This is a genomic window from Pseudomonas sp. MYb327, assembly GCF_040438925.1.
In the GTDB taxonomy this organism is placed as follows: domain Bacteria; phylum Pseudomonadota; class Gammaproteobacteria; order Pseudomonadales; family Pseudomonadaceae; genus Aquipseudomonas.
Map to the genome: position 1 here is coordinate 3136133 of NZ_CP159258.1, position 57479 is coordinate 3193611.

The 57479-nt window shown below is 58.5% G+C and carries 51 protein-coding genes (2 of these 51 running past the window's edge); 22 read left to right on the forward strand and 29 right to left on the reverse strand.

What is annotated here, in order from left to right; all coding sequences use genetic code 11:
* A protein-coding gene (locus ABVN21_RS14115; RefSeq protein ID WP_339553232.1) for a diguanylate cyclase crosses the window boundary here: on the reverse strand, positions 1 to 1051 show its 5' portion. 521 nt of this gene lie to the left of the window's left edge; only the first 1051 of its 1572 coding nucleotides appear in the window; the start codon lies at positions 1049 to 1051; the stop codon falls past the left edge of the window.
* A 251-nt stretch (positions 1052 to 1302) separates the two neighbouring features.
* On the opposite strand from ABVN21_RS14115, the gene ABVN21_RS14120 reads away from it, so the two are divergent.
* Positions 1303 to 1767, forward strand: coding sequence for a hypothetical protein (locus ABVN21_RS14120; protein WP_339553231.1), 465 nt, complete (start codon positions 1303 to 1305; stop codon positions 1765 to 1767).
* Positions 1768 to 1829: 62 nt separating this feature from the next.
* On the opposite strand, the gene ABVN21_RS14125 is transcribed toward ABVN21_RS14120, so the two are convergent.
* Positions 1830 to 3587 carry a L,D-transpeptidase family protein gene (locus ABVN21_RS14125; protein ID WP_339553230.1) on the reverse strand — a complete coding sequence of 586 codons (1758 nt, stop codon included), beginning with the start codon at positions 3585 to 3587 and terminating at the stop codon, positions 1830 to 1832.
* Between the two features lie 83 nt (positions 3588 to 3670).
* Between ABVN21_RS14125 and ABVN21_RS14130 the strand changes: the two genes are divergently transcribed.
* Positions 3671 to 4375 carry a murein L,D-transpeptidase catalytic domain family protein gene (locus ABVN21_RS14130; RefSeq protein ID WP_339553229.1) on the forward strand — a complete coding sequence of 235 codons (705 nt, stop codon included), beginning with the start codon at positions 3671 to 3673 and terminating at the stop codon, positions 4373 to 4375.
* A 73-nt stretch (positions 4376 to 4448) separates the two neighbouring features.
* The gene (locus ABVN21_RS14135; RefSeq protein ID WP_339553228.1) at positions 4449 to 5240 is read left to right on the forward strand and encodes a transporter substrate-binding domain-containing protein; all 792 of its coding nucleotides are present in this window, start codon (positions 4449 to 4451) and stop codon (positions 5238 to 5240) included.
* Between the two features lie 64 nt (positions 5241 to 5304).
* Here the strand turns inward: ABVN21_RS14135 and ABVN21_RS14140 are convergent, their stop codons facing one another.
* A complete protein-coding gene (locus ABVN21_RS14140; RefSeq protein WP_339553227.1) occupies positions 5305 to 5526 on the reverse strand; it encodes a hypothetical protein in 222 nt (73 codons plus the stop codon).
* A gap of 461 nt (positions 5527 to 5987) precedes the next feature.
* On the opposite strand from ABVN21_RS14140, the gene ABVN21_RS14145 reads away from it, so the two are divergent.
* The 5 genes from ABVN21_RS14145 to tal all read left to right on the forward strand — a co-directional run bounded on the left by ABVN21_RS14145 (position 5988) and on the right by tal (position 9134).
* The gene (locus tag ABVN21_RS14145) at positions 5988 to 6257 is read left to right on the forward strand and encodes a hypothetical protein (RefSeq protein WP_034147866.1); all 270 of its coding nucleotides are present in this window, start codon (positions 5988 to 5990) and stop codon (positions 6255 to 6257) included.
* 152 nt (positions 6258 to 6409) lie between these two features.
* Positions 6410 to 6652 (forward strand): CopG family transcriptional regulator, encoded by a 243-nt coding sequence (locus tag ABVN21_RS14150; RefSeq protein ID WP_339553226.1) that lies wholly within the window; start codon positions 6410 to 6412, stop codon positions 6650 to 6652.
* Complete coding sequence (locus ABVN21_RS14155; protein WP_339553225.1) at positions 6642 to 6926, forward strand: type II toxin-antitoxin system RelE/ParE family toxin; 285 nt, start codon at positions 6642 to 6644, stop codon at positions 6924 to 6926. The genes ABVN21_RS14150 and ABVN21_RS14155 overlap by 11 nt, the downstream gene beginning before the upstream one ends.
* A gap of 116 nt (positions 6927 to 7042) precedes the next feature.
* On the forward strand, positions 7043 to 8029 hold the full coding sequence (gene dusA / locus ABVN21_RS14160) for a tRNA dihydrouridine(20/20a) synthase DusA (protein WP_339553224.1): 987 nt from the start codon (positions 7043 to 7045) through the stop codon (positions 8027 to 8029).
* Between the two features lie 178 nt (positions 8030 to 8207).
* Positions 8208 to 9134, forward strand: coding sequence for a transaldolase (gene tal / locus ABVN21_RS14165; protein ID WP_223503161.1), 927 nt, complete (start codon positions 8208 to 8210; stop codon positions 9132 to 9134).
* 215 nt (positions 9135 to 9349) lie between these two features.
* On the opposite strand, the gene rssC is transcribed toward tal, so the two are convergent.
* Together rssC and rssB are read right to left on the reverse strand one after the other, a co-directional pair.
* The gene (gene rssC, locus ABVN21_RS14170) at positions 9350 to 9832 is read right to left on the reverse strand and encodes an anti-sigma factor antagonist RssC (protein WP_339553223.1); all 483 of its coding nucleotides are present in this window, start codon (positions 9830 to 9832) and stop codon (positions 9350 to 9352) included.
* On the reverse strand, positions 9832 to 11013 hold the full coding sequence (gene rssB / locus ABVN21_RS14175; protein ID WP_339553312.1) for a two-component system response regulator RssB: 1182 nt from the start codon (positions 11011 to 11013) through the stop codon (positions 9832 to 9834). The genes rssC and rssB overlap by 1 nt, the downstream gene beginning before the upstream one ends.
* Positions 11014 to 11289: 276 nt before the next feature.
* On the opposite strand from rssB, the gene ABVN21_RS14180 reads away from it, so the two are divergent.
* On the forward strand, positions 11290 to 11589 hold the full coding sequence (locus ABVN21_RS14180) for a PilZ domain-containing protein (protein ID WP_339553222.1): 300 nt from the start codon (positions 11290 to 11292) through the stop codon (positions 11587 to 11589).
* Positions 11590 to 11649: 60 nt separating this feature from the next.
* Here the strand turns inward: ABVN21_RS14180 and ABVN21_RS14185 are convergent, their stop codons facing one another.
* Entirely contained in the window at positions 11650 to 12339 is a 690-nt protein-coding gene (locus tag ABVN21_RS14185; protein ID WP_339553221.1) for a VacJ family lipoprotein, read from the reverse strand.
* A gap of 200 nt (positions 12340 to 12539) precedes the next feature.
* Between ABVN21_RS14185 and ABVN21_RS14190 the strand changes: the two genes are divergently transcribed.
* Positions 12540 to 13160 (forward strand): HAD family phosphatase, encoded by a 621-nt coding sequence (locus tag ABVN21_RS14190; protein WP_339553220.1) that lies wholly within the window; start codon positions 12540 to 12542, stop codon positions 13158 to 13160.
* 108 nt (positions 13161 to 13268) lie between these two features.
* The gene (locus tag ABVN21_RS14195) at positions 13269 to 13532 is read left to right on the forward strand and encodes a DUF4404 family protein (protein WP_339553219.1); all 264 of its coding nucleotides are present in this window, start codon (positions 13269 to 13271) and stop codon (positions 13530 to 13532) included.
* A gap of 171 nt (positions 13533 to 13703) precedes the next feature.
* Here ABVN21_RS14195 and queF read toward each other — a convergent pair whose 3' ends face one another.
* Both queF and ABVN21_RS14205 read right to left on the reverse strand, forming a co-directional pair.
* On the reverse strand, positions 13704 to 14534 hold the full coding sequence (queF, locus tag ABVN21_RS14200; RefSeq protein WP_339553218.1) for an NADPH-dependent 7-cyano-7-deazaguanine reductase QueF: 831 nt from the start codon (positions 14532 to 14534) through the stop codon (positions 13704 to 13706).
* Positions 14535 to 14595: 61 nt separating this feature from the next.
* Positions 14596 to 15132 (reverse strand): cupredoxin family protein, encoded by a 537-nt coding sequence (locus ABVN21_RS14205; protein WP_339553217.1) that lies wholly within the window; start codon positions 15130 to 15132, stop codon positions 14596 to 14598.
* A 155-nt stretch (positions 15133 to 15287) separates the two neighbouring features.
* Between ABVN21_RS14205 and ABVN21_RS14210 the strand changes: the two genes are divergently transcribed.
* Together ABVN21_RS14210 and ABVN21_RS14215 are read left to right on the forward strand one after the other, a co-directional pair.
* Complete coding sequence (locus ABVN21_RS14210) at positions 15288 to 15968, forward strand: heavy metal response regulator transcription factor (RefSeq protein ID WP_339553216.1); 681 nt, start codon at positions 15288 to 15290, stop codon at positions 15966 to 15968.
* Positions 15968 to 17317, forward strand: coding sequence for a heavy metal sensor histidine kinase (locus ABVN21_RS14215; RefSeq protein ID WP_339553215.1), 1350 nt, complete (start codon positions 15968 to 15970; stop codon positions 17315 to 17317). Before ABVN21_RS14210 ends, ABVN21_RS14215 begins: the two co-directional genes overlap by 1 nt.
* Before the next feature lie 122 nt (positions 17318 to 17439).
* On the opposite strand, the gene ABVN21_RS14220 is transcribed toward ABVN21_RS14215, so the two are convergent.
* From ABVN21_RS14220 to ABVN21_RS14230, 3 genes are all read right to left on the reverse strand, one after another.
* Positions 17440 to 18684: a lipoprotein-releasing ABC transporter permease subunit gene (locus ABVN21_RS14220; protein ID WP_339553214.1), complete on the reverse strand. Its 1245-nt coding sequence runs from the start codon at positions 18682 to 18684 to the stop codon at positions 17440 to 17442.
* A 63-nt stretch (positions 18685 to 18747) separates the two neighbouring features.
* Positions 18748 to 19431 carry a lipoprotein-releasing ABC transporter ATP-binding protein LolD gene (gene lolD, locus ABVN21_RS14225; protein WP_173677889.1) on the reverse strand — a complete coding sequence of 228 codons (684 nt, stop codon included), beginning with the start codon at positions 19429 to 19431 and terminating at the stop codon, positions 18748 to 18750.
* Between the two features lie 7 nt (positions 19432 to 19438).
* Positions 19439 to 20689, reverse strand: coding sequence for a lipoprotein-releasing ABC transporter permease subunit (locus ABVN21_RS14230; protein WP_339553213.1), 1251 nt, complete (start codon positions 20687 to 20689; stop codon positions 19439 to 19441).
* A gap of 94 nt (positions 20690 to 20783) precedes the next feature.
* On the opposite strand from ABVN21_RS14230, the gene ABVN21_RS14235 reads away from it, so the two are divergent.
* Both ABVN21_RS14235 and ABVN21_RS14240 read left to right on the forward strand, forming a co-directional pair.
* Positions 20784 to 21365, forward strand: coding sequence for a PilZ domain-containing protein (locus tag ABVN21_RS14235; RefSeq protein ID WP_339553212.1), 582 nt, complete (start codon positions 20784 to 20786; stop codon positions 21363 to 21365).
* 14 nt (positions 21366 to 21379) lie between these two features.
* Positions 21380 to 22102, forward strand: coding sequence for a glycerophosphodiester phosphodiesterase family protein (locus tag ABVN21_RS14240; RefSeq protein ID WP_034147883.1), 723 nt, complete (start codon positions 21380 to 21382; stop codon positions 22100 to 22102).
* Positions 22103 to 22144: 42 nt separating this feature from the next.
* On the opposite strand, the gene sthA is transcribed toward ABVN21_RS14240, so the two are convergent.
* The 7 genes from sthA to ABVN21_RS14275 all read right to left on the reverse strand — a co-directional run bounded on the left by sthA (position 22145) and on the right by ABVN21_RS14275 (position 33073).
* Complete coding sequence (sthA, locus tag ABVN21_RS14245; RefSeq protein ID WP_034147884.1) at positions 22145 to 23539, reverse strand: Si-specific NAD(P)(+) transhydrogenase; 1395 nt, start codon at positions 23537 to 23539, stop codon at positions 22145 to 22147.
* A 207-nt stretch (positions 23540 to 23746) separates the two neighbouring features.
* A complete protein-coding gene (locus tag ABVN21_RS14250) occupies positions 23747 to 24772 on the reverse strand; it encodes an FAD:protein FMN transferase (protein ID WP_339553211.1) in 1026 nt (341 codons plus the stop codon).
* A 234-nt stretch (positions 24773 to 25006) separates the two neighbouring features.
* Positions 25007 to 26446 (reverse strand): efflux transporter outer membrane subunit, encoded by a 1440-nt coding sequence (locus tag ABVN21_RS14255; RefSeq protein WP_339561662.1) that lies wholly within the window; start codon positions 26444 to 26446, stop codon positions 25007 to 25009.
* A gap of 9 nt (positions 26447 to 26455) precedes the next feature.
* Positions 26456 to 28606, reverse strand: coding sequence for a glycosyltransferase family 2 protein (locus ABVN21_RS14260; RefSeq protein ID WP_339553209.1), 2151 nt, complete (start codon positions 28604 to 28606; stop codon positions 26456 to 26458).
* A gap of 1 nt (position 28607) precedes the next feature.
* Positions 28608 to 29852: a hypothetical protein gene (locus ABVN21_RS14265; RefSeq protein ID WP_339553208.1), complete on the reverse strand. Its 1245-nt coding sequence runs from the start codon at positions 29850 to 29852 to the stop codon at positions 28608 to 28610.
* Positions 29849 to 31054: an HlyD family efflux transporter periplasmic adaptor subunit gene (locus tag ABVN21_RS14270; protein ID WP_339553207.1), complete on the reverse strand. Its 1206-nt coding sequence runs from the start codon at positions 31052 to 31054 to the stop codon at positions 29849 to 29851. The genes ABVN21_RS14265 and ABVN21_RS14270 overlap by 4 nt, the downstream gene beginning before the upstream one ends.
* A 555-nt stretch (positions 31055 to 31609) precedes the next feature.
* Positions 31610 to 33073, reverse strand: a complete 1464-nt coding sequence (locus tag ABVN21_RS14275) for a glyceraldehyde-3-phosphate dehydrogenase (RefSeq protein ID WP_339553206.1) — start codon at positions 33071 to 33073, stop codon at positions 31610 to 31612.
* 362 nt (positions 33074 to 33435) lie between these two features.
* Between ABVN21_RS14275 and mfd the strand changes: the two genes are divergently transcribed.
* From mfd to ABVN21_RS14290, 3 genes are read left to right on the forward strand one after another with little or no spacing between them, the layout of a single operon-like run.
* Positions 33436 to 36885 carry a transcription-repair coupling factor gene (gene mfd / locus ABVN21_RS14280; protein WP_339553205.1) on the forward strand — a complete coding sequence of 1150 codons (3450 nt, stop codon included), beginning with the start codon at positions 33436 to 33438 and terminating at the stop codon, positions 36883 to 36885.
* 10 nt (positions 36886 to 36895) lie between these two features.
* Positions 36896 to 37462: a CsiV family protein gene (locus ABVN21_RS14285; protein WP_339553204.1), complete on the forward strand. Its 567-nt coding sequence runs from the start codon at positions 36896 to 36898 to the stop codon at positions 37460 to 37462.
* A 10-nt stretch (positions 37463 to 37472) separates the two neighbouring features.
* Positions 37473 to 40163 (forward strand): DEAD/DEAH box helicase, encoded by a 2691-nt coding sequence (locus tag ABVN21_RS14290; RefSeq protein WP_339553203.1) that lies wholly within the window; start codon positions 37473 to 37475, stop codon positions 40161 to 40163.
* 107 nt (positions 40164 to 40270) lie between these two features.
* Here ABVN21_RS14290 and ABVN21_RS14295 read toward each other — a convergent pair whose 3' ends face one another.
* From ABVN21_RS14295 to ABVN21_RS14305, 3 genes are all read right to left on the reverse strand, one after another.
* Positions 40271 to 41005: an S-methyl-5'-thioinosine phosphorylase gene (locus ABVN21_RS14295; protein WP_339553202.1), complete on the reverse strand. Its 735-nt coding sequence runs from the start codon at positions 41003 to 41005 to the stop codon at positions 40271 to 40273.
* Between the two features lie 12 nt (positions 41006 to 41017).
* On the reverse strand, positions 41018 to 42028 hold the full coding sequence (nagZ, locus tag ABVN21_RS14300; protein ID WP_339553201.1) for a beta-N-acetylhexosaminidase: 1011 nt from the start codon (positions 42026 to 42028) through the stop codon (positions 41018 to 41020).
* Between the two features lie 158 nt (positions 42029 to 42186).
* The gene (locus ABVN21_RS14305; RefSeq protein ID WP_339553200.1) at positions 42187 to 42894 is read right to left on the reverse strand and encodes a TetR family transcriptional regulator; all 708 of its coding nucleotides are present in this window, start codon (positions 42892 to 42894) and stop codon (positions 42187 to 42189) included.
* Between the two features lie 228 nt (positions 42895 to 43122).
* Between ABVN21_RS14305 and lexA the strand changes: the two genes are divergently transcribed.
* A complete protein-coding gene (gene lexA / locus ABVN21_RS14310) occupies positions 43123 to 43731 on the forward strand; it encodes a transcriptional repressor LexA (protein WP_339553199.1) in 609 nt (202 codons plus the stop codon).
* Positions 43732 to 43741: 10 nt separating this feature from the next.
* Positions 43742 to 44215: an SOS-induced cell division inhibitor SulA gene (sulA, locus tag ABVN21_RS14315; RefSeq protein ID WP_339553198.1), complete on the forward strand. Its 474-nt coding sequence runs from the start codon at positions 43742 to 43744 to the stop codon at positions 44213 to 44215.
* Between the two features lie 92 nt (positions 44216 to 44307).
* Here sulA and ABVN21_RS14320 read toward each other — a convergent pair whose 3' ends face one another.
* From ABVN21_RS14320 to ABVN21_RS14350, 7 genes are all read right to left on the reverse strand, one after another.
* On the reverse strand, positions 44308 to 44541 hold the full coding sequence (locus ABVN21_RS14320) for a hypothetical protein (protein ID WP_150771590.1): 234 nt from the start codon (positions 44539 to 44541) through the stop codon (positions 44308 to 44310).
* A 151-nt stretch (positions 44542 to 44692) separates the two neighbouring features.
* Positions 44693 to 45217, reverse strand: coding sequence for a DUF6586 family protein (locus ABVN21_RS14325; protein ID WP_339553197.1), 525 nt, complete (start codon positions 45215 to 45217; stop codon positions 44693 to 44695).
* Between the two features lie 142 nt (positions 45218 to 45359).
* Positions 45360 to 47987, reverse strand: coding sequence for a type I DNA topoisomerase (gene topA, locus ABVN21_RS14330; protein ID WP_339553196.1), 2628 nt, complete (start codon positions 47985 to 47987; stop codon positions 45360 to 45362).
* 114 nt (positions 47988 to 48101) lie between these two features.
* Positions 48102 to 48338: a DUF1653 domain-containing protein gene (locus tag ABVN21_RS14335; RefSeq protein ID WP_034147901.1), complete on the reverse strand. Its 237-nt coding sequence runs from the start codon at positions 48336 to 48338 to the stop codon at positions 48102 to 48104.
* 99 nt (positions 48339 to 48437) lie between these two features.
* On the reverse strand, positions 48438 to 49613 hold the full coding sequence (gene fadA / locus ABVN21_RS14340; RefSeq protein ID WP_096512656.1) for an acetyl-CoA C-acyltransferase FadA: 1176 nt from the start codon (positions 49611 to 49613) through the stop codon (positions 48438 to 48440).
* Positions 49614 to 49642: 29 nt separating this feature from the next.
* Positions 49643 to 51790 (reverse strand): fatty acid oxidation complex subunit alpha FadB, encoded by a 2148-nt coding sequence (gene fadB / locus ABVN21_RS14345; protein ID WP_339553195.1) that lies wholly within the window; start codon positions 51788 to 51790, stop codon positions 49643 to 49645.
* 610 nt (positions 51791 to 52400) lie between these two features.
* On the reverse strand, positions 52401 to 52838 hold the full coding sequence (locus tag ABVN21_RS14350) for a hypothetical protein (protein WP_339553194.1): 438 nt from the start codon (positions 52836 to 52838) through the stop codon (positions 52401 to 52403).
* A gap of 104 nt (positions 52839 to 52942) precedes the next feature.
* Between ABVN21_RS14350 and ABVN21_RS14355 the strand changes: the two genes are divergently transcribed.
* Positions 52943 to 53383 (forward strand): universal stress protein, encoded by a 441-nt coding sequence (locus tag ABVN21_RS14355; protein WP_150733284.1) that lies wholly within the window; start codon positions 52943 to 52945, stop codon positions 53381 to 53383.
* 169 nt (positions 53384 to 53552) lie between these two features.
* On the opposite strand, the gene ABVN21_RS14360 is transcribed toward ABVN21_RS14355, so the two are convergent.
* Positions 53553 to 55472 carry an ATP-binding cassette domain-containing protein gene (locus tag ABVN21_RS14360; protein WP_339553193.1) on the reverse strand — a complete coding sequence of 640 codons (1920 nt, stop codon included), beginning with the start codon at positions 55470 to 55472 and terminating at the stop codon, positions 53553 to 53555.
* A gap of 213 nt (positions 55473 to 55685) precedes the next feature.
* On the opposite strand from ABVN21_RS14360, the gene ABVN21_RS14365 reads away from it, so the two are divergent.
* Positions 55686 to 57479: the 5' portion of a transglycosylase SLT domain-containing protein gene (locus ABVN21_RS14365; RefSeq protein ID WP_339553192.1), read on the forward strand. Its footprint extends 135 nt past the window's final position; the window shows 1794 of its 1929 coding nt (coding positions 1-1794); the start codon lies at positions 55686 to 55688; the stop codon falls past the right edge of the window.

The window sequence follows — 57479 nt, forward strand, 5'->3', positions numbered from 1 at the left end:
TCAGGCTGTCGTGCGTCGCGATCAACTCCAGTGCTTCCTGGGCCTCGCGCAAATCCGCTTCGACCCGTTCGCCGACACGCACCTGCCGCAGGAACACCCACCCGAACAGCGCCACACCCAACATCACCAGCGCGACGATCAGGCCGGAGCGAAACGCGGTGTCGTACCAGCCCGCGAGGATCGAATCCCTCGACGAGGCCGCTGACACGACCAGCGGGTAAGCCTCCAACTGCCGGTACCCGAACAAGCGGACAATGCCATCCACCACCGAGGTGAGCATCGCGTTCCCCGAAGGTGCTTGCGGCAGGAGTGTTTGAAAGATTTCGCTCTGGGCTAAAGAGGTGCCGATTTGCGACTCCACAAAGGGCCGGCGCGCCAGCAATGTTCCATCGGTCAATGCCACGAACATCGAGCCGTTGTCGTCGATGCTGAAGCTTTTGAAGAACTGGTCGAAGTACGACATCTTGATCCCGGCCAGCAAAACGCCCTGGAACTGTCCGTTCTTGTCGTTGATCCGCTTGGAAATCGGGATGATCCACTCGCCGTTTTCCCGGCTGCGAATCGCCGCACCGATGTGCGCCACGGATGTCACGTTTTGCTGATGGAATTTGAAGTATTCGCGATCCGCCACACCGGGTCCGCGAGGGAGACTTTCAAAGGAAGTGACGACCCACTGGCCCTTCTGGTCGAACAGCAAGATGCCGTGCAATTGTTCCAGAGCCTGCACGCGTCGGGCGAAAATTTTCTGCAAGCGCGGCCTGAGCGCCGGACCGAAACCGTCCACTTGAATCCAGTCCACCAGACTGGTCAGCACCAGGTCGGCCTTCATGAACGTGTCTTCAGCCTGCTGCGCCATGGCCCGCGTCAGGTTCGACGACGCAACCTGGGCCTGACTCAGGTCGTGGCGCCGGGATTGCTCCAACTGCAGGTAAAGCAAACCGCACAGGCACAGGCACACCGTGGCTACAAACAGCACTGCAGCTTTGCGCAGCGGTGCGCGTTTGAAGGCGACGCCGCGAGTGTGATGCCGATCAAGAAAGCGTGTGGGCAAGAAAATCGTCCTTTAAGGGCAACGCATGGGGACCGGCCCAAAAGCCCTTATTTTTTGTGCGCGTAGTCTACGGGGTTATCAGGGATAAATGGAGACCACTTGCCAAGCCGCCTCGGCAAGGTTCGGCCCGGTGACAATCACCCACGGGGGGAAATGATTTGTCACGCTTGCGTGGTGGACATGACACGGCGCAAAAGGCGCATCCCTTTCAACGAGCTACGATTAGTCTTACATCAAGACAGAGAATCGAAATGAGTAAGGCAGACGAACTCGCGGCGAAACTGAAACACACCCCGCACACCAGCTCGGATCAAGCGATTGATAGCTGGGCAGGTCAAGTTTACGACCTCTATCAGCAGATAGAGGCTTGGTTGCTGCCCATGACGCAGGTAGGCCTGGCTCTGCGGCGCAATTCCACTCATGTTTTCGAAAGCACCGACGACGAGACTTACGACTACGCCATCGACCAGTTAGTCGTCGTCGGCAACGAGCACAGCATCACCTTCGATCCCGTCGCGCGCTTCACGGCGGATGGCGAGGGGCGCATCGAGATTCATTCCAAAGGCAACGAACTCGCCCTGTTGCGCACAGTGGACGAACACGGAGCGACGCATTGGTGGCTGCAAGGTATTGAGCAACCCACACCGCAAGCGGATGCGGTTGCATTGACTGAAAACAACCTGCTTGCAGTGGTGCAGGAAGGGTTGGAGCTTTAAGGAAGGTGACATTAAACCTGTGGCGAGGGAGCTTGCTCCCTCATCACAGGGTTATCTTTCAATCACTGGCTACTGTTTCCTTGCCCCGTCACCATCAGCACCGTTTCTGCCCGCGGCAAGTCCAGTGCGGGCAGTTTTGACGGCAGATTAAGCTGGCGCAGTACCGGGGAGTCATAGCCGTAAACATCCGGTTTGAACGTCACCCGCCCCTCATTGCTCAAGTCCACGGTCCAGTACGCCAACAGCACCGGCACCTTGACGGGCAGGCTTATATTTTCGGTTTTACCCTTGGCCAGCTGCTTTTGGATGCCGTCACTGTTCCAGCGCACCGGGTCGTTGAACAACAACTCGACCAATTGCAACGGGTTCTCTACCCGAATGCATCCGGAACTGGTGGCGCGCATGGATTTGGCGAACAACTCGCGGTGCGGTGTGTCGTGCAGGTAAATCGCATAGTCGTTGGGGAAGCGAATCACTACCTGCCCCAGGGAGTTTTCCGGTCCGGCGTCCTGGCGCAAGGTGATACCGCGCGCGTTGTACCAATCGATGGTCGACGGATCGAGCTCATTGCCTTGTCGGTCGAGCGCCCGGATCCGGTTCGCGGCCAGGTAATTCGGATTCTGTTGAATCTTGGGCAGCATATCCTTGACCAGAATCGTCGGCGGCACGGTCCAGGTAGGGTTGAAGGTGATATAGGTAATTTCCGACTGAAACACCGGCGTGCTGCGAAACGGCTTGCCAACCTGCACGCGAGATCGCCAGATCGGCTTACCGTCGCGGTACAGCGCAACTTTATACCCGGCAATGTCAACGACGACAAAAGTGCCTTGCAGTTTGTAAAGCAACCAGCGCGCACGCTCCATGTTCACCCGGACCTGATCGATCCGCGCCTCGACGGGCACATTGAGTGCCTCCAGGGTTGTCTTCCCTGCTACGCCATCCGCACCCAGGTATTGTTCGGTTTGATATTTTTTCACGGCGGCGCTGACGCTGGCATCGTAATCGGTCCGCTTCTTTATGCTCGGCGCCAGGTAACCGCCGGCCACCAAACGCGCGCGCAACTGAGCGACCGCTGCACCGTCCATTCCAGGCTTGAGCGATTGCCCTTCGGCGATTTTCGGCCAACCACCCGCGTCCCGAACCCGACGTAACTGCGCCAGGCCATCACGCATGTTGCGATAAACCGTCTCTTGCGGCGGCGCTTGAGCAAAGGCACTGGCAACATCGTGGGTATCGAGGGCGGCGAAGAAGTTGTTCACATCCTCACGGGGATCAACACCGACCGGGTCGAAGTTCCAATGGAAATCCAGACGTGACGGATCGACTTTACCGCGCCGCAACTGCAGCAACGCGGTGATATAGGTGCGGGTTGCCGCGAGATCGAATGCCGCCAATTGTGCTGGTGTCGGCGCAGTGGCTTGCAGCGCCAATTGCGCCTGGGCCAATTCGGCAATGCGGAAGTCCTCTGGGACCAGACCGTCGATCTGGGTGTCGTTCAGGCTTTTTAGCAACTGGGAGACATCGCGCCCATCCGTCCAGGCCGCGCGGTAGTTGCGGTGCGAATAGAAATCCATGACCACTCGGCTCACATCCACCCGCTGATGCTTGCGCGAAGTGAGTAACGGCGGAAACGCCGATTGCAGGGGTTCCAGCACTACCTGAATCGCCTGGCCGACAACATCATCGGGAGCAGCGCTGCGCTCGCTCACTGGCGGAGATAGCGGCATGATCGGCGACGTTTCACCCATCGCAGTGCCGCTGATCAGAAAGACCATTAAAAAAACGCGGCTTATGACGAATAACCTTGTTAATTGCCCCATAGATAATCCTTAATCTCCCGCAAATCAAAAGGCTAGCGTTCCATTCGCTGCTAGACTCGAATTATTCCTGATGAGACACATTTATGGCGCTACACCGCTTTGGCTTCCTGTTCACAGCCCTGCTGTCGACGTCGGCTTATCTGCCATCAGCCTACGCCGATTCGCTGGAAATCGCTCTGGCCAAAGCCGCTCCCAATGCAAATGCCAAGGTCATCGCCCTGGCAGTCCGCGCAACACAATGCACCCGCGCCCAAGGCGCCGCCCCAGCACAGAGATTAGCAGTGATTGATTACTCCCTGCCCTCCACAGAACAACGCCTGTGGGTATTCGATCTTAAAAAGCGCAAATTGCTGTTCCAGGAACTCGTCGCCCATGGCCGCAACAGCGGCGAAAACATGGCCACCCAGTTCTCCAACCAGAACGAAAGCTACGCCACCAGCCTCGGTCTTTTCCGCACCCAGGAAAGCTATCGCGGCCAGAACGGCTACTCGCTGCGCATGGAAGGCCTGGAACCTGGCTTCAACGATAACGCGTTTGATCGCGCAATCGTCATTCACGGCGCACCGTACGTCAGCCCTGTGCTGGCCCGCGCCAACGGCCGGATAGGCCGTAGCCTGGGTTGTCCGGCAGTCAGGCCGGCGATTGCCCATCGGCTGATTGACTCGATGAAGGACGGGCAATTGCTGTTTTCCTACTATCCGGATCAGCGCTGGCTGAAGTCATCTTCCTACATCAATTGTGGGAGCGGTACGGTGGCATCGTCGGAAAAGCTTACTAAACGCCAGTAACGCGCGTGATGACGGTTGAGAACTTGTTTCACTACACTCCCTCTCAACCCCCCATCACAAAAGCCCGATAACAATGAAAAACAGCACAAGCGTAATGCTGCTCGGTGGCCTGTTCGCTCTATCTTTTGGCACGCAGGCACAGGAAGTCCCCTCGCATCTGGATAGCGTCATTCAACAAGGCCAACTGCGCGTCTGCACGACGGGCGACTACAAACCCTATACCTCCAAGGCCGAAGACGGCGAATACTCGGGCATCGATATCGCCATGGCCCGCTCACTGGCCGACAGCCTGGGCGTCAAGGTCGAGTGGGTGCCCACCACCTGGAAAACCCTGATGCCCGACATGCTCGCGGGCAAATGCGACATCGGCATGGGCGGAATTTCGGTCACCCTCGAACGACAGAAAAAAGCCTTCTTCAGCACCACGCTGGACGTCGACGGCAAAATCCCGCTGGTGCGCTGCGAAGATCAGGCGTTGTATCAAACCGTCGAGCAGATCAACCAGCCTTCGGTTCGCCTGGTTGAACCCGCTGGGGGCACCAACGAAGCTTTCGTTCACGCCTTCCTGCCCAAGGCGCAATTGAGCCTTCACGACAACGTGACCATCTTTCAAGAACTGCTTGATAAGAAGGCCGACGTGATGATCACCGACGCCTCGGAAGCGATGTACCAGCAGAAACTCAAACCGGGACTGTGCGCGGTCAACCCCACGAAATATATGCAATACGGTGAAAAGGCTTATCTGCTGCCGCGTGATGACATGACCTGGAAGTTGTACGTCGATCAGTGGCTGCATCTGGCCAAGGTGACGGGTAATTACCAGAAGATTCTGGGGCAGTGGGTGGCAATGCCTGAGACGAAATAACGTTCACGCTTGCGAATTGCGAATTGCGAATTGCGAACGCAAAGCTGTAGGAGCGGGATCAAACTCAATCGTCGTGCAGCAACCCTGAGCTGTATTCGCCGAAGCTGTTGCCCAGCGCACTGCCATGGAAATTCATCTTGTTCGGGTTGGTGTTGGTTGGCCCCGGGCCAAATCCGGCTGAGGGCACGGATTCCGCTGAGTATTTGCTATGAGAACTCACACCCGAACAGGCGCTCAACAGCAAAGCACCAGCGATTAGCGAGACTTTGATCAGGTTTGAGGTCATTGTTTTAGTTCCTGTGGGTGGGTGCGCGGTGGCAGGTTCTTGTGCGTTCATCCTAGGCTGCTGGCGAAACGGGGATCGTGAAACTTTGATGGGTGACAGCGTTGGTTCAGGTGTGGCGTATTTTTTGAAGATCGAGGTGTTTGTGCAAAAACAGCACGGTCCTACACGACGATAGGAATTGTCCGTACACTTCGCCGTTGCTGCGTTTTTGTCACGAGGCCTATAGTCCGAACGCGCCCAAATGGCGCATCGGGTTTGGCGACTCGATGACAAAGTAGAGGAACCTCCCAGCTATCTCGGAGTGTTTCGGAACGCACTTGGTTACCTGTTTTTGGTGGCTGTGCGTGGGAGACCCTCGGGTCTGCCGGTTTACCTTGTCCCGGTTCGCCAACCTGCGTACAGCTGCCACCCCTTGTTTGGCGACACTGAGTGGTAGTTCACCTCAATACAAGGAATCACTCATTAAAGAATTTATGGCTTTAACCAGCAACGCCGACGATCTCCCCTCCTTTTACGTCAACACCACACAACCCCTGCACTCGCTGCTCAGCAGCGCCAGCTACCGAATCAGCGCCGTGACGCAGGTTCTCGAAAACCTCGCCATGCGCGGCGAAATCAGCACCGACTCCGTCATCCTCAGCGACTTCGCATTGCTGTGCTCCATCCCTCTGCGCGATGGCTGCGATGTGCTGGATGTCATAGCGCGACGCATGGATGCTGAACCGTCCTGACGCAAAAAAGGGGCGCCCTCTACGGACGCCCCTTCGGTAAGCCTTACTGCGATGTAGATTTACTTCGTGATACACCTCGCGACGACCAGCTAATTCAGGCTGACGCTTGTCGGTGTAAGATGCTCCAACCCACATCCACCATTGAGGTCACCATGACCGGTATATCTCTGAACCTGCCGGAAGACCTGTCGAATTCTCTCGCCGACCTGGCAAAGACAAATGGCCAAACTGCGAGCTATCTGGCGATGGACGTCCTTCGCGATTACATCGAACACGAGAAGACTCTGACTGCGCAGATCGAACTGGCCGTGAAAGAAGCCGACGAAGGCAAATTCGCCACGGATGAACAAGTAGCCGCAATGCGTGCCCGGCGCTGGAGCCGGAATGCGGGTTGAGTGGCTGGAAAAGGCTCTCAAAAACCTGGAAGACGAAGGCAATTACATTGCCCTCGAAAATCCAAAAGCTGCTGACGACTTCTCCGATGCGATCTTCGCCAGCGTAGACAAATTGGCCCAATTCCCCGCCATGGGACGCGAAGGCAGGGTCAAAAATACGCGCGAATGGGCGGTGCCCAACTGGTCCTATCTGATCCCCTATCGTGTACGTGGTGATCGCCTTCAGATTCTCGGCGTGTTTCACACCCGACAACGCCCACGCTCCAAGTGGTGAGTCAGCGCAAAAGAATACCGCGGCCGCTCCGAACCGGAACGCCATACCTATCTACAACGCCACGACCGCATCCCTGATAAACTGCGCGCCTACACCTCCCTGATTCTGATTCCCCAATGCCATTACCAACTGCTTCGCTCTCCCGCCGCTTCTCCGTCGCACCTATGATGGACTGGACGGATAGACATTGCCGTTTCTTCCTGCGCCTGCTGTCAAAGAACGCCCTGCTCTACACCGAAATGGTCACCACCGGCGCGTTGCTCAACGGTGATCACGAGCGCTTCCTGCGCCACAACGAAGCCGAGCATCCGCTCGCATTGCAACTCGGCGGCAGTGTTCCGCTGGACCTGGCCGCTTGCGCACGCATGGCCCAGGACCATGGTTACGACGAGGTGAATCTAAACGTCGGCTGCCCAAGTGACCGGGTGCAGAACAACATGATCGGCGCGTGCCTGATGGGGCATCCGCAGTTGGTGGCAGATTGTGTGAAGGCAATGCGTGACGCGGTGTCGATTCCGGTGACGGTGAAGCATCGCATCGGCATCAACGGGCGGGACAGTTACGAGGAGTTGTGTGATTTCGTCGGCACGGTTCGCGAGGCCGGGTGCACCAGTTTTACCGTGCATGCGCGAATTGCGATTCTGGAGGGATTGTCGCCGAAGGAAAATCGCGACATTCCGCCACTGCGGTATGACGTGGCGGCGCGGTTGAAGGCGGATTTTCCGGAGCTGGAGATCATTCTTAACGGCGGGATCAAGACGCTGGAAGCCTGTCACGAGCATTTGCAGACGTTTGACGGTGTGATGCTCGGTCGCGAGGCGTATCACAACCCTTATGTGATGGCTGAAGTGGATCAGCAGTTGTTCGGCAGCACGGCGCCGGTGATCACTCGCGCTGAGGCGCTGGCGCAGTTGCGGCCTTACATTGCTGCGCACATTGAGGCGGGCGGTTCGATGCATCACATCACCCGGCATGTGCTGGGGCTGGGTACCGGTTTCCCGGGAGCACGCAAGTTTCGGCAGTTGTTGTCGGTGGATATCCATAAGGCCAAAGAGCCATTGGCGTTGCTGGATCAGGCGGCGGAGTTGCTTGAAGGGCGCTGACGGTCAGTTGCTTTGAACCTGTGGTCTGTTTTGGCATCGTATTTACCGATACCGAGCCCCGCCTTTCAAACAGCCGTTTTCAGGTTGTTGCCGCCAGGGCCATCGATACACATACGTACCCTTGAGTGGCTGTCAGCGCTCGGGTAATGTCATCAGACCCACAGGACAGAGCACGCCCATGACTTCCAAGCTGGAACAACTCAAGCAAATGACCACCGTCGTTGCCGACACTGGCGACTTCGAAGCGATCGCTCGCGTTAAACCGGTGGACGCGACCACCAACCCTTCCCTGCTGCTCAAGGCAGCAGCCATTCCTGCTTACGCTGAGTTGCTTAACGCTTGCGTCAGCGATTGCAAAGGCGATGTAGGTCTGGCGAGCGACCGTTTTGGCGTCGCGGTAGGGCAAGAAATTCTGAAAGTGATTCCTGGCCGTATTTCCACCGAAGTGGATGCGCGCCTGTCGTTCGACACTGACGCCGTATTGAAGCGTGCGCACCGTCTGATCGAGCTGTACGAAAAAGCCGGCATTGGCCGCGACCGCGTGCTGATCAAGATCGCCTCCACCTGGGAAGGCATCCGCGCTGCGGAAATCCTGGAAAAGGAAGGCATCCAGACCAACCTGACCCTGCTGTTCTCCTTCGCTCAGGCCGCCGCATGTGCCGACGCCGGAGTGTTCCTGATTTCGCCGTTCGTGGGCCGTATCTACGACTGGTACAAGAAAGCCAACGGCAACGACTACACCGGCGCGGATGATCCGGGCGTGCAGTCGGTGACGCGCATCTACAACTACTACAAGGCCAATGACTACAAGACCGTGGTAATGGGCGCGAGCTTCCGCAACTTGAGCCAGATCGAGCACTTGGCCGGTTGCGACCGCCTGACCATCAGCCCGGATCTGATCGACAAGCTGGCCGCTGATACTGGCAAGCTGGAACGTAAACTGGCGCCAGGTCATGCCGGTGAAGCGCGTTTGAGCTTGAACGAAGCGCAGTTCCGCTGGTTGTCGAACGAAGACGCCATGGCGACCGAGAAACTGGCTGAGGGGATTCGTCAGTTTGCTCGCGATCAGGAGAAGCTCGAGGCGTTGTTGCAAGCCAAGCTGTGATCTGAGTTGGTGTAATGCAAAAAGGGCGAACCTTGGTGGGTTCGCCCTTTTTTGTGTCTGCCAGGCTTTGTTGGTTTCGCGGCGGTTATTCGGTGGCTGAATGGCCGCTATCGCCAGCAGGCCGGCTCCTGCAAGGGTCTGCGTCGAACATCAAATCTCTGTAGGAGCCGGCTTGCTGGCGATGGCACCTGGACAGGCACCATCGGATCAAGGGATCAGTGCCGCTCCAGCGCATTCACAAGATCATGAAACGCTTCACGATTTGAGTCGTTGAGGCCCATGAGAATCTTGTGCGCTTCAAGCACCTTGATCCGCACCACTTCTTCGGACTGATCCTGATCTGGCAAGTCGTCAAGGCATTCCGGGCACGGGATCGGCTGGTCAACGATGTTGAACACTTGCTCGAAGCCCATGGATTGCAGCAGACGGGTGATGTCTTCGTGGGTGGTGACGACGGTCGGCAGCAGGCCGACTTTTTGCCGCGACAGGATCGACAGTTTGGCCAGCAGGCCAAGGGTGGTGCTGTCGATGCTGCGGGTTTCGGTCAAATCAATCACGATCGCGTTGAAATTCATCGCGGTGAAGATTTTCTCAATAGTCGCATCCAACGCCGAACACAGGGTCAGGCGAACTTCACCGACGAACTTGAGGACGAAGGTGCCGTCCTGCTCGGCGAACTGGATTCTACCGGTACTCATTAAAGATTCCTGCTCAACACCAACAGGGCGATATCATCCGGCATCTCCCCTAGCGTGGCCAATCCAAAAACCTGCCGCAGACCATCCAGGCTGCCGCCCGCTGCCTTGACCCGTTGGGGCAACGCAGCTTCTTTTTCTTTGAGTGTGGGCTCTGGCAAGAGGTCCAGAATGCCATCAGACATCAGCGTCAGGCTGAATGTCGGCGGCAGCTCCAGCACGTGGTCTTCGTAGGTCGCTTCGTTGAAGAGGCCCACCGGCAGGCCACGCCCTTCCAGATAACGAACACTGTCGGGTGTGTACAACACTGGCAACGGCAAATGACCACCGATGCTATAGGTCAACAAACCTGTCTCCTCGTCGATGACTCCACCGACCATTGTGACGTGTTTGCCCAGCTTACAACTGATCAGGCCCCGGTTGATATGACCAAGAACCTCTGAAGGCTTGAATTCCGGCAATGTACCGCTGCGCTTGGACTCGAACAGCAAGCGCGTGGTCATGAACTTCAGCAGAACGGTGACGAAGGCTGAAGAAGCGCCATGCCCGGAAACGTCCGCCAGGTAAAACGCTACCCGGCGTTCGTCGACGCGGAAGTAGTCGACGAAATCACCCGACAGGTACAGCGACGGGATGATCTGGTGGGCAAATTTGAAATCGTCGATGGTCCAGGGGCTGACCGGCAACATGTTCATCTGGACCTGGCGACCGGCATTCTGGTCTTCCTGGAGCAGGTTCAGGCTGGCGGCGAGCTCGCGGTTGGCCTTTTCCAGCTTTTCGCGGTAGCGCTGGTTCTCCAGCAGCAAGCGCGCACGATCCAGGGCCCGACGCACAGAGTGCTCGAGCACCGCCAGATCTTCTAGAGGCTTGATCAGGTAGTCTGCCGCGCCCAGGCGCAGCGCCTCGACCGCGTCGTTCATCACGCCGGCACCCGACACCACGATTACCGGCGTCTGCGGCGACCGCTCGGTGACCTGGCGGATGAGTTCGAGTCCGCCCATCTGCGGCATGCGCAGATCGCAGATGACCAAGTCGGGCTTTTCTTGCTCGAATACCTGAAGACCCTGCTGACCATTGCTGGCCTGCAAGACGCTGAAACCACTGTCTTCCAAATAGGCGGCGAGGCTCGCGCGCACTACTTCGTCATCATCGATTATCAGCAGCGTGGCACTGGTTTTTGGCATGTGGGCAAACGGCGCCAGAATTAGGTTGGCGTAGCGGCTCGGGTTTATGGCCCGGCTCACACTACTGGATTCGCTTTCTAGCCTCTCTGTCGCACCGCTTTCGGGCATTTGCCCTACACACATGTACACCAGAGGTGCCCTTCTAAGGCGCAGACGGTACTCCCATCCGCGAGGCGTTTCAAGCTCACGCCGATGGTCGCTTGACGTCTACACTTGTCAAAGCACCGGGAGTTATAAGAACAAACAAAACCGTAACCCAATGGAAGGATCAAACCCATGAGCCAAACCGATCGGGACTACAGTGAAAAGCGCGATTTCATCCGCATGCGAGTCGACGCCGATGTGTCGCTGATTCATCAAGGCGATGAGGTCGCAGCCGTCTGCATCGACCTTTCCAGCAGCGGCATGCAGCTTCAGGCGCCGCGTTCGTTCCAGATTGGTGACCGACTCAGCGTGCGTATCGAATCCGAGCACGTCGCGCTAAAGGGGCTCGAAGCCGACACCGAAGTGGTGTGGGTGAACGAACAAACCGGTGGAAGTCAGAAACTCGGCCTTACAATCTTGAAGATGAATTAACCCTGCCTGAAACGAAAAAAGCGGCTCAATGGCCGCTTTTTTCGTTTAACCGGTCAGGATTTAAAAATCGTCTTCGACCTGACCGTCTTTTACCTTGAACTCACGGTTCTGCAGGTAAGCGTTGCGAATAAAGATGTACTTGTCGCCGGTGATCAGCTTCTCGGAAGACAGCAGATTTGCGCGGGTATCGACAATGTTCAGGCCGAAGATCGAGTTACGCACCGGCACATCGTTGATGTACCGATAAGGGCCGGTGTAGCTATCGACCAGTTTGGAAGGCGCATCACGCAGGGTGCTTGGGCCGAGCAGTGGCAGCATCACGTACGGTCCGCTGCCGACACCCCAGTAACCGAGGGTCTGGCCGAAGTCTTCATCGTTGCGATGCAGGCCCATTTGGGTGCCCACATCGAAGAAGCCCAGCAGGCCGAACGTGGTGTTGAAGATCAAACGCGCGGTGTCGACACCTGCCGCGGCGGGTTTGGCCTGCAATAGATTGTTGGCGAGGTTGGTCACGTCGCCAACGTTGCGGAACATGTTGTGGATACCGTCTTCAAGAAACTGCGGCGTCACAAACTGATAACCCTGGGCCAAAGGCTTCAGTGCATAGGTATCAACGACGTCGTTGAACTTGTAGATAGGACGATTGACGCTTTCCCAAGGATCATCTTCCGACGCCGCCTGAGCAGCGAACGGAACCAGCAGTACGCTGGCGCATACACAAAACCTAGCTAGATGATTGCTCCAGCGCATAAAAAAACTCCTTGGAATGTACCGTCGTCGAACGCTTGGGCCGACGCAAAGACCGCTAGTATAAGACGGAAATACCGCTTTAGGCAGCATTGCCCCTGATCCCCTGCCGTTGATTCTCGTTGAATGTAAGCGATTCACAACAGTGTCACTTAACTGTCACCCTACCCCTCTAGCCTTGAGGCTATTTCAAGGACGTTGACATGCCGCACGCCGAAACCTTGCCTCAAACCGCGCCAAACCTGACTGCCGTGCTGTTCGGTCTCAGTGGTTGCCTGGTAGATTTCGGTGCGCATTCGCGCTTGCAGGGCGGCCAGTCGACCGACCACGCCGAGGCTACCCCCGGCGCCCTCGATACCCTGCACAGCTTGCAGCGCCAACAAATCCCCTGCGCCTGGCTCGATGATCTTCCGGCGGACCTCAGCCAATCCCTGGCTAAAGTGCTGCCGGACTGGATCAAACCGTCGCAATATCCTGCAACAATCAATCCGTGGCCCGCACCGAATGCTTGCTGGCAAGCGTTGATGGCGCTGAATGTCGAACGCCTGGATGGTTGCGTGCTGGTCAGTGGTGAACCGCTCCTGCTGCAATCAGGGCTCAACGCCGGGTTGTGGACGATCGGATTGGCGTCCTGCGGTTCGCTCTGCGGCCTGTCGCCCACGCAGTGGCAGGCGTTGTCCCAGCAAGAACGTGACATCAAACGCGGCAAGGCAACGATGAAACTGTTCGGTCTGGGCGTGCATTCTGTAATTGATCACCTCGGCGATCTCGACAATTGTCTAGCCGATATCAGACTGCGTCGACTCAAAGGCGAAAAGCCGTGATCGAGATCATGCAGGTTACTCAGGAGTGGATTAATCTTAGGTAAGCCATAGATCTTTGGCGCGCCGTCGCGGTCTATGCCAGTGCCTATCGATAAAAGGAAGAACGCCATGCCTGCCCGCGAACTGCAAGAACAGCTCAATGCCCTGCGCGAGCAATTGGATAAGAATCCTCCGCTGACTGAAGTCGAGCGCGAAGACCTGCACAAACTGATGCAACAGATCGAACTTGAGCTTGAGCTCGAAACCAAGACCCAGGACGTCAACCTCGCCGATAACGTCAATCTGGCCGTCGAACGCTTCGAACTCGAACATCCGACCCTCGCCGGCACCCTGCGTCAAATCGGCCAAGCCCTGCACAGCATGGGCATCTGAACCCGCCGAATACCAAAAAGCCCCGCGAGTAATAGCGGGGCTTTCTATTTAGTCAGGCCCGAAATCCAAACCCTGTGGGAGCGAGCCTGCGCGCGATGTGGCCGGCTCATTCAAAGCCGATGCCGATTGACATACCGCCATCGCGAGCAGGCTCGCACCCACACTGGACCATTACTGTCGAACCAGACGATGATTCGGCAACTGCACTTCTTCAGTACTGCGATACGGATTGATATCCAATCCGCCACGTCGCACATAACGCGCATAAACCGTCAGTTTCTCCGGCTTCAGCAACCGCTGCAAATCAAGGAAGATCCGCTCCACGCATTGTTCATGGAAATCCGAATGCTGTCGGAAGCTGACGATGTATTCCAGCAAACTCGCATGATCCAGCGCTGCACCACGGTATTCCACCGCTACGCTGCCCCAGTCTGGCTGGCTGGTCACCGGGCAATTGGATTTGAGCAAATGGCTGTGCACGCTCTCTTCGACAATGCGCGAATCATCGCAACGCAGCAGTTCCGGACGCGGATGCTCGTAGTTGCTGACGCTGATATCCAGCTCATCGATGCACTCGCCCGGTAATGCCACCACGCCTTCGGTTTCTACGTCCTTCAGGCTGCGGATACGCACGCCGACCGGTTTGCCAGCAGCGGCCGACAAGTCTTTCACCAGCGTCGCTTCGAGGCTTGCGGTGTCGGCAAACGGCGTCTGGTTCAGGGAATTGAGGTACAGCTTGAACGACTTGGATTCGATGATGTTCGGCGAATCCGCCGGAATGCTGAATTCGCCGATCGCCACCACCGGTTTGCCCGACGGCAACAGCCACGACAGTTCGAAGCAGTTCCAGAAGTCCACGCCTTTGTAAGGCAGGGTTTCAGCCGTCAGGCCCAGCTCGGCCCACTTCGCGGTACGCGGGATCGGGAACAGCAGGGACGGCGTGTAAGTGGCGATGTATTCGCTGGATTTGCCCAGCGGCGAGTGTTCGGCTGCGGGATGCATGGCGGAAACCTGACTGAAGAATCAGCGGATTCTATCAGCCTTTGCTCCCGCCTTTGAGTGCTTACTGACTGACAGTCAATTTGCCGACCATGCCCGCCTGATAATGTCCGGGGATGTTGCAAGCAAATTCGAGGTTGGTAGCCTTGCTGAAGGTCCAGGTCAACTCGGCGGTTTTACCCGGCTCCACCAATACGCTGTTGGGGTCGTCGTGTTTCATGCCATGAGCCATGGATCCGTGATCCATACCGGCCATGGAGCTGTGGTCCATTTCCTTCACGCCCGTAGGCGTCAGCATGCCGCTTTGCTGCATCTGCAACATTTCCTGCTGATGCTTGGCATGCATCGCTGCGTCACCAAGGTTGAATTCATGCAGCAACTGGCCTTTATTCACCAGCACAAAACGAATGGTCTCACCGGCCTTGATATCAATAGCCTTGGGAGTGAACGACATGTCCCCCATCACTACCTCGACGCTACGAGTCGCCTTGGCCGCCGGTGCCGGTTGACCGAAATCGTAGGTGTGCCCCGGCGCCGCCCACGTCGGCGAACTCAGCGCCAATAGACAAGCAGCCAATGCCACGGATTTGCGCAAAAACATGGTCGTACTCCAACAAGATAAGGTTCAGCCTGTGGAAAACTCTAGACTGCCGCCACTGCCCGTAACCTGACAGGCAGATTACAACTTTGTCAGGTTGGCCTGTACCCTCGCCGCCCACGGTATAAAGCTGTCGTTCCATTTTTCCCGAGTTGCCCATGAAACTGCTAATCGTCGAAGACCAACCGAAAACCGGCCACTACCTGCGCCAGGGCTTGACCGAGGCCGGTTTCAACACTGAACTGGTGGCCGATGGCAGCACCGGCCAACACCTGGCCTTGAGCGGCGAATACGCGTTGTTGATTCTCGATGTGATGCTGCCCGGCCGCGATGGCTGGCAGATTCTGCAAGCAGTGCGCAGTGCTGGCCTGGATACGCCGGTACTATTTCTTACCGCAAAAGACGCCGTGGAGGACAGGGTTCATGGCCTGGAACTGGGTGCCGACGACTATCTGGTCAAGCCATTCGCCTTCTCCGAGCTGCTGGCCCGGGTTCGCAGCCTGTTGCGTCGTGGCAGCTCCACGCCTCAGGAAACCAGCCTGCAACTGGCCGACCTGCGCCTGGACCTGATCCGCCGCCGGGTGGAGCGCGGCGGACAGCGCATCGATCTGACGGCCAAGGAGTTCGCCTTGCTGGAAATGCTCCTGCGTCGCCAGGGCGAAGTGCTCCCGAAATCGCTGATCGCCTCCCAGGTCTGGGACATGAATTTCGACAGCGACACCAACGTCATCGAAGTGGCGATCCGCCGTTTGCGCCTGAAGATCGACGATGAATTCCCCAACAAGCTAATTCATACGGTGCGCGGTATGGGTTACGTCCTCGAAGAGCGTCCTGCCTGATGCGACACCTTTCGTTAAGCACTCGTCTGGCGTTGCTGTTTGCTGCTTGTACCGCAGTGGTGTCGTTGTTCGCCGGAGTGCTGTTCAGTCGCGCCAGCGAGGCGCACTTCATCGAGCTCGATCAACAACTGCTGGACGGCAAGTTGATTGGCTTGCGTCGCGCGCTGCACGACATTCAATCGAGCGAAAGCGAAGTCAAACTGGCCGATGAGTTGAGCAGGCAAGCGGATCTGTCCTTGCGGATCACTGGCCGCGACGGCCGGCGCTGGTACGACAGTTCGGCGAACTTGCCCGATGAACTTCCACAGCTGCCTGGCCTTTCGACCCTCAACAGCAATGGCACCGACTATCGCATCCTGAATGCGCCCCTGTTTTTCGACAAGCCTGACTCCCCCCGATTGACCCTGCTGCTGGACATCACCCATCACCAGCACTTTCTGCAACGCATGCAGCACTTGATCTGGCTGACGGTCGGCCTATCAGCCTTGGCCACCGCCCTGCTCGGCGCCTGGGCGGCGCGCAGCGGGTTGCGGCCGTTGCGGCGCATGAGTGCGGTTGCCAGCGGCGTCTCGGCGCAATCACTCGATGCACGTTTACCGGAAGCGGACATGCCGCCGGAACTTGCGGAAATGGCCCACAACTTCAACGCCATGCTCGGACGCCTCGACGACTCCTTTCAGCGGCTCTCGGCGTTCTCCGCCGACATTGCTCATGAACTGCGTACACCGCTGTCGAACCTGCTGACCCACACCCAGGTCACCCTCACCCGCCCGCGCCCCATCGAGGATTATCGCGAGGCGTTGCACAGCAACCTCGAAGAACTGCAATGGATGGCGCAATTGGTCAACGACATGTTGTACCTGGCCAAAGCTGACCACGGTTTGTTAGTGCCCAAACGCGAATCGCTGGAACTGGCAGAAGAAGCGGATGTATTGCTGGAGTTTTTTGCGCCGTTGGCCGAAGACGCTCAAGTCACGCTGAGCCGCGACGGAAATGCACGGATCGAGGGCGACCGCAGCATGTTGCGCCGGGCACTTTCCAACTTGCTGGACAATGCGTTGCGGTTTACGCCGGCCAATGGAGAGGTTCGGCTGCGGATCGTCGATCAGCCAAAAGGCCTGAGCCTGATGGTTGAAAATAGCGGGGGCGGGATTTCCGAAGATTTGTTGCCGCGCCTGTTCGATCGCTTCTACCGAACAGATCCGGCACGACATGAAGGGAGCAGTGAGCATGCGGGGTTGGGATTGGCCATTACCCAGTCGATTGTCCGTGCCCATGGTGGGCAGATTCGTTGCGAATCGGCGGATGGGTGGACCAGGTTTGTGATTGAGTTGCCAAAAGGTGGTTGAGTCCGGCAGGTCCGGCCTCATCGCTGGCAAGCCAGCTCCTACAGGGATCTGCGTGGTACACGTGTTATGTGAACGCCAAAAAACCTGTAGGAGCTGGCTTGCCAGCGAAAGCGGTCTAAAGGTTACGAGTATCTCAGCGCATGAGCCGGCTCGATCTTCGCCGCCCGCCAAGCCGGGTAAACCGTGGCCAGGAAGCTCAACACAAACCCCGCCGAACAAATCAACGCCACATCCGCACCCTGCAATTCAGACGGCAGATTGCTGACGAAATACACGTCGGAACTGAAGATGTGCTGGCCGCTGACCCGCTCGATCCAGCCGACAATCTGGCTGACATTCAGCGCTGCAATCACACCGAGAATGCCCCCGATCAAGGTGCCGACAATCCCGATCACCGTGCCCTGCACCATGAAAATCGCCATGATTTGCCGTGGCGTGGCACCGATGGTGCGCAGGATCGCGATATCCGCGCCCTTGTCGTTCACCACCATGATCAGGGTCGCGATGATGTTGAACGCCGCCACCGCGACGATCATCAGCAACAGCAGGCCGATCATGGTTTTTTCCATCTTCATTGCGCTGAACAGGCTGCCCTGGGTGTGGGTCCAGTCATCAGCCTTGTAGGCGGCACCGAGGCCGCTGGCGATGTCGTTCGACACTTGCGGAGCAGCATACAAATCCTTCACCGCCAGGCGCACGCTCTGCACCTGATTCGGCTCCCAGTGCTGCATCTGCGCGGCGTCGGCGACGTGGATCAGCGCCATAGAGCCGTCCAGCTCGGCGCCGACCTTGAACACGCCAACCACATTCAGGCGTTGCATGCGCGGGGTAATCCCGCCCGGCGCTGTGCTCACTTCCGGCACGATCAAGGTGATCTTGTCGCCGACATTCAAGCGGAAGCGCCGCGCGGTGATCTCGCCGATCACCACACCAAACTCGCCCGGTTTCAAGGCATCAAGACGCCCCTGGACGATATGCTTGGCGACGATCGACACCTGGCCTTCCAGCGCCGGATCAACGCCGCTGACCTGGATCGGCTGCATCGTGCCTTTATAGGAGAGCATGCCTTCCATTTCGGTGAACGGTACGGCCGCCGTCACTTCCGGGTTTTTCATCGCGGCCGCCGCTACCGGCTGCCAGTCGCTGATCGGATTAACGCCGACGATGGTCGCGTGAGGCACCATGCCGAGGATCCGCGAGCTCATTTCGCGCTGGAAGCCATTCATCACCGACAGCACCACGATCATTGCCAGCACGCCGAGGGCGAGGCCGATCATCGAGGTCATCGAGATGAAGGAAACAAAGCGATTGCGGCGCTTGGCGCGGGTATAGCGCGTGCCAATAAAGATCGATAACGGTCTGAACATTCGCTGGGGCACCGTATGGAAATAAATGACCCGGCGCCTTTTCAGGCATCGGGTTTCAGCCAATCAGATAGGAGTGAGGCAACCTTCCTGCAGGTGCAGGACGCGATCCATCTGGCGGGCCAGGTTCATGTCGTGGGTCACCACCAGGAACGCCGTGCGCATCGAGGTGCTGAGTTCCAGCATCAAGTCCTGGATCCCCTGGGCGGTGTGGGAATCGAGGTTGCCGGTCGGTTCGTCGAGCATCACCAGGCCCGGATTGTTCACCAGGGCGCGGGCGATGGCCACACGCTGACGCTCACCACCGGACAATTCGGCCGGTTTGTGTTCCAGGCGATGACCCAGCCCTACCCGCTCCAGCAACGCCGTGGCACGCTGACGCGCTTCGGGGATCGCGGTCTTGCCGATCAGTAGCGGCATGCAGACGTTTTCCAGGGCGGTGAATTCCGGCAGCAAGTGGTGGAACTGGTACACGAAACCGAGGGCACGGTTACGCAGCAGCCCGCGTTTCTTTTCACTCAGCGCCGACAGCTCTTCGCCGTCGAGCCAGACGCTGCCCTTGGTCGGCGTATCGAGGCCGCCCAGCAGGTTGAGCAAGGTGCTCTTGCCCGAGCCCGACTTGCCGACAATCGCCACACGTTCACCGGGGTGTAACTCCAGTTGCAGACCGGCCAACACCTCAACCGACTCCGGGCCTTCCTCGTAGGACTTGCCCAGGCTGCGGCAGCTCAAGATTGCTTTATCACTCATGCCCGACTCACTCATAACGTAGCGCCTCCGCAGGCTGGGTGCGAGCGGCACGCCAGGCTGGATACAGGGTGGCGAGGAAACTCAGGACCAACGCCGCAGAGCAGACCATCACAACATCCTGGCTTTGCACTTGCGACGGCAGGTAATCAATGAAGTACACATCGGCGTTGAGGAACTTGTGTCCGATCAGGTTTTCAAGTGCCGAGATCGCGGCACTGACGTTCAACGCGGCGAAAATACCGACCACCGCGCCGATGGCCGTACCGACCACGCCGATCACCGTGCCCTGAACCATGAACGTACGCATGATGGTGCCAGGCGTGGCGCCGAGGGTGCGCAGGATCGCGATGTCGCCCTTCTTGTCGTTCACCACCATGACCAGCGTGGAAATAATGTTGAACGCAGCGACGGCAACGATCAGCAACAACAGCAGGCCGATCATGGCTTTTTCCATGCGGATTGCTTGATACAGGTTGCCGTGGGTACGGGTCCAGTCGCGGGCGTAATAACGATCTTCACCGAGCTCGCGAGCAATGCTCCACGCGGTACGCGGCGCCTGGAACAGGTCGTCGAACTTAAGACGAATCCCCTGGACCTGATCCGGTTTCCAGCGGTGCAGCCGCGCCAGGTCCTGCAGATTGGTGATGCCCAGGTAGCCGTCGAGCTCGCCGGCGCCGACGTGAAAAATGCCGACCACGGTGAAGCGTTTCATTCGCGGGAACATCCCGGCCGGAGTCACGGTGACTTCCGGTGCGACGAATGTCAGCTTGTCGCCGATGGCCGCGCCGAGCTTGGCCGCTGCCTTGTCGCCGATGACGATGCCGAACTCGCCCGGCACCAGGTCATCGAGTTTTCCCTGCTGCATGAAATTATCAATGATCGACACCTGGCGCTCGAGAGCCGGGTCGATGGCATTGAGCAGGACTTTGGAGACTTTGCCGTTGTTGGTCAGCAAACCCTGCATTTGCGTGAACGGCGCCACGGCCGTCACTTGCGGGTTCTGCTTGACCTTGCTGGCGAGGCTTTGCCAATCGCTGATCGGCTCGCCGGACTCGATGGTCGCGTGAGGCACCATGCCCAGCACGCGGGTGCGCATCTCATGATCGAAGCCGTTCATGACCGACAGCACCACGATCATCACGACCACGCCAAGGGCGAGCCCGATCATCGAAGTCAGGGAAATGAATGACACAAAATGATTGCGACGCTTTGCACGGGTATAACGCGTGCCGATAAATACGAAGAGAGGTCTGAACATGTCGGGGCTTGTTCGGAGGGAAAAGGAACGTCCTTGTGGCGGGGGTCGATAACCAGCTTTACACTCAGACCACCGCCGCTACCATGGGTTCGCCATGTCGACATTAGATGAAGAAGATCGCCGCGAATACTACCGTATCGAGGACACGATCGCACTGGAAATTCGGCCCCTGTCCGCTCCCGAAGCCGCAGGCCAGGAAGTGTTGCAGGATGCTTCCCCACTCTTCAATGTGCTCAGCGAATTGCACCTGAGCGAATTCGAGTCGCAACACCTGCTGCGCCAGATCAGCGAGCGCGACCGGAATCTCGCGGCGTTCCTGAAATCCCAGAATAAACGTATCGACTTGTTGAGCCAGGTGATCGCCATCACCGTGCTCGGGCAGATCGGCGAGCCACAACCGGTGATCATTTCTGAAGGCGGCATCGAATTTCAGCACCCAACGCCGTTTGCCGCCGGGGCTCACCTGTCGGTCAAACTGGTGTTGATGCCGCAAGCCCTGGGCCTGTTGCTGCGGGCTCGGGTGATCCATTGCGACCGCAAGGGTGATGGTTACGACGTCGGCACCGAGTTCGAACACCCGACCGACGCCCAGCGGCAACTGCTGGCCCGCTACATCTTGCAGAAGCAGGCCCAGGAACGACGCCTGGCCCGCGACCAACTCGAATCAGGCATTTAAATTAAGGAAGAACCGTGACCCTCATCTACGGCCATCGCGGCGCCAAGGGCGAAGCACCGGAAAACACCCTGACCAGTTTTCAGGAATGTCTCAAGCACGGCGTGCGCCGTTGCGAACTGGACCTGCACCTGTCCATGGACGGCGAGCTGATGGTCATCCACGACCCGACCCTCAAGCGCACCACCGACCGTCGCGGCAAAGTCGCCGAACACACCGCAGCGGAACTGGTGACCTACGACGCACGCAAGGGGGGCCCGGGCTGGATCAAGCCGTGCCCGATTCCGACGCTGGAGCAGTTGTTCGAGCAATGCGATTTCGATCACTGGCAACTGGAAGTCAAAAGCGCGTCACGCACCCGCGCTGCGACCACCGTGTTGGGGATTCGGGAAATGGCGCAACGCCATGGCCTGCTGGACAAGGTGACGATCACGTCGAGTTCGCGTGAAGTGCTCAAAGCCGCACTAGACTTGGTGCCGGACGTTTCCCGCGGCTTGGTGGCCGAGTACGCCTGGCTCGACCCATTGAAGGTCGCGGCAAGCTATGGCTGTGAGATTCTGGCGCTGAACTGGACCCTGTGTACGCCGGAACGCCTGGAGAAGGCGCAGCGTCAGGGGTTGCATGTGTCTGTATGGACAGTCAACGAGCCCGCGCTGATGCGCAGACTCGCCGACTTCGGCGTTGACAGCCTGATTACAGACTTTCCCGGTTTGGCCACTGCCACGCTCGAGAATTGCTGAAATCGGTCTCCCCGGCCGGCTCAGGCCACCGGCCGGAGCCGCTCAAAAAAGCCGGTTGAGGCCGTCGTACGCTGCTACGCGATAGGCTTCGGCCATGGTCGGGTAGTTGAACGTAGTGTTGACGAAGTACTTCAGCGTGTTCAGTTCGCCCGGCTGGTTCATGATCGCCTGACCGATGTGGACGATCTCCGACGCCTGGTAACCGAAGCAGTGCACGCCTAGCACTTCCAGGGTTTCGCGGTGGAACAGGATCTTCAACATTCCTTGCGGCTCACCGGCAATCTGCGCACGGGCCATGCTCTTGAAGAACGCCTTGCCCACTTCGTACGGCACCTTGGCCTGGGTCAGCTCCTGCTCGTTCTTGCCGATCGAGCTGATCTCCGGAATGGTGTAGATGCCGGTCGGCACGTCATTGACGAAGCGCCAGCTGCCGTTATCAACGATGCTGCCAGCAGCCGAACGGCCCTGGTCGTGGGCAGCACTGGCCAGGCTTGGCCAGCCGATCACGTCACCGGCGCCATAGATGTTCTGGATGCCGGTGCGGTAGTTTTCGTCGACTTCGATCTGGCCACGGCTGTTGACCTTCACGCCGATGTTCTCCAGACCCAACTGATCGGTGTTACCGGTGCGGCCGTTGCACCAGAGCAAGGCGTCGGCCTTGATCTTCTTGCCAGATTTCAGATGCAGGATCACGCCGTTGTCCACGCCTTCGACGCGGTCGTAGTCTTCGTTGTGGCGAACCGTGATGTTGTTGTTGCTGAAGTGGTAGCTCAACGCCTGGGAAATTTCCGAGTCGAGGAAGCTCAGCAACTGACCGCGGTTGTCCACCAGCTCAACCAATACACCCAGACCGCTGAAGATCGACGCGTATTCGCAACCGATCACGCCGGCGCCGTAAACGATGAGTTTGCGCGGGGTGTGACCGAGGCTGAGGATGGTGTCGCTATCGTAGATACGCGGGTGGTGGAAATCGATATCGGCCGGGCGATACGGGCGCGAGCCAGTGGCGATGATGATGTGCTTGGCCACCAGTTTTTCGACCACGCCGTTGGCGCAGACCACTTCGATGGTTTGCTCGTCGGCGAAGCTGCCAGTGCCGAAGAACACGTCGACGCGATTTCGGGCGTAATAGCCAGTGCGCGAAGCGACTTGTTTGGAGATGACTTTCTCGGCGCTTTTCAGCACGTCCGGGAACGAAAACCAGCGTGGCTCACCAATGGCCCGGAACATCGGATTGGTGTTGAACTGCATGATCTGCCGGACCGAGTGACGCAGTGCCTTGGACGGGATGGTGCCCAAGTGAGTGCAGTTGCCGCCGACCTGGCGACGGCTGTCGACCATCGCCACCTTGCGTCCTGCCTTGGCGGCGTTCATTGCCGCGCCTTCCCCCGCCGGGCCGGAACCCAACACCACCACGTCGTAGTTGTAGACAGCCATGCGTACTCCTCAGAACAGGCCGTGGCGCCATCGGCACCTGCGGCTAAATCACGCCAATCTGTGGCATGAAGGAACAATTTGGGGCCAGTGCAGAACCCGGACACAGTCTATAGAAGCGTCAACGCCGCGCACATTAACCCTTGGTCGCGTCGTAGGCTAGTTTTGCCTGCACTACAACGCCACTTTTCAGTGCTTGAATGGCCACAATCACTCGGTTTTTCCGCCGCTAAGGCGTTCAAAAGCGTGACTGCTGCGTGTGACGAAACCTGTATCGGCACGAATCACAAAAAATGCGCCGATGTCGTGTTTTTCCGCGTAGTCCCAACCGCGCTCCGGGCCGAGAATCAGCAACAGCGTAGATAAGCCATCGGCCATCAACGCTGAAGGATGAATCACCGTGACGGATGCCAGAGTGTGTGAGACCGGCGCACCGGTGCGGGCATCGAAGGTGTGGGAAAAACGCTGGCCGCCCTGTACGAAATAATTACGGTAGTCGCCGGACGTGGATAAGCCATAGCCGTCGATGGCAATAATGCGCTCGGCCACTTGTTGATCGTCACGAGGTTCTTCCAGGGCGATGCGCCACGGTGATCCATCGAGTTTGCGGCCGGCTGCCTTGAGTTCGCCAGTGGCTTCGGTGAGGTAGTTGTGGATGCCCAGGGCTTCGAGCCTTGCGGCGATCCTGTCGACCGCGTAACCGGCGGCGATGCTGTTGAAATCGACCTCGACGGCGGCGTCCTTGCACAGTTCATCGCCGTCGATGCGCAGATGATTGTGACCGACGCGTTGCCGCACTTCGGCCAGTGCTTGGGCAGTGGGGACTTTTTCTTCACGGGCCTGCGGGCCGAAACCCCAGAGATTGAGCAGCGGTTCTACCGTCAAATCGAAGGAGCCTTCGCTTTGAACTGAGAACTGCTCGCCGACGCGGACCAATTCGAGGATCGGCGCCGGCATTTTCTGACAGCGGTGGGCGGGCAAGGCATTGAAGCGCTCGATGTCGGAGTCGCTGCGGTAGGTCGACATCTGTTGGTCGACTTCAGTCAGGACTTTTTCGACCTCGGCCTGAACATCTACCGGAGCAGGAAGATCGGCGTGACGCACGTATTTGATTGAATACGTACTGCCCATGGTCGGGCCGCCGAAGCTTTCCATGGAGTCGTCGTTGCCGCAGGCAGACAACATGCCCATCAGCACCACAAGACCAAGCCGCCGCCACGTCAACAAATCCCGCATCCTTCTGAATGAACCCTGACACAACGCCAAGGCTAATCATTATGCGATAGAACTGTAGGAGCGAGCCTGCTCGCGAAAGCGGTGTGTCAGCCATATCCGTTTCGACTGACACTCCGCTATCGCGGGCAAGCCCGCTCCCACAGTGATTTGCGTGATGCCAAAGATTGCAGATAGACCACAAAACCTTGTAGGAGCGGGCTTGCCCGCGATGAGGCCTGACCAAGCGCTAGAGATTCAACGATCCGCCACCTTCAACGACTGGCTCCACCCTCCCCCCAGCGCCTTGTACAACGTCACCTGATTAATCTCCCGCGCCAACTCCAGCTGCGCCCACTTCTGCTGTGCATCAAACAGCGACCGCTGCGCATCCATGGTGGAAAAATAGCTGTCCAGCCCCGACTCGAAGCGCAGGCGGGACTGCCGGTACGCTTCCTGATAATCCCCTACCAGTTTTTTCTGGAACTCGACCTGCGTGAGCATTTCCTGCCGGGCATTCAGGGCATCGGCCGCCTCGCGAAAAGCATTCTGCACCGTGGCTTCATAGGCCGCTGCCTGCCCGTTGAAGCGGGCATGACTGGCATCCACCTGCGCCCGTCGCCTGCCACCGTCGATCAAGGGTAACGAGCCCGCCAGCGCCAGCGACCAGAACTCCGCCGGCCCTGTGAGCAACTCAGAGAATTCCCCGGTCAGACTGCCCAGCGCCGACGTCAGGGAAATCGTCGGGAAGTAGGCCGTGCGTGCCGCGCCGATATCCGCATTGGCGGCTCGCAACTGCGCCTCGGCGGACATGATGTCCGGCCGACGCTCAACCAACGCCGAAGGCAAACCCGCCGGTACATCGAGCGTCGCCAGCCGCTCACCCAACGCGCCGGTCGGCAGCAAACCCGCCGGCACCGGCTGCCCCACCAGGACCCGCAGCGCGTTCATGTTCTGCGCCACTTGCATGCGATAGGTGTTGACCTGCACCGCCGCCGTGTTGGTTTGCGCATCCGCCTGGTGGACGTCGATTCGCGCACTGGAACCGAGGTTATAACTCTTGCGCAACAGCTGCCCGTAGCGGTCCTGGGATTGGTAGGTGTTCTGCGCCAGGTCGAGCAAATGCTGGTTGGCCTTGAGACTCAACCACGTACTGGCGACTTCGCCGATCAGCGCCAGCCGCGCCGTTTGATAGTCCGCCTCGGACGCTTCGAACCGCGCCCCGGCGGCATTGCGCTGACTGCGAATCCGACCGAACAGATCCAGTTCGTAGGAGGTAAAGCCAGCCGTTGCCTGATAGGTGTTGGCGATGCTACCCGCCGTATCGCCGCCTCCGGGTGTGCGCACCAACGGCGGCAACTTGCTGCGGCCGGCGTAAGTGTCGATGCCGATCGTAGGAAAAAGCCCCGAACGCGCACTGTCGTAGCCGGCTCGCGCCTCTTCGACACTCGCCGCGAACTGACGCAGGCTGCGGTTGTTGACCAGGGCCATGTCGATCAGCTGGCGCAGTCGTTCATCGACCACAAAACCGCGCCAATCCTTATCGAATGCCTGCTTGCCGCTGCAACACTCGCCAGCGGTATTGGCTGGCCATTGCTGATCAATCGGTGCGTCTGGTTTCTCGTAGGTAGGTTCCAGCGAACAACCGCCGAGCAAAAACAATGTCATGAAACAGGAAGTGGGCAAGCAACGGTTCATGGCGCGCACCTAAAAACGTTGGCCGAGCAAAGCTCGCAAGGGAGAAAGAAGCACAGACCACAGACCCGACCGGCCGATGCTGATGTGCGGCACAGCCTGTTTACGTGAACGAGCGGTGACTGGCCGCCAGCGGGTTGGCGAAACATAGACCGGTGCCTTGACCGGTTTGGCGGCACGCGGCGCCAAACGTTTTTCGCCGAGCAACGAACGCTGCAGCAAGGTGCCGAACGCCTGTGCCGGCTCGGCCTTGCTGACCACGTTGATCGTGGCGTCACTGAACAGCCGCGCAATCAACTGCCGCCGCCGCCCTTCATCGAGATCGGCAAACCTCAAGCCCAATTGATCCTCACCGTGATTGCGCATGACTTCAACGTCGAGCCAACCCACCTTGTCGACCCACATCTGACCGCACAGCCCTGGCTTGATCGAGGACGCGAAGGCGCAGTTCAGCGAGGCGCCGCTGAGGGAAATATCCACCAGGCGCCCCGGCAGGACTTTGCCACCGAAGCGAAACCCGGTGGGTTTATCGAACGGAAAGCGCTCTTCGCCGTGTAACCGTGGGCGGTCGACGCAGGCGACCAGGGTTGCCAGGTTGTACACCAGCGCTACCACCGTCCAGCAGAGGTTGAACAGCATGTTGCCGTCGAACGAAGCCGCCGTGCTGATCGCGATGTAAGCGCCAAACTGCGACAGCAGCGTCAAGGCCAGGAAGAACCCGAACAGCTTCCAATGAACCATCGTCTTCGTTCGGTCGAGGCCCTTGGCGGTGACTTTGAACGGTCGGCCGAACGGGCGAATCATGGCGCTGGCGATGGTCGCCGTGACTGCCAGCGAGGCAACAATCTGCGTGACCTCGGTAAAAATCGGCAGCGTTCGCCGATCCGTCACCCACGTCCCGTAACCCCAGAATGCAATCAACGCCGGCATGCCGAACGCCAGGAAGTCCACCGGGTTGGCGTAGAAACCGGCAATGCCGAAGTACCAGTACAGCACCGGAGACACCAGCATCATCAAAATGAACGGCTTGGAAAACCAGTGCATCAGCCCATGGACATAGTGCAGCCGGTCATTGAGCGTGTAGCCGCTGCCGCGCAACGGCCCATCCTTGAGCAGCGCCACCTGGATTGTGCCCAGGCACCAGCGCCCGCGCTGATTGATGTATTCGGTCAAACCTTCGGCGGACAAACCGATGGACAGACGCTCGTTCAACCAGCGCGTGACGTAGCCTTTTTGCAGCAAACGGTAGGTCGTGTAGATGTCTTCGCAGACCGAGCCTGTAGGAAAACCGCCGACTTCAGTAATCAAATCGCGCCGCACCACGAAGGAAGTGCCGACACAAAACGCTGCATCCCAACCATCCTTCGCCGGTTGAAACACGTCGAAGAACACCCGCTGCTCATCCACCCAACAGGCCGACGTGCCGAGGTTGTGCTGAATCGGATCGGGGTTGTAGTAGAACTGCGGCGTTTGCACCAGGCCGACCTTGGGATCGTCGAACAGCCCCAGGGTGCGCAAGAGGATCGGTTGCTGCGGTGCAAAGTCGGCATCGAGCACCAGAATGTACGGCGCGTTGCTCAGGGCCGCCGACTGTTGCAGACCGTTATTGAGGTTGCCGGCCTTGGCGTGGGAATTGTCCGGACGCCGCGCATATTGCACGCCGACCTCGGCGCAGTAGTCGCGCAACCAGTCGCGCCGGGTATCGTCGAGCACCCAAATGGTGAAGTTCGGGTAGTCGATGGCCTGGGCGGCAATAATGGTTTTCTCGAGGATTTCGAGGCCTTCGTTGTAGGTCGCGATGAAGATGTCCACCGCCGGTACTGCTTTACCTTGCGCCCGTAAACGTCGTTCGCCGGCATCGGCCTCTTTGCGGTGATCCGTGCGACAAAGCATCACGACAATGGAAAACAGCGTGTAACCAATCGCCAACATCTCGAAGAACAAGAAGGTGTAGGCCCAGACCGTGGCAAAGCCGGAATGACCGTCGGGCAAAGTGTCGCGAATCCGCCAGGCCGCATAGTTAACCAGCAACAACGCGGTGACCGCACCGAAACCGACCCGTGCGGCCCATTGATCGCGGTGAGTCAGGCAGGTGAACAGAATCACCGCTGCCAGCGTCCAGAAATTGATTTGCAGCAGTTGCAGCGAGTCCAGTGCCAGCATGTCAGTCAGCCTCTTGCGAACCGGTAAAGGGATTGACGCCGGTGGCCGCAATCGCTGCCCACGCGGTGGCGCCCAAGTGAGGCAAGTGGTAATAGAAAAAATCGTTGGTGACCGAGTCCGGGCCTATGGCCAGCCCGGTACTGATACGCGGTGCCGGTGTGGCGAATAGCCAACCGTTACCGGCCTGCTGGGCCAACAGCACGCTCCACAGTGGCTGGGCCTTGTCGCTCAAGCCACTCAAGCGCGCCACGGCAGCGGCTTGGGCGGTGCCTTCGGTCCACAAGCCATCGGGGTCGCGGTTGAAGCCGTAACCTTCGCCGGCGCGGTGAGCGTGATCGATGAAGGCGAAAACCCGCCGCCAGTCCTTGGGTGGATCATGCAAGGCGATCAGGGGCCAGATCTGCGCATCGAGCCCCGAGCGTACGCGGTCTGAGGTCTGGCCATCGGCGCCCGTGCCGATCAGGAAGCGCCCTTCTCCCTCGTCCCATTGGCTCGAAACAAACTGCCGGGCAATTCGGGCCTGTGTTGCCGAGTCCTGATTCGGCGCCACCGCATCGAGTGCTGACCACGCTGCGGCGAGGTCGACATTGTGCTCGGTGGATTTCCAGTTCTGCTGAATCTGCTTGGCAAAGTACCCGTAGTAGCCCCCACTGAAACCGGCGGGCGATTGGCCGTCGTAGGTTTTTTTCTGCGACCAGTGCAGGACTTTTCGCGCGGCCTCCAGGTAAGACGCCTCACCGCTTTGGCGATACGCCTCCAGCAGCGCCAATGCCGCCCATGCCTGATTGCCGGTGGCGCTGCTGACTTGATAGGCGTCCTGATTCCAGGCGTTGCGCTCGACACTCCAGTAACCCGGCAATTTCATCGATGGCGCGCCAACGGCCCCGGCGGCATAGGCATTGCGCAGGCGTCCGTCCTGATACTCCGGATCGTGCAGCGTGGCGAAAGCCAATGCATCGGCAATCCGCCGCGCCGACTCAGCCTTACCGCACGCAAACAAGGCAATGCTGGCCAGTGCGTTGTCATAAGTGAACGCCACGCCGCGCAAGGCCAGGATCGGTGCCGGATGACCATCCAGCGGCGGATAACTGGCCACCAGCACCGGCCCCGCTGGCAGCGATGTCACGGCTTGATCCAGCGCGGCACAAGTCATCGCCGCCAGTTGCGGCCGCGCTTGAGCTGCCATGGCAGGCGCTCCATTGGCGATCAGCATCGCGCCCAATACCCCACGAAAAAACTTGTTCATGGCCGTGTCACCTCGGCGCTGGCCCACAATCCCGGGTTGCAGGTCATGGCTCGCTGGGCATCCGTCAGATCAGCGGCAAACGTGCCGACCACGTACACCGAGTTCTGCTCGGCATACGGGAATGGCACGCTATAAGTGTTGGCGCGAATGTCCGAGGTGCTGGAGAGCAATTGCACCACGCTAGCCCTGAGCGGCTGATCCAGGCCACGGATTTTCACCGTCAGCACGCTGTCGCGGTCGATCTTGCTGGCCATGCGCTCGGGGAATACCGCAATCACGTAGCTCTGCCCGCAATCGGTGGCGCGCAGCAAAGTCGAGCCGGCCTGCACCAGCGTGCCCTGAGGCGCAAGCAACTCCTGGACGGTTCCGGGGGAATAAGCCACGACGTCGTAGCCGGCCATCAACTTGACCCGGTTCTGCTCGGTTTCAATCAGTTGGTTGAGATTGTCGAGCTCCTGTTGATAGGTCGCCCGGTTGCGCGCCTGATTTTCCAGGCTGAGTTTCAGCGTGGTCATTTGCGCGCTGAGATCGAACATGCGCAGTTGATCGGGATCGAGGTAGACCTGTTTGTTCGCCGCACTGACGTCACCATCTGTGATCCGCAACTGCGAACGCACCGATTCGGCCGCGCCTTGCAACGAGGCCAATTGGGCTTTTGACGAAGCCACCACCGCGCCACTCACCGCCCCCTGTACAAACAACTCGAGATTGCGCTCGACGGTTTCCTGGGCATCGATCAATCGTGCACTGGCGGCACTGTTCTCGGCTTTCAGGGCTTTTTGGGTGAAGAGCTGGCGGGTGTGAAACGCGGCCTGGTATTGCTGACTGGTTTTCTCCAGCTCCTGGTAATAACGCTGATCGTGCTCGGCCTGGCTGGCCGAAGACGACAGCTGTTGCTCCAGGGTCAGGCGTCGGGTTTGCAGAGTCAGTAACGTTTCCTGGTTCGCCCGGGGGTTTTCCACCACGGCGATTTTCTGGCCCTGGGTGAAAGTTACGCCGGGCTTGACCTCCAGCGAACTCACCACACCATCAATCGGTGTGGTCAGCAGAATCACAGGGGCATTCAAAATCGCCCGGGTGGCAGAAGCGGACACCAGCGGCATGAGTAAGGTCGACAGTAACAACCAGATAATAAAACCGAGGACACCCAAACCCACCAGCCGGGGTAATAGTGATAATAACTTCGAGCGTTCTTCTGCCATGTTTCACTCTCCCTAAAGACCAGCCGCAAAACAGTCAGGCAATAGCGGGCCGTGACCGCGAGACACTTTTGGCAGGGTGAGAAAAACGAAACTGAAACGCTGCACGACAAACAAGCCGACGCAGTTTTATTAGGATTTATTGTGAGATGAGCAGGAATGAGATTCCTGTCTTGTTGGAGAGTTGCTATACAGCGCAGTAACGAGACTGGCTAAACCCGTGGCAGAGCGGGCGTCGTCATTGGCGACACTAGATTCCACGGATTGGAGTGTCAAGCCTCTGCATTGAACAATTAAATGACGTCAAATATGTACCGGTCTTTACATTGGATCCATTTCGAGAATGCACACTCAACTCGCCATCAACTACTTATTTTTTATGGAAGTTTTTATTTTTAATAATTAAATGAACTTTGTATCGGATTTTAGATAATTCTGAATTTCATTCTGCAAAGATTAAAAAAATATAAGTAGGTCTTCCCGAGCGACATTGCATTCATGATCCACAAACAAAAACGCCCCGACCAAAGTCGGGGCGTTTTCATGTGCGGCTAAGGCTTAGCGCGGGAATGCTGGCGGGTTAACACCAGCCATGTCTTCCATCACGCGAACCACCTGACAGCTGTAACCGAATTCGTTGTCGTACCAGACGTACAGAACAACGCGATTATCCTGGGTAATGGTCGCTTCAGCGTCCACAACACCTGCGTGGCGCGAGCCAACGAAGTCGGTGGAAACCACTTCCTGCGAATTGACGTAGTCGATTTGCTTATGCAGATCGGAGTGCATGGCCATCTGGCGCAGGTACTCGTTGATCTCTTCGCGGGTGGTAGCCTTTTCCAGGTTCAGGTTCAGGATGGCCATCGACACGTTCGGCGTAGGTACGCGAATCGCGTTGCCGGTCAGCTTGCCCTTCAACACTGGCAGTGCCTTGGCGGCTGCTGTGGCGGCACCGGTCTCGGTGATTACCATGTTCAGCGGCGCGGCGCGGCCACGACGGCTGCCCTTGTGGAAGTTGTCGATCAGGTTCTGGTCGTTGGTGAACGAGTGAACGGTTTCAACGTGACCGTTGACGATGCCGTACTTGTCATTCACGGCTTTCAGCACCGGCACGATGGCGTTGGTGGTGCAGGAAGCGGCCGAGATGATCTTGTCATCCGGGGTGATATCGCCATGGTTGATGCCGTGAACGATGTTCTTCAGCGCGCCCTTGCCAGGTGCAGTGAGGATCACGCGGGCAGCGCCCGGGCAGGCCAGGTGTTGGCCCAGACCGTCAGCGTCACGCCATACACCGGTGTTGTCGACGATCAGAGCGTTTTCGATGCCGTACTGGGTGTAATCGACTTCGGCCGGGCTCTTGGCGTAGATAACCTGGATCAGGTTGCCGTTGGCAGTGATGGTGTTGTTGTCTTCGTCGATGGTGATGGTGCCGTCGAACGGACCATGAACCGAGTCACGACGCAGCAGGCTGGCACGTTTGACCAGATCGTTCTCGGCGCCCTTGCGGACAACGATGGCGCGCAGACGCAGGCCGTCGCCACCACCGGTTTTCTCGATCAGGATGCGTGCCAGCAGACGGCCGATACGACCGAAACCGTACAGGACAACGTCGGTGCCTTTGCGGGCGGAAGCGTTCTGTTGACCAACTACGTCGGCCATTTCATCACGGACGAACTGCTCGGCAGTACGGCCATTGGCTTCAGCCTTGAATTTGGAGGCCAGCTTGCCCAGGTCTACCGAAGCGGCGCCGAGCTTGAGCTCGCTCATCGCTTTGAGCAGCGGGAATGTTTCGTGGACGGACAGCTCGCTGTCGTCGGACTGACGGTGACGAGCAAAGCGGTGAGCTTTGAGAATCGCAATGACTGAACGATTGATCAGGCTGCGGCCATAGATCGAGCTCACCACGTTGTTATTGCGGTAGAGCTGACCGATAAGCGGAATCATCGCTTCTGCGAGTGCTTCACGGTCGATCCATTCACCAAGACACTGGTCGGGCTTCTGAGTCACGGGAACCTTCCACATGTAGGGGCAGAAAAAAGGGGCTACATTATGCCGCCGAGTGACTCGTGTAGCAATGCGCGCTTGTCGCTCTTCCCGTAACAAAATCCCGATCAAAAAAATCACGCCCCTCTGAAGCCCAGTAAAACCGGGGCCTCCAGCGTCGTCAATTTTTTGGGGACAGCGCAACCTTGTCCGTAACCATCCGTAACACTGGTTGTTTTTGCCACTACATATTCGCGAATTATCAGTAAAAAACAGCGCGATTTTGTCTTTACCACTACATTTCGCCTTACCCGCGTAATAGACACATCTGCAACTGACAGCCGGCACCCGAGGCCGCTACAATTACCGACTTTGTCGCAACGCTTGGAGCTCAACCTTCCGTGCCCGTTCTGCGTCTACCGCTACTCCCTGCCGCGGCAGGTAAACAGCACTGGGGCAACCTGCCCGGTGCCGCCCTGAGCCTGGCCATTGCCGAGGCCGCCAGCGCTGCCAAGCGCTTTACCTTGCTGCTGACCGCCGACAGCCAAAGTGCCGAACGGCTGGAACAGGAGCTGAGTTTCTTCGCCCCGGATTTGCCCGTGCTGCATTTCCCCGACTGGGAAACCTTGCCCTACGACCTGTTCTCGCCGCACCAGGACATCATTTCCCAGCGCATCTCGGCTCTTTATAGATTGCCGGAGCTGAGTCATGGCGTGTTGGTGGTGCCGATCACCACAGCCCTGCACCGACTCGCGCCGACCAAATTTCTGCTCGGCAGCAGCCTGGTCCTGGATGTCGGCCAGAAACTCGACGTCGAACAAATGCGCACCCGCCTCGAAGCCACCGGTTATCGCTACGTCGATACCGTTTATGAGCATGGCGAATTCACCGTGCGCGGCTCGCTGATCGATCTGTTCCCGATGGGCAGCAAACTGCCTTACCGGATCGACCTGTTCGACGACGAAATCGAAACCCTGCGCACCTTTGACCCGGAGAACCAGCGTTCCATCGACAAGGTCGACTCGGTCAAGCTGCTGCCGGCCAAGGAATTCCCACTGCAGAAAGAGGCGGTCACCCGCTTCAAGGCGCGGTTCCGCGAGCGTTTCGACGTCGACTTCCGACGTTGTCCGATCTTTCAGGATTTGAGCAGCGGGATTACCCCGGCCGGTATCGAGTACTACTTGCCGTTGTTCTTCGAAGAGACGTCGACGCTGTTCGATTACCTGCCTCAGGACACGCAAGTGTTCTCATTGCCAGGCATCGAACAGGCAGCGGAAAACTTCTGGAACGACGTGCGCAATCGCTATGAAGAGCGGCGTGTCGATCCGGCCCGTCCTTTATTACCGCCCGCCGAACTGTTCCTGCCGGTTGAAGACTGCTTTGCCCGCCTGAAAAACTGGCCGCGCGTGGTAGCGAGTCAACAGGACGTGGAAAGCGGCGCCGGCCGCGAACGCTTCCCCGCGCGGGAACTGCCGAACCTGGCGATCGAAGCCAAGGCCACCCAGCCATTGGCGGCGCTGGCCGGTTTCCTCGACGAATTCCCCGGTCGCGTGCTGTTTACCGCCGAGTCTGCTGGCCGACGCGAAGTGCTGCTGGAGCTGCTGGAACGTTTGAAGCTGCGACCGAAGACCGTCGACAGCTGGCCCGACTTTGTTGCCGGCAAAGAGCGCCTGGCAATCACCATTGCGCCGCTGGATGAAGGTCTGGTGCTGGACGATCCGGCCCTGGCGCTGGTTGCCGAAAGCCCATTGTTCGGCCAGCGCGTAATGCAACGCCGTCGCCGCGAGAAACGCGCCGACGCCAACAACGACGCTGTCATCAAGAACCTCACCGAGCTGCGCGAAGGCGCGCCGGTGGTGCATATCGACCACGGTGTCGGCCGCTACCTCGGTCTCGCAACGCTGGAAATCGACAGCCAGGCCGCCGAATTCCTCGCGCTGGAATATGCCGAGGGCGCCAAGCTCTACGTGCCGGTGGCCAACTTGCATTTGATTGCCCGCTACACCGGCAGCGACGATGCCCTCGCCCCGTTGCACCGCCTCGGTTCCGAGACCTGGCAGAAAGCCAAGCGCAAAGCCGCCGAACAGGTGCGCGACGTGGCGGCTGAATTGCTCGACATCTATGCGCGTCGCGCCGCTCGAGAAGGTTATGCCTTCGCCGACCCGAAAGCCGATTACGCCACCTTCAGCGCCGGTTTCCCGTTCGAAGAAACACCCGACCAGCAAACCACCATCGAAGCGGTGCGCGAAGACATGCTCGCGCCAAAACCGATGGACCGACTGGTGTGCGGCGACGTTGGCTTCGGCAAGACCGAAGTGGCCATGCGCGCGGCGTTCATTGCGGTGCATGGCGGTCGCCAAGTGGCCATCCTGGTGCCAACCACCCTGCTCGCCCAGCAGCACTACAACAGCTTCCGCGACCGTTTCGCCGACTGGCCGGTGACCGTGGAAGTGATGAGCCGCTTCAAGTCGGCCAAGGAAGTGAACGCTGCGGTCGCCGATCTGGCCGAAGGCAAGATCGACATCGTCATCGGCACGCACAAGCTGCTGCAGGACGACGTGAAGATCAAAAACCTGGGTCTGGTAATCATTGATGAAGAGCACCGCTTCGGTGTCCGTCAGAAGGAACAGCTCAAGGCCCTGCGCAGCGAAGTCGACATCCTGACCCTGACCGCCACGCCGATTCCGCGCACGCTGAACATGGCCGTGTCGGGCATGCGCGACCTGTCGATCATCGCCACTCCACCGGCCCGACGCCTGTCGGTCCGCACGTTTGTCATGGAGCAGAACAAGAGCACGGTCAAAGAAGCGTTGCTCCGCGAGCTCCTGCGTGGCGGCCAGGTCTACTACCTGCACAACGACGTGAAGACCATCGAGAAATGTGCGGCCGACCTCGCCGAACTGGTGCCGGAAGCGCGGATCGGCATCGGCCACGGGCAGATGCGCGAACGTGAACTCGAACAGGTGATGAGCGACTTCTACCACAAGCGCTTCAACGTGCTGATCGCCTCGACCATCATCGAGACCGGCATCGACGTGCCGAGCGCCAACACCATCATCATCGAGCGCGCCGACAAGTTCGGCCTCGCTCAATTGCACCAGTTGCGCGGCCGCGTTGGACGCAGTCACCACCAGGCGTACGCCTATTTGTTAACGCCGCCGCGCCAGCAAATCACCCCGGACGCCGAGAAGCGCCTGGAAGCGATCGCTAACACCCAGGACCTCGGTGCGGGCTTCGTGCTCGCCACCAACGACCTGGAAATCCGTGGTGCCGGCGAACTGCTCGGCGACGGTCAGAGCGGGCAGATCCAGGCCGTTGGTTTCACGCTGTACATGGAAATGCTCGAACGCGCGGTGAAGTCGATCCGCAAGGGCGAACAACCGAACCTCGATCAGCCGCTGGGCGGTGGTCCGGAAGTCAACCTGCGCGTACCGGCGTTGATTCCCGAAGACTATCTGCCGGACGTACACGCACGTCTGATTCTCTACAAGCGCATCGCCTCGGCCACCGATGAGGAAGGCTTGAAGGATCTGCAAGTGGAGATGATCGACCGCTTCGGCCTGTTGCCGGAGCCGACCAAGAATCTGATGCGCATCACTGCGCTGAAATTGCAGGCGGAGTTGCTGGGCATCAAAAAAGTCGATGGCGGCCCGCAGGGTGGTCGAATCGAGTTCGCCGCACAGACGCCGGTCGACCCGCTGACGCTGATCAAGCTGATCCAGAGCCAGCCAAAACGCTACAAATTCGAAGGGGCCACGATGTTTAAGTTTCAGGTTCCGATGGAGCGCCCGGAAGAGCGCTTTAATACTGTAGAGGCGCTGTTCGAGCACCTCATTCCGAAAACTGCTTGAAGGACGCCGCATGCGCCTGTTCCGCTCACTGACCTTGTTGATGACCTTGGTCGCCCCTTCGGTTTTTGCCGATGATCTGTATCAGATTGAAATGATCCTGGTGCGGCAAAATGCCGTACCGGCGATTGTCAGCCGTGCCGCGCCGGAAGACTGGGCCGCTGGCGCGCAAGTCGTCAGCCCCGACAGCCTGCGTACGCCGAGCCTCAATGGCGAAGTGGAAAAGCTGACCGCCAGCAACGACTACACCGTGTTGCTGCATAAAGCCTGGCAGCAAAACCTTGGCGAGGAAGCCACCAAAGTCGCGATCAGTGACGGCAAGGAACAATTTGGCCAATTCCCCATCGAGGGCACGCTGAGCATGAAACTCGGGCGTTTCACCGACGTCGATGCCGACTTCTGGGTCAACCAGTTCAACAACGATGGGCTGGTGACCGCCAGCGAACGCCTGAAAACCGAAAGCCACACCAAAAACGGACAGCTGAATTTCCTCGACGCTGGCCATCTCGGCCTGCTGATCAAGATCACTTCGCTGACCGCCCCGGCACCCCGAGCAGCTCCCGAAGAAATTCCGGACTGATTGAGTCCTTATGTCAGCGACCCTGAGCAAACCCCTGGCACCATCCTGGGTCAGCCGATTCAAAGAACAGAGCCTGGAGCGGGGCCGTCGCTACGCTCTGGAAAACCGCGTCAGGATTGTCGAGGTAGGCGACGCAACGATAACCGCGGCGTGCGAGGGCTCGGGCGGTAATGTTTACCGTCAGACCATTCGCCTGCGCGAATCGGCCAAAGGCACTTTGCTGATGATCGACGCCACCTGCTCTTGCCCGGTTCATAGCAATTGCAAACATTGCGCGGCGGTATTGCTCCAGGTGCAGGAAACCCTCGACTACCCCGCTGCCGCCAAAGATGCAGAGCTGCTGGAAAAACTCCAGGCGGTACTGGAAAACCGTCATCCAAAAGCACCGCCACAAGTGCTGGTAGATAACGTGCAACCGGTACCGCGCCTGTGGCTGGCGAGTATCGAGTTCAGCGCTTTTGAACCGCGCAACGGCAGGATGCAGCGCTATATCCAGCACCGCGCGGCGCTGTCCTTCAGCTATCTGGATGAGTACGTTTCCGGGCAGAAAAATGCCGATATCCTGATTCGTCAGGAGACACAGACGCTGCGGATAAAACGTCACCCGGAAGTAGAACAGTCCTACAGGGAACGGCTGCGAATTCTCGGATTCAAAATCGCCACCCGCCAAAGCAAGGCTTTGCCGGAAAGCGCCGGCGAACTGTTTGAAATGGTCAACGACAGCGCGTGGCTGACTTTCACTCTCAACGAACTGCCGAAGTTGCGCACCCAGGGCTGGGAGCTCCAAATCAACGAAGATTTCGGCTTCGACCTGACTGCCGTGGACGACTGGTACGCCACGGTTGAACAGGCACCCGAGCGCGACTGGTTCGACCTGGAACTCGGCATCATCGTCAACGGCGAGCGACTGAGTTTGCTGCCGATCCTGTTGAACCTGATGCGCTCCCACACCGAAATCCTCAACCCGGAACGCCTCGCCCGGCGGCGCGACGACGAGTTGATCCTGGTGAACATTCCCAACCGACCGAACTCCGAGTACGGCCCCTTGCAAGTGGCCTTGCCCTTCGGCCGCTTGAAACCGGTACTGGCAACTCTCGGCGAGTTCTACCTGCAAGAACCGGGCGAAACAACGCTGCGCCTGAGCAAGGCTGATGCCACGCGCCTGAACCCGCTGGAAGACCTGCCATTACTGTGGGAGGGTGGCGAACAGATCCGCACGTTTGCCCAACGCCTGCGGGACATCAGGGACTACACCGCCACGGTGCCGGAAGGCTTGAACGCGACGCTGCGCCCTTATCAGCTGGAAGGCCTGAGCTGGATGCAGTCATTGCGACAGCTGGAGGTCGGCGGAATCCTCGCGGATGACATGGGCCTGGGAAAAACCCTACAAACGCTGGCGCACGTTCTTACCGAAAAAAACGCCGGACGCCTGGATCGCCCGTGCATGGTGGTAATGCCCACCAGTTTGATCCCCAACTGGCTGGACGAAGCAGCACACTTCACGCCACAGCTCAAAGTGCTGGCACTTTATGGCGCGAGTCGCAAAAAGCACTTTGACAATCTGGCCGCTTACGACCTGATCCTGACCACCTACGCGTTATTACCTAAAGACGTCGAACGCCTGGCGGCGCAGCCATTGCACCTATTGGTGCTGGATGAAGCGCAGTACATCAAGAACCCGAACAGCAAGGCCGCCCAGGCTGCTCGCGAGCTGAATGCGCGTCAGCGCCTGTGCCTGAGCGGTACGCCACTGGAGAACCACCTGGGCGAACTGTGGTCGCTGTTTCACTTTTTGCTACCCGGCTGGCTCGGCGATGTAAAAAGCTTCAACCGCGACTACCGCGTGCCGATTGAAAAGCGCACCAGCGAAGTCAGACTTCAGCACCTCAATGGTCGGATCAAACCCTTCCTGCTACGTCGCACCAAGGAACAGGTGGCCACCGAGTTGCCACCGAAAACCGAGATCATCCATTGGGTCGAGCTCAACGAGGCCCAGCGCGACGTGTACGAAACCATGCGCCTAGCCATGGACAAGAAAGTCCGCGACGAGATCACCCGCAAAGGCGTGGCACGCAGTCAGATCATCATTCTTGAGGCGCTGCTGAAATTGCGCCAAGTGTGCTGCGATTTGCGACTGGTCAACGACGCCCCCCCACCCGCTCGCGGCAGCACGTCGGGCAAGCTCGACAGCTTGATGGAAATGCTCGAAGAACTGTTCGAAGAAGGCCGGCGGATTCTGCTGTTCTCGCAGTTCACGTCGATGCTGGCGTTGATCGAGGTCGAACTGAAAAAGCGCGGTGTTGAATATGCCTTGCTGACTGGACAAACCCGAGACCGTCGCTCGCCGGTGAAAGACTTTCAAAGCGGCAAGCGTCAGATTTTTCTGATCAGCTTGAAGGCTGGCGGCGTAGGTTTGAACTTGACGGAAGCAGACACCGTGATCCATTACGATCCATGGTGGAACCCGGCGACGGAAAATCAGGCAACCGACCGCGCTTATCGCATCGGTCAGGAGAAGCCGGTGTTCGTGTACAAACTGATTGCGCGCGGCACCGTGGAAGAGAAGATTCAGCACCTGCAAAAGGAAAAATCCGACCTTGCGGCGGGCGTGCTGGATGGGCGTCAGGCTGGGGACTGGAAGTTGCAGAATGATGATATCGAGGCGTTGTTTGCGCCGTTGCCAGCGAAAATCGATAAGTAGTGACGGCAATTAAATCGTTATCGCTGGCAAGCCAGCTCCTACAGGTTAAACGCAATTTTCTGTAGGAGTTGGCTTGAAGCGATACAGTCACTACGGTCTATCGACGGTCAACTCAATACTCGCGCCAACGTCGACTTCACCTTGCCCATCCCGTCATGCAAGGCCTGCTCGATCTCGGCCATGGTAATCACCGCCGTCGACTTGCCCGCTGCCGGGTTCACCACCAACGCCAGACAGGCGTAATCCAGTTCCAGCTCACGAGCCAGTGCCGCTTCCGGCATGCCGGTCATGCCGACGATGTCACAACCGTCACGTTCCAGTCGGGCGATTTCAGCGACCGTTTCCAGCCGTGGGCCCTGGGTGCAGGCATACACACCATGACTGCTGTAACCAACGCCTTCAGCCGCCAGCGCCGCGATCAATTGCTGACGCAGCGGCTCGCTGTACGGGTAGCTGAAATCGATGTGCGTAACCTGCTCCAGATCTTCGGCAAAATAGGTGTGCTCACGCCCGCTGGTGTAGTCGATCAATTGATGCGGCACGCAAAAATGCCCGGTCCCCATCGCCGAATGAATCCCACCCACCGCGTTGACCGCGAGAATCGCCTCGGCGCCGGCCTGCTTCAACGCCCACAGATTGGCTCGATAGTTGACCTGATGCGGCGGGAAACGATGGGGATGGCCGTGGCGGGCCAGGAACAACACTTCCTTGCCGGCGTATTCGCCGATTTGAACTTCGGCCGAAGGCGCACCATAAGGGGTGTCGACCGCCAATGACTGACGAATGCTCAGGCCTTCGAGCTGAGTCAGGCCGGTGCCACCGATAATCGCGTAAACCGTCATATCGAACAGTCCTTAATCAATCAATTGAGCTTCTTTGAGCGCTCCGACGGCTGCGAGCCAGCGCGGGTCTTGACGGTATTCAGAGTTCGCAAAAGACTGGCCGCGCATGCGCGCGATGCGCTCGGAAGGCTTGACCTTCAGACGCTGGGCAGCACTCAGTGCCAGTTCGGCAGCGCCGCGATCATTGCACACCAGGCCCATGTCGCATCCGGCGGTAAGCGCGGCTTCAATGCGGCTTGCGGCATCGCCAACTACGTGGGCGCCGGCCATGGACAGGTCGTCACTGAAAATCACACCGTCGAATTGCAACTCGCCGCGCAGGATGTCCTGCAACCAGCGACGGGAAAAACCGGCGGGCTGCGAATCGACTTGCGGGTAAATAACGTGAGCCGGCATGATCGCAGCGAGCTGCTTGCTCAATTTGGCGAACGGCACCAGATCGTTGGCGCGGATCTCTTCGAGGCTGCGCTCATCGTTGGGGATTGCGACGTGGGAATCTGCTTCAGCCCAGCCGTGACCGGGGAAATGCTTGCCGGTGGCAGCCATGCCAGCCAGGTTCATACCACGGATGAACGCGCCTGCGAGCACGGCTGCGCGTTCCGGATCACCCTCGAACGAACGGGTACCGACCACTGCGCTGCGTTGGTAATCGAGATCCAGCACCGGGGCGAAGCTCAGATCCAGACCAACGGCCAACACTTCGGTGGCCATGATCCAGCCACACTGCTCAGCCAGATACTCGGCATTGTGGTTGTCGGCAATGGCACGCATGGCGGGCAATCGCACGAAGCCCTGACGCAGACGCTGCACGCGCCCGCCCTCCTGGTCCACCGCTAGCAGCAAATCAGGACGAATGGCGCGAATCGAAGCGCTCAATTCGCGCACCTGACGCGGGTGTTCGATGTTGCGGGCAAAAATGATCAGACCGCCCACTTCGGGTTGACGCAGCAATTGGCGATCTTCAGCCGTCAGCCAGGTACCGGCGACGTCCACCATCAACGAGCCTTGCAGGCCAGCAGTCATAGGGATTCCTTGATAACGATAAATCCGGCTCGCGCCGATACACCGCCATGGGCGATGCCCGGCAGGTCGGCGATATAAATAAGGAGCGGATTAAAAACGAGAGTCGACATGGGCGGCTAGCTTAGCGGATGTCAGCTGCCGCGCCCACCTGTGTGCGGTTAAACCTTGGCGGCAACCGGTGACGACTTGCTACGCGGACGCAACTGCGCGGCAGCCATGGCCGTGTCAGTGACGCCGGATTCGGCACGCATGCCGGCAGCCAGGAATGGCACCATCAACCGCATGACTTGCTCGATCGAGGTATTCACCCCGAAGTCGGTTTCGGCGATTGCGCGCAAGGCCTTGATGCCGGACATGCTGAACGCCGCCGCACCCAGCATGAAGTGCACGCGCCAGAACAGTTCGATCGGCGGGATACGCGGCGCGGCTTCGTTGACCAGCATCATGTAGCGGCGGAACACCTTGCCGTACATATCTTCCAGATATCGACGCAAATGCCCTTGGCTCTGACTGAAGGCCAGACCCAGCAATCGCATGAAGATAGATAGATCGTTGCCACTACGCGGCTGAACCACCAACGCTTGCTCAACGAGAATTTCCAGCAGCTCTTCGAGCGTCGCCTTGTTCTCCGGCTTGGACTGTCGGCGCTCCAGCTCTTTATCGAGGCTGCTGCAAAACGGTCCGAGAAAGCGCGAAAAGACCGCCTGAATCAGGGCCTTTTTCGATCCGAAGTGATAATTCACCGCTGCCAGGTTGACACCGGCCTTGCTGGTGATCAGACGCAACGAGGTTTCGGCGAAACCTTTTTCCGCGAACAACTGCTCGGCAGCATCGAGAATGCGTTCAACGGTTTCCGACTGGGCCATGACTACTCCGCCTGACAAACACTTGTTTGAAACATACGTTTCAGCCTGTGTCTTGTCAAGTCTGGCAGTTCGTTTTGGGAATGGTCGGTCAGCCATTTAACCACACAACCGCAAAGCTTCAATCAGCAGGCGGGTCGACCGTCTGGCGGCGGGGAAAAAAGGGGCATTGCCAAGACCGTTTCACTGTATATAATCCCAGTCACTGTATAAAAAGACAGAGCGATCAATATGCTAAAGCTGACGCCACGCCAAGCCGAGATTCTGGCCTTCATCAAACGCTGCCTGGAAGACAACGGCTACCCGCCGACCCGCGCGGAAATCGCTCAGGAACTGGGTTTCAAATCACCCAATGCGGCAGAAGAGCATCTTAAGGCACTGGCCCGCAAGGGTGCGATCGAGATGACCCCCGGCGCTTCACGCGGCATTCGCATTCCCGGTTTTGAAGCCAAGGCTGATGACTCCAGCCTGCCGATCATTGGCCGTGTTGCCGCTGGCGCTCCGATCCTCGCACAACAGCATGTCGAAGAGTCCTGCAAGATCAACCCTGCGTTCTTTCACCCTCGTGCCGATTATCTGCTGCGTGTCCATGGTATGAGCATGAAGGACGTGGGGATTTTCGACGGCGACCTGTTAGCCGTCCACACCACCCGTGAAGCCCGCAATGGCCAGATCGTGGTCGCTCGGATTGGCGATGAAGTGACCGTCAAACGCTTTAAGCGCGACGGCAGCAAAGTCTGGCTGATTGCCGAAAACCCTGAGTTTGCCCCTATCGAAGTGAACCTTAAAGATCAGGAACTGGTGATCGAAGGCTTGAGTGTCGGCGTCATTCGCCGCTAAAGGAGGCTTTATGCAGTTCCCACATACATCACAGCAAGCTCAACTGCAGCTGTTCGAGGCGTTCATGGCCCAGCCATTGGCGCCGGTCCTGAAGGACGTGATCGAGTCGCCCTGGAGCGCCGAACCCGAGGTCTTCAGTGAATTGTCTCTGCGTGGTGCAGCCGGGAACTGCCTGAACCTTCTGGCACCGATCCTCCGGGAATTAAGTCAGGATCAGGATGCGCGCTGGCTGACACTGATTGCCCCGCCAGCCAGCCTGACCCAGGCTTGGTTACGGGACGCCGGCCTCAACCGAGAACGCATTCTGCTACTGCAACCGCGCGGTACCCAGAGCGCCCAGCAGCTGACCTGCGAAGCCCTTCGTCTTGGTCGCAGCCACACGGTCGTCAGCTGGCTTAACCCGTTGAATACAAACTCTCGCCAACAGTTAATCAGCGCAGCCCGAACCGGGGACGCACAAAGCCTGAATATTAGACTGGGTTAACTGACAAACACTGCGCGCATTGATCTGTGCAGGGCTTCTCTAAGGAGAGAGAAGCCGATATATAGCTGATCTGAAATAACCGACGGGCGGGATCAATGAAGGACCCGCGCGCCCTCGTCTTTCTCGAATTCGCCTTCAACCATGCGCCCTGCCATCTGTACGCCGACGCTCAACATCGCCTTGGCGACTTCCACGTGCTGGCCTTGCAGAAACGCTTTGGCGTCCTCGGAGAAATCCAAAGTAACCAGAGAACCCTCGTCCTCAGCTCTGCGCAGCTCGATACGGCCGTCTGGTAACTCGACAATTTCTAGAAAGGACGTTGGCATAAAGGTGTGTTCTCCACGAAAGGCAGGGATTATATAGGCATCGGCCAGGCTTCGCTCGGGATCTTGACCAGATGCCGTCGCGAAGAAACATCTGTTAGCAATCATCCCTGAACGGATAGCCATTGAAGCTACCCGTCATCCGCTCATTCCTTCAGCACTCGTTCAAGCCTTCGCGAAAACGGAGCGCCAGACTTTTAAGGTTCTGACGCCAGCTCTCCAGCTCCTCACGACTCAATTCCTGAGGCGCCTCTTCTTCATCCAGGTTTACCGCCAGGATCAACGGCTGGGTCACATCGCCTTTTGGCTTACGCGGCGCCCGTGGCGGTTGAAACAACGCCGCATGGGCCGACAACAGCTTGGCCAGCCAGGTTTCCGGGTTGTTAGCCAGTTCCACCATCTCGGCCATTTCAGGAATGGCGATGGACTCCAGCACCTCGCGGGTCAACAGCAGCTCCGCGCGAGGTGCATTGGCCTGAGGCAGGCGATAGAAACCGGCGATTTCGTGGCACAGCCCCAGCAGCGCTCCGTACAGGTGAAACAACGTCGATTCGCGTCCAGCCTGAATCAGCGCCAGGGAATTCATCGCCCGCCCCTCTTCTGCCTTGGCGAGCGCTTCCAGCGAGAGGCCGGCGAAATAAATCTTCTGATTAGTACGGGTATAGAGTTCGTGGGCCATGACGGCAGTCTCCACAACGAAATAATTACTTAACGCAGGTCGCACAGTGTCGTGGATCACCCAAGCTGACCGCAAGCCCAAAACAAAAAGGCCGCATGAAAACCCGAGGGTTGTCATGCGGCCTTTTCAGTACCGCAACGCTTTACGCCTTCGCGGCTGGTCGCTTGTCCTCAACTTTCCACTTACCGCCGTCGTAGAACGCCTTCCAGCCAGTAGGCTTACCGTCGACTTCTGTCTGTACGTATTGCTCTTTGGTTTTGCGGCTGTAGCGGATCACTGCTGGCAGACCGTCCGGATCTTTCTTCGGTGCTTCGCAGAGGAAGTGATACTTCGGATCGATCTCATCCTTGTGCGGCACGATTTCCAAGACCAACGGAGCGCGAGTCTCACGGTTTTTCGGGAACTGGCTGGCCGCCAGGAACAGGCCTGATGCACCGTCGCGCAGGATATAGGTGTCGTTGACCTTTTCGCACTTCAGCTCAGGCATCTTCACCGGATCCATCTTCGGCGGCGCCGCGTCACCGCTTTTCAGCAGCTTGCGAGTGTTCTTGCACGTCGGATTGGTACAACCGAAGAACTTGCCGAAACGGCCGGTCTTGAGCTGCATCTCGCTGCCGCACTTATCGCACTCTAGACTCGGACCTTCGTAGCCCTTGATGCGGTAGGTACCTTCTTCAATCTCATAGCCGTCGCAGTCCGGGTTGTTACCGCAGATGTGCAGCTTGCGCTTCTCATCCAGCAGGTAAGCGTCCATCGCCGTGCTGCAGATTGGGCAGCGATGCTTGCCGCGCAGTACCAGCGACTCCGACTCACCCTCGTCGTCCGCCGCGATCTCATCGCCCGGCACCAGGTTGACGGTGGCCTTGCAGCGTTCTTTCGGTGGCAGACTGTAGCCCGAGCAACCGAGGAACACGCCGGTCGACGCGGTACGAATCTGCATCGGACGACCGCAAGTGGTGCACGGAATATCGGTCATCACCGGTTGGTTGGCACGCATGCCGTTTTCCGGGCTTTCGGCCACTTCGAGTTTTTTCTTGAAGTCGCCGTAGAACTCGTCGAGTACGTTTTTCCAGTCGCGTTCGCCCTGGGCCACGTCATCGAGGTGCTCTTCCATGCCGGCGGTGAAGCCATAGTCCATCAAGTTGGAGAAGCTTTCCGCCAGACGCTCGGTAACGATGTCGCCCATCTTTTCCGAATAGAAACGACGGTTGTGCAGCGCTACGTAACCGCGGTCCTGGATGGTCGAAATGATCGCAGCGTAGGTCGAAGGACGACCGATGCCGCGTTTTTCCATTTCTTTTACCAGGCTAGCTTCCGAGTAACGTGCTGGTGGCTTGGTGAAGTGCTGGGTCGGATCAAGCTTGATCAGCTTCATCACGTCGCACTGGGCCATATCCGGCAATACATCATCATCGCCCGGCTTGGCAATTTGCGGCATGACGCGGGTGTAACCGTCGAACTTCAGGATGCGGCCCTTGGCGCGCAGCTCGAAATCGCCGGCACCAACGGTGACGGTGGTCGACAAGTATTGCGCCGGCAGCATCTGGCAAGCGAGGAACTGGCGCCAAATCAGCTCGTAGAGGCGCTCAGCGTCGCGCTCCATGCCCGACAGCTTGCTTGGCTCGGTGTTGGCGTCGGACGGACGAATCGCTTCGTGAGCCTCTTGTGCGCCTTCCTTGCTGCTGTAGACATTCGGGGTTTCCGGCAGGTACTTCTTGCCGAACTCGCCTTCAATATAAGTACGCGCCATCGCCACGGCATCGGCCGAGAGGTTGGTGGAGTCGGTACGCATGTAAGTGATGTAGCCGGCTTCGTAAAGACGCTGGGCCATCATCATGGTTTTCTTCACACCAAAGCCCAGACGGTTGCTCGCGGCCTGCTGCAGTGTGGAAGTAATGAACGGCGCCGACGGCTTGCTGCTGGTCGGTTTGTCTTCGCGCTTGACGATGCTGTAGCTGGAAGCCTTGAGCTTCTCCAGCGCGGCCATGGCCTGAGCTTCGTTCAGTGGCTTGAAGGCTTCGCCTTTTTCGCGCGCCACATCGAAACGAACGGTTGCGCCCTTGGCAGTGCCGAGGTCGGCGTGGACTTCCCAGTATTCTTCCGGGATGAACGCACGTATTTCGCGCTCACGCTCAACCACCAGCTTCACGGCTACCGATTGCACACGACCAGCGGACAGACCGCGAGCGATCTTGGCCCAAAGCAGCGGCGAAACCATGTAACCCACCACGCGGTCGAGGAAACGACGCGCCTGCTGGGCGTTGACACGATCGATGTCCAGCTCGCCCGGCTTGGAGAAGGCTTCCTGAATCGCCTTCTTGGTGATTTCGTTGAACACCACGCGCTTGTAGCGGGTGTCGTCACCACCGATGGCTTCGCGCAGGTGCCAGGCAATGGCTTCCCCCTCGCGGTCCAAGTCGGTTGCGAGATAGATGGTGTCAGCATCTTTGGCGAGCCGGCGCAGCTCTTCGATGACCTTTTCCTTGCCCGGAAGGATCTCGTACTTGGCTTTCCAGCCATGATCGGGATCGACACCCATGCGAGCGACCAGCTGCTTGCGCGCCTTTTCTTTCGGCGACAGGGCCGGCGCTTCACCCGCAGCGGCCTTGCCGCGCTTGGCGGCTGGCTCTTTGCTGGCGCTAGCCGAACCGCTGGTGGGCAGGTCTCGGATATGGCCGATACTCGACTTCACCACGTATTCGTTGCCCAAATACTTGTTGATGGTCTTGGCCTTAGCCGGGGATTCCACAATGACCAGCGATTTGCCCATGGATCAGAAAATTCCTGAATTCTAGAAGTGAAAGGCGGTTGGCGCCTGACGCGGCACCGCTATATATAGTGGCTACAAGGTGAGGTCAAGCGCAGGGTACTGCGCGCACTCAGCTTATGGCTTGGAAAAAACACTCGGTTCAGCTTGCACCAAAGCAAAGCGTGGCACCTGCTCGCCGTCAACTTCAACCGACTCCAGGAACATGCTCAAGGGACGTACCCAAAAGCCGTAATCGCCATACAGGGCTTGGTAGAAGACCACTTCTTCTTCTGTTTCCGAATGCCGCGCAACACTGAATACACGGTACTGCGGACCTTTGTAATGTTGGTAGAGCCCAGGTTGTATCGGCATGCTTCGGCCCTCACTCAAATTTTTTCAAAATAAAAATAAAAATAAATCCGGAAAAACAAAAACCGGGGCACTGGGCCCCGGCTTCCGTCAGCGAAACGCTTAAACGCGTTCGAAGACGGTGGAGATGCCTTGGCCGAGACCAATGCACATGGTGGCTACCCCGAAGGTGCCGCCATTTTGCTTCATCACATTGAGCAAAGTGCCGGAGATACGCGCACCGGAGCAACCGAACGGGTGACCCAGGGCGATGGCGCCGCCGTGCAGGTTAACCTTCTCGTTCATCTTGTCGAGCACTTTCAGATCTTTCAGCACTGGCAAGGCCTGTGCAGCGAAAGCTTCGTTGAGCTCGAAGAAGTCGATATCGTTGATGCCAAGGCCCGCGCGCTTCAGTGCTTTTTGTGTGGCCGGTACTGGACCATAGCCCATGATTGCCGGATCCACACCTGCCACTGCCATCGAGCGAATCACCGCCAGAGGCTGGATGCCCAGGTCCTGTGCACGCTGCGCCGACATCACGATCATGCACGAAGCACCGTCGGTGATCTGCGACGAAGTACCGGCTGTCACGGTGCCGCCCTTAGGGTTGAAAGCAGGCTTCAACGCCGCCAGGCTTTCCAGGGTGGTTTCCGGACGAATGGTTTCGTCGTAGTCGAACAGTTTCAGGAAACCGTTCTCGTCGTAGCCCTGCATCGGGATGATTTCGTCTTTGAACTTGCCTTCCACGGTCGCCTTGTGGGCGAGTTGGTGGGAGCGCACGCCGAAAGCGTCCTGTTGTTCGCGAGTGATGCCGTGCATTTTGCCCAGCATTTCAGCGGTCAGGCCCATCATGCCCGAGGCTTTCGCCGCGTACAGGGACATGTGCGGGTTCGGATCGACACCGTGCATCATGCTGACGTGGCCCATGTGCTCGACGCCGCCGACAACGAACACATCACCGTTTCCGGTCATGATCGCTTGAGCAGCGGTGTGCAGGGCGCTCATCGAAGAGCCACACAGACGACTGACGGTTTGGCCGGCCGAGGTGTGCGGGATCTGGGTCATCAGCGACGCCATGCGGGCGATGTTCCAGCCCTGCTCCAGGGTCTGGTTCACACAGCCCCAGATCACGTCTTCGACTTCGTTCGGATCGACCTTGACGTTGCGTTCCAGCAGTTTGCTGATCAGGTGCGCCGACATGTCTTCGGCGCGGGTGTTGCGGTGCATGCCGCCCTTGGAGCGGCCCATCGGAGTACGACCGAAGTCGACAATCACGACGTCTCTAGGATTCAAGCTCATAAGTTCACTCTCACTCTAGTTGGGGGCGCTTAACCGAAGAAGCTCTGGCCGTTTTTGGCCATTTCGCGCAGCTTCGCGGTCGGGTGGTACAGCGCGCCCAAATCAGCGTACTGGTCAGCCAGGGCGACGAACTCGGCAACACCGATCGAATCGATGTAGCGCAGCGCACCGCCACGGAATGGAGGGAAACCAATACCGTAGACCAGACCCATGTCGGCTTCGGCAGCGGTTTCGACAATGCCGTCTTCCAGGCAACGCACGGTTTCCAGGCACAGCGGGATCATCATCCAGTTGATGATGTCTTCGTCAGTGACTTCACGCTGCTCGTAGACGATTGGCTTGAGCACTTCCAGTACCGACGGATCGGCAACCTTCTTCTGCTTGCCCTTCTTGTCCGTCTCGTAGGCGTAGAAACCTTTGCCGTTCTTCTGGCCCAGGCGCTTGGCTTCGTAGAGCACGTCAACAGCCGAGCGACGGTCGTCTTTCATGCGGTCCGGGAAACCTTCAGCCATGACGTCGCGACCGTGGTGGCCGGTGTCGATGCCGACCACGTCCATCAGGTACGCCGGGCCCATTGGCCAGCCGAATTTTTCCATGATCTTGTCGATACGGACGAAGTCCACACCGGCGCTGACCAGTTTGGCGAAGCCGCCGAAGTACGGGAACAGGACGCGGTTGACCAGGAAGCCCGGGCAGTCGTTGACGACGATCGGGTTCTTGCCCATTTTCTTGGCGTAGGCAACGGTGGTGGCGATGGCCAGCTCGCTGGACTTCTCGCCACGGATCACTTCCACCAGCGGCATCATGTGCACCGGGTTGAAGAAGTGCATGCCGACGAAGTTTTCCGGACGCTTGAGGGCTTTGGCCAGCAAGGTGATGGAAATGGTCGAGGTGTTCGAGGCGAGGATGGTGTCCTCTTTGACCTTGTCTTCAACTTCAGCCAGTACGGCTTGCTTGACCTTAGGGTTCTCGACGACGGCTTCAACCACCAGATCCACGTGACCGAAGTCACCGTAGGACAGGGTCGGACGAATACCGTTGAGCACTTCTGCCATTTTCGCGGCGGTCATGCGGCCTTTGTCAACGCGGCCAACCAGCAGTTTGGCGGCTTCGGCCAGACCCTGCTCGATACCGTGCTCGTTGATGTCCTTCATCAGGATCGGCGTGCCTTTGGAAGCCGATTGATAGGCTATGCCGCCACCCATGATGCCGGCGCCCAATACGGCGGCCTGCTTCACGTCTTTGGCGATTTCGTCGTAAGCCTTGGCTTTTTTCTTCAGTTCCTGATCGTTCAGGAACAGACCGACCAGGCTCTGCGCGGCAGAGGTCTTGGCCAGTTTCACGAAACCGGCAGCTTCGACTTCCAGCGCCTTGTCGCGACCGAAGTTCGCGGCTTTCTGGATGGTCTTGATCGCTTCAACCGGCGCCGGGTAGTTCGGGCCAGCTTGACCCGCCACGAAACCCTTGGCGGTTTCGAAAGCCATCATTTGCTCGATAGCGTTCAGCTTGAGTTTTTCAAGCTTCGGCTGACGCTTGGCCTTGTAATCGAACTCGCCGGAGATGGCGCGCTTGATCAGTTCCAGCGCAGCTTCCTGCAATTTTTCAGGAGCAACAACGGCATCGACAGCGCCGACTTTCAGTGCGTCTTCAGGACGGTTTTCCTTGCCAGCGGCAATCCACTCGATGGCGTTGTCGGCACCGATCAGGCGCGGCAGACGCACGGTACCGCCGAAGCCCGGGTAGATGCCCAATTTGACTTCCGGCAGACCGATCTTGGCCTTGGTCGACATGACGCGGTAGTCCGCTGCCAGGCACATTTCCAGCCCGCCACCCAGAGCGATGCCGTTGATCGCGGCGACGGTCGGGACATTGAGGTCTTCGAAATCGCTGAAAATCTTGTTGGCTTCGAGGTTGCCAGCAACAAGCTCCGCATCCGGCAGCTTGAAGTTGTCGACAAATTCGGTGATGTCGGCGCCGACGATGAACACGTCCTTGCCACTGCTGACGATCACACCCTTGATCGAAGCATCTGCCTTGATGGCGTCCACAGCCTGACGCAGTTCGTTCAGGGTTAGACGGTTGAACTTGTTGACGGACTCACCCTTGAGGTCGAACTTCAGTTCGACGATGCCACTTTCAAGAGCCTTAACCGTGATGGCTTTACCTTCGTAAATCATCAACTGATCTCCACGATATGGAAGCTGAACAGTACACGTCGGACGCAGGTGAATGGTTCGGCAGGGACGTTAAACGTCGATGCTACGCCTCTCAACCCGGCACACCCGCCAACGCGATAGTCGGGATTCTGTAGGAGCAGTTTGTCGGACAAACGCTCAATTCATACGCCCGTTTGATTTGGGTACGTCACCTTCACGGAATTTCCGACAATTGTCAATCGCCTGAAACATTGGGTTGAAACGCGACTTTGCAGTCATTTCCGTAATACGAAGATCTTCAACATGCTGATGGATGTGGATCCATTCATAGAATTTATCGTTAGAAAAGTCGCCCTAATTCCCGGCAACCTTTGTTTAACAGGCTACGCTGGCGGGAGCTGGGGAAAAATTTGAACGCATTTGGCGAATGCCAAGCGTAAGATCAGCCCAAACCGGATTTACCGGCCTGCCTGGCCAACCCGCCCGATGATGTTGTCGGGCTTTTTATTGCCTGATGATTTGCATGGCTCCCTGTAGGAGCTGGCTTGCCAGCGAAGGCCACTTCAGCCTCAAAGAGGTTGCTTTCTGACACGCCGTCTTCGCTGGCAAGCCAGCTCCTACAGGGCTCGGGTCAGGCCAGTGCTTTGAGGGTGGCGTCGATGTGTTGCAAAACCTCGGCTTCGCCCTTCTCGCCCCAATACAAGGCAATCATTTGTTTGTCGGCCTCGACCTTGTAGACGTTGCCCGGCAATTTTTCGAAATGATTGAGCAGCGCACGATCCTCACATGTTTCCTGCCACTGATTGACCCATAATCCCGGTGATTTTTGCCAGTAACTCCAGCACGCCGGTTGATTGCCCCGTCGCGGTCGATGGTACTGCGCGCAAGGGTTTGGCGGCACCTGGCCGAGCCAGTGCGGCCACTCCTGAGGCGCAAGTTGCATGGCCAGGCCAATGCGTCGCGCTTCCATGCGAAGGGCCATCCGGCCGCTCTGGTGGCGGGACGGTCGCAACCATGCCAGCGGACTGAGAACCACCAGCAGGATTGACACCACTATCCAGACCGTCATATCTGTACTCCCGATTCTTGATGAGCGCATTCAGTCACTTTGAAACCAATGCGCTTGAAACCAGCCATACTTACCAATATTGCAATCCTCAGGAGGAGCACCTCATGCCCTACAACCACATTCTGGTCGCTGTAGATCTAACCGAAGAGTGCGATCCTGTCATTCACCGCGCTCGCGAGCTCTCGGTGAGCAATGGCGCGAAGTTATCCCTGGTGCACATCGTCGAACCAATGGCCATGGCCTTTGGCGGTGACGTGCCGATGGACCTGTCACAACTGCAACAACAGCAGTTCGATCAGGCCAAGGAGCGCCTGGACCGGCTGATCGTGAAATACCCGGAGCTCTCCAAGGAATACAGCCACCTGACTTACGGCCAGCCACGCCAAGAGATTCACCACCTGGCCAAGGAGCAAGGGTGCGACATGATCGTGGTGGGCAGTCACGGGCGGCATGGCCTGGCATTGCTGCTGGGCTCCACTGCCAATGACGTCCTGCACGGTGCGCCTTGCGATGTGCTGGCGGTGCGCCTGCAAAGCAAGAGCTGAGAGCCATCACTGTAGGAGCCGGCTTGCTGGCGATGCGAGCGATCTGCACCGCCTGATGCGCCGCGGTGATCCCATCGCTGGCAAGCCAGCTCCTACAGAGAGATGCATTCCATATGAAAAGCCCGACAGTCGAGTTACCGATGTCGGGCTTTTTTTATTGCAAAATCAATCAGGCATCCAGCTCGGCCCAGCGCTCGACCATAACGTCCAGCTCAGCCTGCAACTGCGCCAGTTGAGCGATCACCGCAGCGGTTTCCGCAGCAGGACGCAGATAAAAACCTGCATCGGCCATCTGCGCCTCAACGGCAGCGATCTGCTGCTCCATGGCTTCGATCTGCCCTGGCAACGCTTCCAGCTCGCGCTGCAACTTGTAGCTGAGCTTCTTCTTCGCCGCTGGCGCTTCGACCGCTGCCGCGACTGGCGCAGGCTCGGCCTTTACCACAGCGGAATTCAGGTCGGCCTTGCCGGATTTGCTTTCAGTCACGCCCAGCAGACGCGGCGAGCCGCCCTGACGCAGCCAGTCCTGATAACCACCGACGTACTCGCGAACCTTGCCTTCACCTTCGAAGACCAGGGTGCTGGTAACCACGTTATCGAGGAATGCCCGGTCGTGGCTAACCATCAGTACGGTGCCGTTGAAGGTCAGCAAGACCTCTTCCAGCAGCTCGAGGGTTTCGACGTCGAGGTCGTTGGTCGGTTCGTCGAGGACTAGCAGGTTCGCCGGCTTGCTGAACAGTTTGGCCAGCAACAGACGGGCACGCTCGCCCCCGGACAGCGCCTTGACCGGCGTGCGGGCACGCTGTGGGCTGAACAGGAAGTCGCCGAGGTAGCTCAGCACGTGGCGGCTCTGGCCGTCGATATCGATAAAGTCGCGACCTTCGGCGACGTTATCGATCACGGTTTTTTCCAGATCCAGCTGATGACGCAATTGGTCGAAGTAAGCGACGTCGATCTTCGTGCCCTCTTCCACCTTGCCACTGGTTGGCTGCAAACCACTCAGCATCAGCTTGAGCAACGTAGTCTTGCCGGTACCGTTGGCGCCGAGCAGACCGATGCGGTCACCGCGCTGCAACACCATGGAAAAATCCTTGATCAGGAACGGACCGCCCGGGTGAGCGAAGCTCACATTATCGAGGACCATCACCTGCTTGCCGGACTTGTCGGCGGTTTCCAGCTGGATGTTGGCCTTGCCGGTACGCTCACGACGCTCGCTGCGCTCTACGCGCAAGGCCTTGAGTGCGCGCACGCGCCCTTCGTTACGAGTACGACGCGCCTTGATGCCTTGGCGAATCCACACTTCTTCCTGGGCCAGACGCTTGTCGAACAGCGCGTTGGCGGTGGCTTCGGCAGCCAGTTCGGCTTCTTTATGTACGAGGAAACTGGCGTAGTCGCCATTCCAGTCGATCAGGCCGCCGCGATCCAGTTCAAGGATGCGGGTCGCCAGGTTTTGCAGGAAAGAACGGTCGTGCGTGATGAACAGCACGGCGCCCTGGAAATCCTTCAGCGCTTCTTCGAGCCAGGCAATGGCACCGATGTCCAGGTGGTTGGTCGGTTCGTCGAGCAGCAACAGGTCCGGCTCGGAAACCAACGCCTGGGCCAGCAGGACGCGACGACGCCAGCCGCCGGACAATTCGGCGAGGGTCTTGTCGGCCGGCAATTGCAGGCGGCTCAGGGTGCTGTCGACCAGGGTCTGCAAGCGCCAGCCATCGCGGGCTTCGAGGTCGTGCTGGACGTGCATCAGTTTGTCCAGATCGGCGTCGGTGACGCAGTTCTGGCTCAGGTGGTGGTACTCGGCCAGCAGCGCGCCGACACCGTCGAGGCCTTCGGCAACCACGTCGAACACGGTCCGCTCGTCGGCTACCGGCAATTCTTGCGGCAATTCGCCGATCTTCAGACCGGGTGCACGCCAAACGGAGCCGTCATCGGGCTTCTGGTCGCCCTTGACGAGCTTCATCATGCTGGACTTGCCAGTGCCGTTGCGGCCGATGATGCACACCCGCTCACCACGGGCGATCTGCCAGGACACCTTGTCCAACAACGGCATAGCGCCGAAAGCAAGGGACACATCGCTGAATTTGAGCAGGGTCATGAGCTTCTCCAAAAACCGGGCGCGCATTCTACCTGACTTGAGGCTCCAGAAGGCCGGCAATTTCACTGTCGATGCACTCTGCACAACAAATGTTGCGAACTGATGCAGACGGACCCGCAAAGCTTTCGCCCGTTGCTGGCAAAAGGCTAAGCTACAGTCAATTCAGTGTGGTCATCGCCCGCACTTGTCATGATTTCTCTGCCCGGACGTCTCATGCGCAGTCGCCTTTTCAAGCTTTTGTCCTGTTTTTTACTGTCTGCCGCTGCCGTTCAATCCGCCCAGGCGGTAGACCTGTCCACCCAACGCCAATATTACGATGAAGCCAAGCGCGCCCTCGCCAAGGGTGATACCGGCCCCTATTTCCGTTACAGCCAGGCCCTCGCCGACTACCCGCTTGAGCCCTACCTGGCCTATGACGAACTGACCGCGCGCCTGAAATCCGCGAGCAATGCCGAAATCGAAAAATTCCTCGCCGAACACGGTGACCTGCCGCAAGCCAACTGGATGAAACTTCGCTGGTTGCGTTGGCTGGCCGATCGCGGCGATTGGGCGACGTTCGTCAAGTATTACGACCCCAAACTCAACTTCACCGAACTGGACTGCCTGAACGCGCAGTATCAGATCAGCCACAACCTCAAGACCGAAGGTTACGCCAACGCCAACAAGCTCTGGCTGACCGGCAAATCTCAGCCTGAAGCTTGCGACGTGCTGTTCGGCATGTGGGCCGCCGACGGCCAGTTGACCGAGCAAAAACGCTGGGAGCGGACCAAACTTGCCGCCCAGGCGCGTAACTATCCGCTGGCCAACAGCCTGGTCAACGGTCTGACCACCCTCGCCCCTCGCGGCCGATTGCTAATAGATGTGGCGCAGAAACCAGAGCTGCTCAATCAGCCGTCGCGCTTCACACCGGCGGACGAGCCGATGTCGGACATCGTCAGCCTTGGTCTGCGTCGCCTCGCCCGTCAGGACCCCGACAGGGCAATGAACCTGCTGGACGGATACGCCAGCAGCATGCACTTCTCCCGGGATGAGAAGGTCGCGATTGCCAGAGAAATCGGGTTGACGCTCGCCAAACGTTTCGACAGCCGCGCGCTGGATATGATGACCAAGTACGACCCGGAATTGCGCGACAACACCGTGTCAGAATGGCGCATGCGCCTGCTGCTTCGACTGGCCCGCTGGAACGATGCCTATGAGCTGACCCGTCGACTGCCGCAAGACCTGGCCACCACCAGCCGCTGGCGTTACTGGCAGGCCCGCAGCCTGGAACTGGCGCAGCCGCAGAGTCCAGAACCGCAGACTCTCTACAAGAGTCTCGCCCGTGAACGCGACTTCTATGGTTTTCTCGCCGCGGATCGTTCGCAATCTCCCTACTCGCTGAACAACAAACCGCTGGTAATGAGCCAGGCGCTGATCAACAAAGTGCGTAACACCCCCGGCATACGCCGCGCCCTGGAATTCCATGCGCGCGGGCAAATCGTCGACGGGCGCCGCGAGTGGTACCACGTCAGCCGCCACTTCAGCCGTGATGAAATGGTTGCCCAGGCAAAACTGGCCTATGACCTGAAATGGTACTTCCCGGCCATTCGCACGATCAGCCAGGCGCAGTATTGGGACGATCTGGATATACGTTTCCCGATGGCCCACCGCAACACGCTGGTGCGTGAAGCGAAGAATCGCGGTTTGCACCCGAGCTGGGCGTTCGCTATTACCCGCCAGGAAAGCGCCTTCATGGATGACGCCCGCTCCGGCGTCGGCGCGTCGGGCCTGATGCAGCTGATGCCAGCCACGGCCAAGGAAACCGCCCGCAAGTTCAGTATTCCGTACGCTTCGCCACAGCAGCTGTTCGACCCGGACAAGAATATCCAGCTCGGCGCCGCTTACCTGAGCCAGGTGCACAGCCAGTTCAACGGCAACCGCGTTCTCGCCTCGGCCGCTTACAACGCCGGCCCCGGCCGCGTGCGCCAGTGGTTGCGCGGTGCTGACCACCTGAGCTTCGACGTGTGG

Bases quoted from the DNA above. Each gene is read 5' to 3' on its own strand.
- ABVN21_RS14190 (WP_339553220.1), top strand. From the start codon at position 12,540: ATGCCGCACGCCGAAACCTTGCCTCAAACCGCGCCAAACCTGACTGCC.
- ABVN21_RS14235 (WP_339553212.1), top strand. From the start codon at position 20,784: ATGTCGACATTAGATGAAGAAGATCGCCGCGAATACTACCGTATCGAG.
- ABVN21_RS14355 (WP_150733284.1), top strand. From the start codon at position 52,943: ATGCCCTACAACCACATTCTGGTCGCTGTAGATCTAACCGAAGAGTGC.
- ABVN21_RS14270 (WP_339553207.1), bottom strand. From the start codon at position 31,054: ATGGCAGAAGAACGCTCGAAGTTATTATCACTATTACCCCGGCTGGTG.
- ABVN21_RS14350 (WP_339553194.1), bottom strand. From the start codon at position 52,838: ATGACGGTCTGGATAGTGGTGTCAATCCTGCTGGTGGTTCTCAGTCCG.
- ABVN21_RS14265 (WP_339553208.1), bottom strand. From the start codon at position 29,852: ATGAACAAGTTTTTTCGTGGGGTATTGGGCGCGATGCTGATCGCCAAT.
- topA (WP_339553196.1), bottom strand. From the start codon at position 47,987: ATGGGCAAATCGCTGGTCATTGTGGAATCCCCGGCTAAGGCCAAGACC.
- ABVN21_RS14305 (WP_339553200.1), bottom strand. From the start codon at position 42,894: ATGGCCCAGTCGGAAACCGTTGAACGCATTCTCGATGCTGCCGAGCAG.
- nagZ (WP_339553201.1), bottom strand. From the start codon at position 42,028: ATGACTGCTGGCCTGCAAGGCTCGTTGATGGTGGACGTCGCCGGTACC.
- ABVN21_RS14125 (WP_339553230.1), bottom strand. From the start codon at position 3,587: ATGGGGCAATTAACAAGGTTATTCGTCATAAGCCGCGTTTTTTTAATG.
- ABVN21_RS14120 (WP_339553231.1), top strand. From the start codon at position 1,303: ATGAGTAAGGCAGACGAACTCGCGGCGAAACTGAAACACACCCCGCAC.
- ABVN21_RS14220 (WP_339553214.1), bottom strand. From the start codon at position 18,684: ATGTTCAGACCGTTATCGATCTTTATTGGCACGCGCTATACCCGCGCC.
- ABVN21_RS14130 (WP_339553229.1), top strand. From the start codon at position 3,671: ATGGCGCTACACCGCTTTGGCTTCCTGTTCACAGCCCTGCTGTCGACG.
- queF (WP_339553218.1), bottom strand. From the start codon at position 14,534: ATGCATCCCGCAGCCGAACACTCGCCGCTGGGCAAATCCAGCGAATAC.
- ABVN21_RS14335 (WP_034147901.1), bottom strand. From the start codon at position 48,338: ATGCCGATACAACCTGGGCTCTACCAACATTACAAAGGTCCGCAGTAC.
- ABVN21_RS14295 (WP_339553202.1), bottom strand. From the start codon at position 41,005: ATGACGGTTTACGCGATTATCGGTGGCACCGGCCTGACTCAGCTCGAA.
- ABVN21_RS14275 (WP_339553206.1), bottom strand. From the start codon at position 33,073: ATGTGGAAGGTTCCCGTGACTCAGAAGCCCGACCAGTGTCTTGGTGAA.
- ABVN21_RS14320 (WP_150771590.1), bottom strand. From the start codon at position 44,541: ATGCCAACGTCCTTTCTAGAAATTGTCGAGTTACCAGACGGCCGTATC.
- ABVN21_RS14360 (WP_339553193.1), bottom strand. From the start codon at position 55,472: ATGACCCTGCTCAAATTCAGCGATGTGTCCCTTGCTTTCGGCGCTATG.
- ABVN21_RS14215 (WP_339553215.1), top strand. From the start codon at position 15,968: ATGCGACACCTTTCGTTAAGCACTCGTCTGGCGTTGCTGTTTGCTGCT.
- ABVN21_RS14210 (WP_339553216.1), top strand. From the start codon at position 15,288: ATGAAACTGCTAATCGTCGAAGACCAACCGAAAACCGGCCACTACCTG.
- ABVN21_RS14155 (WP_339553225.1), top strand. From the start codon at position 6,642: ATGCGGGTTGAGTGGCTGGAAAAGGCTCTCAAAAACCTGGAAGACGAA.
- ABVN21_RS14205 (WP_339553217.1), bottom strand. From the start codon at position 15,132: ATGTTTTTGCGCAAATCCGTGGCATTGGCTGCTTGTCTATTGGCGCTG.
- sthA (WP_034147884.1), bottom strand. From the start codon at position 23,539: ATGGCTGTCTACAACTACGACGTGGTGGTGTTGGGTTCCGGCCCGGCG.
- rssC (WP_339553223.1), bottom strand. From the start codon at position 9,832: ATGAGTACCGGTAGAATCCAGTTCGCCGAGCAGGACGGCACCTTCGTC.
- lolD (WP_173677889.1), bottom strand. From the start codon at position 19,431: ATGAGTGATAAAGCAATCTTGAGCTGCCGCAGCCTGGGCAAGTCCTAC.
- fadA (WP_096512656.1), bottom strand. From the start codon at position 49,613: ATGAGCTTGAATCCTAGAGACGTCGTGATTGTCGACTTCGGTCGTACT.
- ABVN21_RS14260 (WP_339553209.1), bottom strand. From the start codon at position 28,606: ATGCTGGCACTGGACTCGCTGCAACTGCTGCAAATCAATTTCTGGACG.
- ABVN21_RS14195 (WP_339553219.1), top strand. From the start codon at position 13,269: ATGCCTGCCCGCGAACTGCAAGAACAGCTCAATGCCCTGCGCGAGCAA.
- ABVN21_RS14180 (WP_339553222.1), top strand. From the start codon at position 11,290: ATGAGCCAAACCGATCGGGACTACAGTGAAAAGCGCGATTTCATCCGC.
- dusA (WP_339553224.1), top strand. From the start codon at position 7,043: ATGCCATTACCAACTGCTTCGCTCTCCCGCCGCTTCTCCGTCGCACCT.
- ABVN21_RS14290 (WP_339553203.1), top strand. From the start codon at position 37,473: ATGTCAGCGACCCTGAGCAAACCCCTGGCACCATCCTGGGTCAGCCGA.
- ABVN21_RS14325 (WP_339553197.1), bottom strand. From the start codon at position 45,217: ATGGCCCACGAACTCTATACCCGTACTAATCAGAAGATTTATTTCGCC.
- ABVN21_RS14250 (WP_339553211.1), bottom strand. From the start codon at position 24,772: ATGCGGGATTTGTTGACGTGGCGGCGGCTTGGTCTTGTGGTGCTGATG.
- ABVN21_RS14150 (WP_339553226.1), top strand. From the start codon at position 6,410: ATGACCGGTATATCTCTGAACCTGCCGGAAGACCTGTCGAATTCTCTC.
- ABVN21_RS14255 (WP_339561662.1), bottom strand. From the start codon at position 26,446: ATGAACCGTTGCTTGCCCACTTCCTGTTTCATGACATTGTTTTTGCTC.
- rssB (WP_339553312.1), bottom strand. From the start codon at position 11,013: ATGCCAAAAACCAGTGCCACGCTGCTGATAATCGATGATGACGAAGTA.
- ABVN21_RS14135 (WP_339553228.1), top strand. From the start codon at position 4,449: ATGAAAAACAGCACAAGCGTAATGCTGCTCGGTGGCCTGTTCGCTCTA.
- ABVN21_RS14185 (WP_339553221.1), bottom strand. From the start codon at position 12,339: ATGCGCTGGAGCAATCATCTAGCTAGGTTTTGTGTATGCGCCAGCGTA.
- ABVN21_RS14230 (WP_339553213.1), bottom strand. From the start codon at position 20,689: ATGTTCAGACCTCTCTTCGTATTTATCGGCACGCGTTATACCCGTGCA.
- lexA (WP_339553199.1), top strand. From the start codon at position 43,123: ATGCTAAAGCTGACGCCACGCCAAGCCGAGATTCTGGCCTTCATCAAA.
- ABVN21_RS14140 (WP_339553227.1), bottom strand. From the start codon at position 5,526: ATGACCTCAAACCTGATCAAAGTCTCGCTAATCGCTGGTGCTTTGCTG.
- fadB (WP_339553195.1), bottom strand. From the start codon at position 51,790: ATGATTTACGAAGGTAAAGCCATCACGGTTAAGGCTCTTGAAAGTGGC.
- sulA (WP_339553198.1), top strand. From the start codon at position 43,742: ATGCAGTTCCCACATACATCACAGCAAGCTCAACTGCAGCTGTTCGAG.
- ABVN21_RS14285 (WP_339553204.1), top strand. From the start codon at position 36,896: ATGCGCCTGTTCCGCTCACTGACCTTGTTGATGACCTTGGTCGCCCCT.
- tal (WP_223503161.1), top strand. From the start codon at position 8,208: ATGACTTCCAAGCTGGAACAACTCAAGCAAATGACCACCGTCGTTGCC.